The sequence below is a fragment of the Paenibacillus sp. Y568 genome, assembly GCF_059445545.1.
This window is the reverse complement of the sequence record NZ_JCAIUM010000004.1, coordinates 230686-288356: the sequence shown is the minus strand read 5'-3', so window position 1 is coordinate 288356 and position 57671 is coordinate 230686. Positions and strand designations below refer to the sequence as shown.

The window sequence follows — 57671 nt, the reverse complement described above, 5'->3', positions numbered from 1 at the left end:
GCTCTTCCACGAAGATACCCCTCATCATACCCTCCTTTAAACCCAGCTTCCTGTCCTCTGCTTCTTGCCTCATCACTCGAATTTTCCACCATAACCCTCCACTCCTTCTCGTCTCATTACGCGATGTTACCCTGCTCTCATTTGTGTTACACGAACATCAATTCAAGCAACCTTTCTAACCTCTGGTAGAACGTGTGATTTGTCATAGTGGTCATTAAACCTCTCCATGCGATCACTTGCCTTTCCTGTTCATGATCCAGATAATACGAAATCTTCTCCTGAAGCTGAGAGACGGAATCAAACGTCTCAATATCAAATCCAGGTTGATAATACAGTGAAAGGTCCTCTCGAATATCAGTTATTTGCATCGTGCCACATGCACTTATCTCATAGGTACGGGGGTTGATCGACTTGCCCATGAGGTGATGCCCATTACGATTATCTGATCCTGCATCACATGGACGATGCATGTTGATGACCAATTTAGCTCCATTGTAATATGTCACTGTATCTTCAGGTGGAATCCAACCCTCACGAATGATGGAACCAAGCATCTTCCTGTTCGTTAGCCGATCCCAGCTTCCTCCCGCAATGAATACTTTTTTATTTACTAGAAATGGGGCCATATGATCAATTAATGAGACTCTATTCCAAAAACCATTACCGATAAAACAAATATCATACTGATATTCCTGCGGAGTTTGTTTCGGATGAAATAACGCGGAGCTCATTCCCAAAGGTAAATAGTACACATGATCCACCCCCAGTTCCTGATAGAAAGGGACACAACTGGCCTCATGTGTAAAAACATAATCGTAATGTAAGGCTGCAAATGCTGTATCATCAGAAAAATATGGATCATCTACAAACCATACTGCCGTTTGAATACCTATCTCACGTAATTTATCTATATGGGTGAGATGTGCACTCGGAAACACATGTAATCCATTCATTACAAGCACTACATCAGGTTTAATCAGTCTTGCAGTCTCAAGCATAGCGTCAGCTTCAACCACAATACATTCTCTAACCATGGAACGGAGTGCTTCTGTCACACCGGTATCAATCACTTCGAAACCTTGCGGTATATACATAATCCTTAGATCTCTAACAGAAGAGGGCGTCTGAGAAATTTGTGCCATAACGGCTTTGCATCCTCCAAGACGATATCCTTCCTTATATCCCAAGCGATGTGGATCAACCTGAGGTAACTCATGATCTCTACTCATTTTCTTCACCCAATCTGTCTCTAGTTTCCATGGTCTGTATAACTATATGCGAAAGGGTCATATGCATCATGGACGGCTAACCTGCATAAACGAAAATTGGCTTTTGTCCCCTATAATCTTGTCCGTATTAACATGTTAAAAAAGACCGCATAAATGCAGTCTTAAGAGCGTTACTGAAAGATTATTGAGAGTTATATCCTAACTTGTTTCCGTCTTCAAATCCCTGGGCAAATCCTGAATTAAATCCTTCATTATATGCTTCATCATAACCTTGACTATAGGCAGCGTTAACATCAATTACTGGTGTTATCATTTCAACCTGTGGCTCTTCCACCACATTAGGTGTAACTGCTATAGCGGTCCGTGTCTCGTCATGATGTTTATGTCTCCTCTTATCCCTTCTCTTACTGTGCTTGCTATGCTTGCTATGTGATGAATGTCTTTTTCTTCTCTTTGTTGATTTCGTTAGATGGTGGTGGTGTCTATGCTTTGATTTTTTATGTTTTGATTTTTTACGTTTTGATGACTTATGTTTCGATGATTTACCTATCCGTTCTCGCAATTGCTTAAGACTTACTTTACGTAAGATAAGTGGTCTTCTTGATCCAGATCTTGAGCTTCTGCTCATGCTAGTGTACCTCCTGTACTCCTCGGGCTGCGTCGTAAGTAGACAAATAATCTTCATTTAACCAGGGCGATGAAGGAGCTCCATATTTTATTCGATGTAATGAGATGCCAAGTAGCATCTCACACATAGCACTCTGATACTGTGTTAACAAGCGTATATTCTCAGACAATTGTTTAGCAGCAGACTGTGAATGTGCTGAAACATCAGCTACACTATCCAGGATTCGGGCAAGAGCCTCTTGACTATGTGCAATTGACGTAATCATTTCCAGCTTGGCAGCCTGTTCTGCTCTTAGCCCATTCATTTCTCGTAATCCCCCATATCTCCACCGCCGATCATGTCGCCGAACCCCCCTCCGGACGAGTCACCTCCACCTTCTTGTGTTAATACAGCTCTAAGATTGCTACAAAGGCTCGTTTCCATCTTGGTTAATGCTTCAATCATTTCTACAAGCTGACTGTGAACGAGTAAAGGCTCCTTCATTTGATCCTCATGACACTCGAAGTCTGCTGCATGCATATGGTTTAATGTCCAGTTACGAACCTTTTCTGATTCAACCGCCTTGGCTTCAAGGATCATCGAAATATTCCACTGCATCTTAACGGTGGCATCTAACATTTGTAAAAAGGCGTCTTCTCTGCTCTTCACGTTTTCTCCGCCTTTCCATTTAGCCTACTCTTCCTCATGACTACTCATTTCCTTTATGACTAGTGATAAACTCTCAGCTATCGCTTCTTCTAGATCAGCTATGCTATGTAAATAAGAGATGATACTCTTATTTACAAGACTTGAATTCTCCATAATACCAGTAAGACCACCCAAATCAGGTTCTCTATCAGGCAAGTCATACACGATTTGCGACATTCTAACCGTTACATGCCGCTGTGATTCCATAACACGGGCCATTTGCTGCTGCGAATGGGACATATGAGTTAACATTTCATCAATTTTATGTTGCATCCCTAAATCTCTCCTTCACTAACCCTTTATGCCCGGACCTATCAGCGTCTGCTTGGTACAGCATATGCTAGGGGTAGAAAGACAGTTCCGGTTTTTTACCAAACTTCATCTTAATTAATCATGTCATACACTATGATGGGAAGATGTCCCTCATATTAACTCCCGCTTCTTTGAGTGAATCAAAGGTACCTGCATCGCTCCACCATTTCTGCAAAACATCAAATTCCAACTTTTTACTTTTTGCATACATATTATTAACATCCGTAATCTCAAGCTCTCCCCTTAATGAGGGAGTAATTTGATCAATTAGAGTAAATACGAAATCATCATACATATAAATTCCAGTCACACAAAACTGGGTTTTAGGATGGGTTGGTTTTTCTTCTATATAAGAAATCAACTTAGAATTATTCTGATCGAACACAGCAACACCGTATCTTTCTGCATCGGTCACCGCTTTAAGTAAAACTCTTGCACTCCCAGACGGCTGCTTCTTAAAATGCTCAACATATGGGGTTAAGTCATCCATGAACAAATTGTCGCCTAACAGAACTACGAACTGGTCACCCTCTTTGATAAAACCTTGAGACAGCTTCAAGGCTTGTGCGATCCCACCCGCATTTTCTTGAATTCGATAGGTTAGAGACACACCGAATCGTTCTCCACTTCCTAAGAAGTCTGTATAAAGTCCTGCGGACTGTTTACCCAATACAATCATAATATCTGTTATTCCTGCCTTGAGAAGACGTTCTATACCATAACAAATCATAGGATGCTTTCCGACAGGAAGTAAGTGTTTGTTAAGTAATTGTGTTAAGGGAAATAGACGGCTTCCCGTTCCACCTGCCAATATGACACCCTTCACGAACCTTCTCCTCCTTTACTAGGAAATATAAATTGATGTGGGTCTACCTGCCATTTATCTATAAAAAGTTGATGATTTCTATCAATCAGCCCTTGCCACCCATCTGGATAGTCTCTCTTAAAGCTGGCACTTCCTTCATGATGGATCAGGACATCACCACAAACTAATAATTTATATCCACGAGATTTCGCACGGAAACAATAATCGTCGTCTTCGTAATGACCTGGAGAGAATCGTTCATCTAACATACCGATCGTGTCCATAAGTTCTCGTCTGAATAAGAAACATAACCCTACAATTCGTTCAGCATACTGCCACTTTGATCGATCCGGAACATTCCATTCTCCAGCGATTTGCTGGAATTGATTCATATCGGAGTAATGGCATTCCACTTGTTGAACGCCGTTCACATTGGCAGCAACCGGGCCAACAATTCCAATCTGTTCTTCACTATATAAGGCACTGAGCATCGTATTAAGCCATCCTTGAGATACAATAACATCATTATTGAGCAAGAGGATCTGATCTCCACTCGCCGCTAACATCCCAAGATTACATGCCGTAGGGTAACCGGTATTAGTAGGAAGGGAGATGAATAAGAGTTTCTCCTTCTGACAATACTCAAGTGTTCCATCGCGTGAGCCATTATCGACTACAATAACTTCGTAAGGTACATCTGTATGTGATCGGATTGATTCTATACAAGAGATTAGTAAGGACAATCCATTAAACGTTGGAATTATAATACTTGTAACACTCATACTAGATTCCTCCGCTTCGCAAGTGAAGATCTTGACTCCGTAGGTAACTGAAGTCTCTTCCCTGTCATTTCCATGACCATATTCAGCGCCTCTAGATGATCTCCTATAATGAGTTGAGTAACATCATTATTAGCTCCTGTATTCTTAGCCCTCACACGATTATGATTCACTACATCTACTTGCTGGACAGCAGCTAGGTGGAGTCCCTTTATAATAGCTAGTGCTTGTGCCTTTGGGGGGACCATTAGGGATTTCACCCCTACCGTTTGAATCGCACGACGAGATAATGCATGAGGAATAGCCGTCAGGGAGTTTGCCTTTAGATCATCTCTAGTTAATACACGATTCAGAAAGCTTTTACATCGCGTGACATGATCTTGTCGATCAAATGAAGGAACCCATTCCGAGATATCGTTCAAGGCAACATCTACGCCATGATCTACTGCTCGCAAGAACGGCATAAGTTCATGTGCACTTATGAGAATATCCCCGTCGATATACAGGACAATATCCGCATTTGTCAATTTCGTACCTGCTGCCCGACCGACATCATGACCTAGTCGATTCGGATAATGAATAATGATTGCCTTAGAGCATTGTCTTGCGATCTGAAAGCTATGGTCTGTGCAGCCATTTAATACAATTACAATTTGAGAGATCGGTAACTTTTCCAACTCTTCTAACACTTTTCCGATCGTTTTTTCTTCGTTACATACGGAGATCACTACGGCAACAGAATGAGTTATTTTTCTTGAATGATCACTTCTCCGAGTTTTCTCTCTCCGCGTCCTTTCTGATGATCGGCGTTTGGAAGTCCGTTCGAGATCTCTCGTTCTTCTACTTAACGAACTATGTGTTCTGGCACTCGTTCTACTCCCTCGCATGTTCTCACCTCACTTTTTCCCGTTTACGATGTAAATCTGAGTAGCCTCCACGAGGCCCCTTTTGAATTAGTAACCAGTTAATAGCTTCAAGGTGATCTCCCGTAATCATTGCCTCCAATGGATCAACTGTGTGTCTTTTTACACGTCGAGGATTTAATTTGCCAACGGGTATAGAGTGAACCGACTTCATCTTCAACCCCTTGGATGCCGCTATGGTCTGAGCAAGTGGGGGGACAGACAAGGATTCTGCTCCTATTTCTTCTAACGCTCTACGACTCATAGCATGCGGCACAGCCGTAAGTGATGCTCCCTTTAAATCTGCACGCCGTAACATGACATTCAGTGCGTGCTTGGACAATATCACACGATGTACCGGGATTCTATGAACGGGTCCATCATAATCGTTTAGTGCGATATCTACCCCAGACAGAACAGCTTTTATAAAAGGAACTAACTTAGACGATGAGATAACCATATCTCCGTCAATAAACAATAGTACTTTGCCCTTTGCTCTCTGCGCTCCAACATAACGACCAACATCATGTCCTAAAGGTTGATCACTATGGATAACGATAGCTCCAAGCTTAGAAGCGATCCGATCTGTACCATCCGTGGAACCATTCGTAACAACAATAATTTCAGTGCGTGGATGAACCCGAGCAGCTTCTCTTATCACTGCGGCTATTGTTCTACGTTCATTCAGAGCGGGTATGATAACAGATACCACAGGTAACTTATCATTTCTAACGACCCCAGGTTTGTCATGTGTACGGGACCGATGCCTTGTATGAGAACGGCGAACGTCCTTCATGGCTGAGCTCCTCCTCAAACACGAAATGAGTAGCGATAACATTGCTAATTCTATTCATATATTATGTTACAATTTCCCCATGGTAACGGCACATGTACAATAGCTTTGCGCTATCATTTTCGTGACAAACGCAAAAAAAGCGCAGAATCAACCTCCCGCGCTCAAGCATCAATATGAACCGACTTTTAAAGAGATGGGCCTACGGCGATCCAGGAAACAAAACCATACCCATGTCGACTCCCACTATTTCGTACAACTTCAATCACTGCAAATTCCTCTTGTTGAGACTTTAATGCCGCATAGAAGCAAGGATGACTACACATCGCTACAATGACATAATGGATACTATCGAATGCATGATCGAATCGCACATTAACCTCTACTGTACTCTCATCACCCATGAATACAAAAGCAGTCATCCCAAATTGTTGGATCGATGGTGCTCCACTACTAATGACTGGCGCAAATGTTAGATGCTCCATGGATACGGAATTTGCTGCTAATTTGGGACCATACACTGCCCCGTCCGCTAATTTCTCATGATCGATACTTGCATCAGCTATAGATTCGGCAGTTATGGCTCCGGGTGCCAGATGACTGCTATCCACCGATTGTAATGCCAAATGCTCTCCTTCGATCCCTTGTGCAGCAATTTTGGGGCCGTGTACTGCTCCGTCCGCTAATTTCACATGATGAATACTTCCTTCAGCAATAGACTTTGCCGTTATTGCTCCAGGAACCAGATGACTGCTATCCACCGATTGTAATGCTAAATGTTCTCCTTCGATCCCTTGTGCGGCAATTTTGGGGCCATGTACTGCTCCGTCCGCTAATTTCTCATGATAGATACTTGCTTCAGCTATAGAATCGGCAGTTATGGCTCCGGGTGCCAAATGACTGCTATCCACCACATTCAAGGCCAGATGTTCACCTAGAATTCCTTGTGCAGCAATTTTTGGACCATATACTGCCCCATCTGCTAATTTATCATCATGAATACTACCATCAGCAATAGCTTCCGAGCCAACAGACTCCGGTCCTAGATGACCCCTTTCAACAGACTTTGCTGCCAAATGCCACCCCGTAATAGATTGACGTCTGAGTTTGTTACCAAATATAGCTGCATCTTGGATATGCGCATGGTTGATCGAATCATCTTGGATATGTCCAGCATTCACAGAACTTGGTTGAAGATGTCGTCCACCAATAAGTTGATCATGAATATGATGGGGGAGAATGACACCCTCTTGAAGATGTTTAGAATGGATTAGTCCCGCTTGCAGATGTGAATCCGATATCGATTCTGGTTGTAGATGGTGAGAGTGAACCACGTGATCCTGAAGATGGTCGGAAGTAATGGACCCATTACTTAGATGCTCACTTTGTACAATCTCCTTCGATAAATGCTCCGTTAGGATAGCTTCTGGTTGTATTTTGTCCGAGCTTACAGCTTGATCTTTCAATACGTCACTGTCTACAACGCCCGCTTTAAAGTGTGAAGTCGAGAGGGAATCCTCTTGCAATTTACGTCCATCAATACTGCCTGTCGGCAGCCACTGTCCCAATTTCAACTCATCACTCAGATGAGTCAACGTAACAATTCCTTTTCTCAAATGATAACTATGGATCGCTTCTTGTTCGAGGTGTTTGCCCGTAATGCTCTCAATCCCAATTTGTCGTCCACCTACAGAACCTGAGGCCATTTTATCACTCGTTACCGCACCATTCTGGATACTATTTGTACCCACCGATGCTGGTCCTATATGTTCGGCAAGGATAGAGGTTGGTTGTATTTGTTCCGATCCAACAGCTTTCGGACTAATATGTCGCGTCGTAACCGCCTGTTCGGCTAAATTATCAGAGCGCACGGCTTCAAGAGTTAGATGTTCATAACTCACAGATTGGTGAGCCAACTTCTCTTGAGTCACACTCCTATCCGTTAACTTGGAAGTTGTTACGGCTAATTCACTAAGTTTCTCTGTGGATACACTTTCTGGGGACAGCTTCAATGAAGTCACAACATGATCCCCTAAATGATGAGAGAGAATAGCGTTAGGTGATATATGCTCATCTATCACAACGTTTGCCGAAAGCTTAGCAGAAGTAATCGAATGATCCTGAAGTAACGTAGAACCGATACTCTTTTCTTGCATATGTCGAGATGAGATAGCCCCGTCTACCAGATGAAAGGCTTGAACAGAATCTTCTTGTAATGCGCGACTACTAACACTATCATCATCTAAGTGTAACGCTTGTATCGCACCCTGAGTAATATTATGAGATTGAATACCTTGGTTTGCTATCTTCTCAGATGTGATCACAGCGTCTGCTAACTTATCGCTTGTCACACTTCCTCGATCTAGCTTCTCAGTCGTAACACTTCTAGGTCCCAATGCTCGTTCTGACACAACTTCATTCCCTAAATGGAACTCTTGAATCGTATCGGATTTAATCTTATCTGTTGTAATAGCAGCAGTCTGAATATGATGCTCTGTGATGACGGATTTTGCTACATGTTCCGATAAAATCACGTCTGAATTGAGATGAATGGGTGTAATCGCATGAGGGGCAATCTGAGTACCTAGAACCGAAGACTTCGCAAGATGGCGTGTATGAATCGCTTCATCAATAATTTTCGTTGAAATAATGCTCTGATCTGCAATTTTAGAGGTAGTCACAGCCTGTTCAATGAGTTGCGTTGTTCCGATGGATTGATCCAATATTTTCTTCGAACCAATACTATGATCCACAATATGATGTGAATCAACAACTCCTTCAGCAATGTGTTTACTTCCAATCGCCTCATGATGAATATGAACACTTTGTACAGAACTAGGAGCTAATTGAAGGGAATCTATGGCACCTTCCGTGATGTGTCCCGATTGAATTGCTCCCTGAGCCAGTTGTTCAGATCCTATACTGTTACGTACAATTTGATCCGTCCCAATAGCTTCTGGTACTATATGATTCGCTGTAATAACGTAATCTTGTAGATGTTTCCCTTCAATGCTGGCATCTGCAATTTTACCTCCTGTGACCGCACCGTCACGAATTTTGGATGCTGTAATGGACAGATCCGCCATTTTTGAGTTATCAATGATATCATTTGCTAAATGTACCGCTTGAATTGCACAATTCTGAAGTTTATTTGCAGTGATTGATTGATCCTGCAATAACTCATTTGAAATAAGCATATTGCTAAGATGTCTGCTTTGAATAGAAGCATCTGCGATTTTATGAGCATCAATAGTACGATCACTTAGCTTATCAGAAGTAATACTTCCATCCTTTAATTTCTGACCGCTAATGGATTTATCGCCGATTTTATCAAATCCAATGGAACCGTCAACCACATGATCTGAATTGATCGACCCCTGAGCAATCTTTGAGGAAGTAATAGCCCCATCTGTAATGTGGATACTCTTGATCACATAGTCTTCCAATAACTCACCATGGATGCTACGGATCTGCATTTTCGAGGCATCAATCGCTCTAGGAGCAATTTTGTCTGAAGTCACCGCACCTTCTGTTAAATCATCCCCATAGATAAAGGCTACTTTCCGATTAGGATGTTGTTTATCCGTAAGTAGCGCTTCCCGCTCTATAAGGATAAGCTCCTCCTCTTCTGCTAGAGATATCGCATTATCCTCTAGTTGATGGTCACTCAGAGATAGAGATAACTCCTCACTTTCAAGCTCAACAACGTCTATTACATCATTTGAAGCTTCCTTAGGACTCTTACTACCGCTATTCTGTGGAACTTCTTTACTCGGTGCCTCCGGGGTAGCCGTTGCAGAATGAATCGTCACTTCCGATTTATGCAGTTGTTGACTCGATTTGGGCTTGTCGAGAAAACTCAGCTCCTGCTTATTCGGGTTATCTACATAATAAAGTGGTTTTTTGGCTTTACTTTGCTTATTCTTCGTGGGTTTGTTCAAAGCAGTTCTCTCCTTCCTGCTGTCTTTCGTCATAGGCATCATATGCAGGAACATGGGCCGTTGTCACAGATGCCTAAACTTTCTCATGAAAAGTAAAATGAAAACGGGCATACCGTTCTTCTACAAAGACGACCCCGTTTCAGCGGAAATATAAATAGGCTCACTCGTCAAGCACATTCGTCCATACCAATTGTCCCAATAAATAGTACACTGATGAGAACACATAATGACCTGAACCGAATATCAAACAAGGAGGAACGGTCATGCAACCATATGTTGGTATACTGCTAAATGCAAGCATGCACCGAGGCATACCTCGCCGTAAAACCGGTCAGGAATCACTATCCAATTATGAGGAAGGAGCCCTGTTAGTTGGATTGATCCCTTGTTTTTTACGGCTAGAAGATATCGATGTAGAGACCGGACGGTGTATTGCCTATATCAAGAATAAGTACGATTATGTACCCGTGAATATCCCCATTCCGAAGGTCATTCATAATCGGGCCATTTATTTCAATGAAAGCTCACATGCAAAGATAAGGAAATTGTTACAAGCTGAAATCATGATCTTTAATGTATGTAATCGTTATGGCAAAGATGATATCCATCGTCGACTAGCATCCGACCCTGCATTAAGTGAACACCTTCCCGTAACAAGAAATGCTACACCCGCTGTCATTCGTCATATGATGAAGCGACACAAAGATCTGATCCTGAAGCCGTGTAGTGGTAGCATTGGTCAAGGAATCATGAGACTACGGCGTTCTCATTCTCAATGGATGCTTACGTACTCACGTTCTATTGGAGGATGGAATACGGTCAAACTCAGCAAAGATCAACTTCCTAACATTGTGCTACGTCGCATAACAAGGCATCCTTTCCTCGTACAAGAGCGTATCCCCCTTGCCGAGTATCAAGGTAGTCCATACGACCTTCGAGTAACGGTTCAACGAGGGTTAAGTGGGCTTTGGGAGATGACAGGTTTATATGCGAAGATCGTACCCTCAAGCACATTTGTTTCCAACATTGCACAGGGTGGAACTGCACTCCCCGTAGAATCAGTCATTGCAGATAGCATCCCATCACAATCCCCCTTATTCGTCATCCAACGTATTGAACAGATCGCTTTGCAAATTGCAACTACATTAAGTGCACAATTACCACGACTTGGAGATTTGGGTATGGATATTGGAATCACCGCTAATGGTATCCCCTATTTCATTGAATGTAATGGTAGAGATCAACGTTATGGGTTCCTTAAAGCAGATATGGAGTCCATATGGAAGAAGACATACTATCAACCAATGGCTTATGCTCGTCACTTGTTAGAAATTGATATCTACAATAAAAGTCTTTCCATGTATCATTTATATTAGAAAAAAGGAGATCGTCCCAAATGTCATTAAATTGACTGGGGCTTCTCCTTTTTTCATGTCATCAAGTCGTTACTTAAATTATGTAAAAAGACAAGAATGAATTGATTTAAAATCTAATCTATGTCAATATATTGCAGAGCGCTTACGTAATGTCTGAAGGGAGAAAAACCATGGCAAAAAGAATACTACGGCTGATGACAGAGCTCTCCTCAAGAAAATCGATATCCCAAATCATGGGCCGCTTTTCTCATAGTAGTGTAAGCCGCTACGTCATCCCAACATTTATTAAAAACTATCAAATTCCCGTGTCTGAAGCGGAGAAAGACATACGTGAATACCGTACACTTAACGCGTTCTTTACACGACGACTAAAACCAGGAATGAGACCTATTGATTCCAATGACCATTCCTTAACGAGTCCAGTAGACGCCTTAATTACAGCAATGGGTAAGATCTCTGCAGGTACAATTCTGAATGTAAAAGGTCAAGATTATTCCATACAGGATATTCTACATCATTCTCCTCATCTAGAGCTCTATAAGAATGGCTATGTATTTGTACTTTACTTAAGTCCTACTGACTATCATCGTATTCACTCGCCGGTGACGGGTGTGCAGACAGAAAGTGAACATATTCGTGGGCGCGTCTATCCCGTAAATGATTTTGGAATGACACATATGCCTTCTGTATTATGCCGTAATGAAAGACTCATCACCTATATATCACATTCATTTGGAGAAGTAGCCGTCGTAAAAGTCGGGGCCATGAACGTGAGTAGCATTCAATATACGGATGTCTCTGTGACGAAATGGAACAAAGGTGATGATCTCGCCTATTTCGAATTTGGATCGACGGTCGTTCTTCTGATGGAGAACGAAACCTTTACACCTCGAGAAGATCTCAAACCCGGAGATGCTGTGCGTATGGGACAACGTTTAGGTGATCTTCATGCTCCAACGCCTCGTGTGAACAACTAAGATTTGCGATGTAATAGATTAAGAATGATGCGGTGAAACCAACGATCGGGTAACCATTGTTTCATTAACATCGTTATGGATGTCCCCCGAGGGAGAGCATAACGAAATGCTGGTGAATGAACAGTGGCTACCTTTGCGATTAATTTCGCTACATCCGAGGGATCCCCGCTCTCAGTCGCACTTCGTTGTGAATATTGCAGAATAGAATCTAGTAAACCTTTATACGGAGAATGGGATGCCATACTCATCTGAGAGAAGCTCTTTCCCCAGATGGGAGTCCCATAAGCTCCAGGTTCTATTAGAACCACATCTATATTGAATGGTTTCACTTCCATAGCGAGGCATTCACTGAATCCTTCTACTGCGAATTTCGAAGATGCATAAGGACCGAACCCTGGAAACCCCACTTGACCACTAATACTACTCATCTGAATAATCCTCCCCCTTTCCCCCTCTCTCATTAAAGGTAGAACCGCTTGAGTCACACAGACCATACCTATGAAATTAATCTCCATCTGTTCCTTCCACTTAGATAATGAAATTTCCTCAATCATGCCACCCATAGCTATTCCCGCATTATTAACTAGAACATCTATACGGCCGTATTGTACTGTCATTTGCTCCACTACATGGTGAACCTGTTCTTCATTCCGAACATCCATCTGTACCACGTGAATCCGTGTTTCCACACCCGCTATCTTGGAAGCGTTCCTTAACGGCGTTTGATCCTCCGGGTTACGCATACCTGACACAACGGTAAACCCGATACGCGCTAATTCAACACTCACAAGTAAACCGAATCCACTAGAACACCCTGTAACAAGAGCTACTTTACCCTCGTTATTCTGTCTCATGCTGATACCCTCTCCTTCCTATATTTAACTTCATCATATGCCAACAAAAGAATTAACAAAAAAACAACTTCAGATCCATTACATGTCCAAAGTTGCCTTTATTCGCGTTCATATACACCATTCCAAACCATTCGCTCTAACGAATCTCGGATGGATTCTGACCGGTATATTGCTTGAATTGCCTACTGAAAAAAAAGATATCCCGATATCCTAAAGTATCTGCCACCTCTGTCACATTCATGCCTGCATATAACAACAAATGTTGTGCACGTTCAATCCGTGTTTTGATAATGTAGGACTGAACCGGCGAACCTATTAAATCTTTAAATTTAATTGAGAAATAGCGTGGTGACAACCCCGCACGCGCTGCCAGATCTTCCACACGATGCGGAATTCCTGGATGTTGGCGTATGTAGTTAGCTATTTCATGTATGGCCTCTGTCAATTGATTACTAATGACTTTTAGAACAGGTTGGTCCCGATCCTCACGTAACAAATGAATCATGAGTTGCTTGAGAATGAGTTGTCCCTCTTCCTTAGCAGCGTAGGTATTTACCAGAAATAGACGTACGTATCTAGCCAGCATATATTCAAAGTCAACGGTTTCTCGTATGATTCGATAGGGAAGTGGAATCTCTGTCACGGGTTCCAACACATCAAAGTGAATATAACTCAGAACCAGTGGTTTCTGTGGATTGTGAACAGCACTTGTATGATCTCCCGGTCGAAAGAGAAAACAGCTTCCTTTACCAATCTCATAAGTCTCATCATTCCTTTTGAGCGTACCCTCACCACTCCAAACATAGAATAGATCATAATTGGGTAATGCTTTCTCTCGTTTCTGCCATTTCCAACTAGGTTCACATACAATTTTGGCTAAAGAAGGTTTGATCTCAAAAGAGGACGGCGAAGCATGTAGCATGTCGTATATCCCCCCTTTGTTAAAGTAATCGACTATCGACTACACGCTTTGTAATTGCTTATATTTGTTCTTATTTTTGTTCAACGATCAACCCCTGTCGGGCTTGAACTTCACAATCTGTCATTGCAAATAATTGTTGCACATCCTGCCATGCTTGTGCAAGTCGATTTACACCCTCTACCATCTGATCTTCATCAAGATGTGCAAATCCAAAACAAGCTGCTAGAGGACCCGGTGAGATTCTATAGGATGTAGCATCCTTAAATTCCACACCTCTTCGTCTTGCTTCTACTTTGAAAACGTCATATTCTTCTGATGATCCCTGCCATAATGCATACACATGCAGTCCTGCATCCCCAGGAATACAGTGGAAAATATCACCAATCCGTTCAGACATCAGTGTACATAATTGATTGTGTCGTGCGCTATATATCCGAGTCATCCTTCTTAAATGTCGCTTATAGTGTCCATGTGCCATGAAATGTGCAAGTGCCCTCTGTTCTAATAACCCCGGTGAGATAGGATCATAGAATGCTTTGGCTCGCACTACAGGCTCCACAAGGGCATTCGGGATTAATGCGTAACCTAACCGTAATCCGGCAAACATCGTCTTTGAGAAAGAACCTAAATATATCACTCTACCATCATGATCTAACGCTTTTAGCGGTTCAATGGGCCTACCCCCGAATCTGAACTCACTATCATAGTCATCTTCTATAATCATGCCCTCTTGTTTCTGTACCCACTCCAACAGTCGCCTACGTCGTTCCAAAGAGAGTACTGCTCCCGTAGGAAAATGACGGCTAGGCGTCACAAAGAGCACTCGAGCATCCCAAGCCTCTGGTATTAACCCTTCCTCATCTACAACGCCTTGTACAATGGTACCACCACAGGCGTGAACTGCTTTGTGAATACCACTGTAACCCGGATCTTCTACCACAACTCGATCACCTTCATTTACTACAAGCTGGGAAAGAATCGCAATTCCCTGCATAGATCCGCTAAATAAAACGATATTTGTAGCATTCACTGTAATTCCACGGGTGGTTCGAAGATAGCCTGCAATCACCTCACGTAATTGAAGATCTCCTTCGGGACGGGCAGGAAGCTCTAAATCTCCTCCCCCTTTTCCACCTGCATAAGCTAGAGCGCTACGCCACTCATCATAAGGAAAAAACGCCATAGGAGGCGATTCAGGAACAAAACTGACCATCCCCTGACGCTTCTGATTATCATAGGAAGTTTGCTGTTGACTCATTAATCGTAATCCCCAAGAAGAAAGAGTGATCTCTGCGCTAGTTGTTTGCTCTTCCGATACAGGAGAGGGACCCGCATGAGTCACAAAAGTCCCCTTACCCACTACCATTTGAACGTACCCTTCTGCAAGTAACATATCGTAGCTTTGGGCGACTGAACCACGCGAGATATCATAAAGATTCGCTAAATATCGAGTAGAAGGAAGCTTGGAACCTGCAGCAAGTCTCCCCGCTAGGATAGCGTCACGTAATGCATAATATATCGCTAAATACTTATACCGATATTCCTCTAAATAAGAGTCCAGTGGCAAAGCCAGTTCCATTCATTCAGCTCCTCTATTGAAAATGTATCAAGTGGACTATAAATTATAATCTAAATTGGATCTTTTTACTTGTCAATCAATATCATACGATGAACCTATGAGGTTGAAGATTAGACCCTACCATTTATAGATTAGGAGACCATTGACTATGAGAAGACAGGAATTTAGTGTACAAGAAGAAGTAGAACTGAACCAATTTTTATCGAAAATGACCTTCGGCTTTCTGGGGACAGTTGATGAGAAGGGTCACCCCCGCGTGACTCCACTTAATTTCGTATATGATCAAGGTTTCTTCTATTTCCATGGAAGTCGTGTTGGAGAAAAAATGAATCATATGCGTTCCAATGATCAGGTTAGTTTTACAGTCGCCGATGAATATGCGCTGATTCCTTCCTACTTCAGCGACCCTGCATTAGCTTGTCCTGCCACCTCTTACTTCAAAAGCGTAACGGTAAGCGGTACCGCTGAAGTCGTTAATGACCTCACGGACAAAGAGAGGATATTTACTTTGTTTATGAAAAAACTACAACCAGAGGGAGGGTATGATCCCATTGATCCTACTGACCCTCGATATACCTCACGGCTACGTGGCGTCGCAGTCATGAGAATACAAACTCAGCATCTATCTGCCAAATTTAAGTTCGGTCAGAATCTATCTAAAGACGCCGCAGATCATGTTATAAGTGGTCTTGAATCCAGAGGTTGTACTCGTGATCAAGAGACCATTGAGCAAATGAAAAAATACTGTCCCCATTTGCAGTAATAAAGTATTTGTCAGTGACTGTTCTCATGCAAAGTGGTATAATATGATCCATTAAAGCTGGAAATTTACAACCATTAAACAGACTTGGAAGGATGGAACGCATGAACCCACTTGCTGGACAATTGAATGAGAGCATGAAAGCTGGAAATTCACACGTATATGACATGTTATCAAATCTTGGAAGAGAGATTTATTTCCCTAAGGAGGGAATTCTTAGTCAATCGGCTGAAGCAGCAGCCCATGCCAAGAAATATAATGCCACGATTGGAATTGCTACCGAGAATGGAGTTCCAATGCATTTAAGCGTGATTCAAGACAAGTTGTCAGCATTCCAACCCAAGGATCTATACAGTTATGCTCCTCCTGCAGGAAAGCCAGAGCTTCGAACGGTATGGCGCAGCAAGATGTTACAAGAGAACCCTTCGTTACAAGAGAAGTCCTTTGGTAACCCCGTTGTAACCAATGCACTAACACATGGCCTCAGTATTGTTGCAGATTTATTCGTCGATGAGGGCGATGCTGTAATATATCCTGATAAGAATTGGGAGAATTACGAGCTTACGTTTGGTATACGTCGCCATGGTGAGTGTATTAACTATCCGCTTTTCACAGAAGAGATGACTTTCAATAGTGCTGGGTTACGGGAAGCATTACTAGCTCAACAAGATAAAGGTAAAGCCATTGTCCTGCTCAACTTCCCTAACAATCCAACAGGATACACACCTGGACTACAGGAAGGCGAAGAGATTGTAGCTGTTATTAAAGAAGCAGCAGAAGCTGGTATTAATGTTGTTGTCGTGACGGATGATGCCTATTTCGCTCTATTCTTCGAAGATTCACTTAAGGAATCCTTATTTGGTAAGCTTGCAGGAATTCACCCACGTGTGCTTGCAGTTAAAGTCGATGGAGCTACCAAAGAGGAATTCGTGTGGGGCTTCCGAGTTGGATTCATTACCTATGCTTCAGAGAATAAGGATGTCCTAGCTGCTTTGGAACAAAAAACACTTGGTATCATTCGTGCGACCATTTCTAGCGGGCCACATCCTTCACAAACATTTATACTTGAAGCACTCAAAGCACCTGAATTCGCCGCGCAAAAAGAAGAGAAATTCCAAATTATGAAGGGCCGTGCGAATCGTGTGAAAGCGTTGTTGAACAACACTAAATACGATGATGTATGGGAATACTACCCTTTTAACTCTGGTTATTTCATGTGTTTGAAATTGAAGACAGTAACGGCTGAAGCGCTACGTAACCACTTGCTTCTTGAATATGGTGTGGGAACCATCGCTTTGGGTGAAACCGACTTAAGAATTGCCTTTTCATGTATTGAAGAGGAACATCTTGAGGATTTATATCATTTGGTTTATCAAGGCATTCAGGATTTACAATCCCTCTCTAACTAATTTCACCTAGGGTATTACCCATTTTTATTGTCATGGTGTAAGGCCCAATCACCCCTTTCTTCTCATTCATAGAATACGGTGTATCACAGATTACATCATGATTTATGAAAGGGGAATAAACATGAGTGGAGTAAATGAAGTTAGAGGCGGTTGTGGTTGCGGCGTCGGTGGTGGAATGTTTACTAACACAGGTGCGATCTTAGTCCTTTTCATCTTGTTGGTTATCATCACACGCGCTTTGTGGGTATAATGATTGATTAAGATTTCCTATATGAATGACAAGAGGTCGAGGGCATTATCCCTCGACCTCTTTTTGAATGATGATCTAGTCATCATCATTGTTTTTATTCGCTTTACGCGAAAGTATCGTTCTAATAATAAATGACATCACAAGTCCTGCTATAAGCGTACTGATCGTTAGACCTATATGTTGCCATCCGTCCCCCCATAATGGTAGCCAGAGAATCACAGCTACTAACATATGTACCTGGAATACAAATGTTGTGACATTATGCTGTCGACTATTTGCAGGAATCGGATAGACGTTCAGCCAGAAGGAATCTCGATGATACCCTTGTAGCGATGATAGTTGCACACCTACTAAGAACAGAAAGAACAAATAAATACCACTTCCAAGTATGCTTCCTCTTGTCCACCACACTAGTAGTATTCCTAATACCCCTGCACGTACCACAATGCCTAATATATCACTGCGTACAAAACTTTTGGTAATAAGATACCGGTAAGCTGCACTTGGTTTCCATAATACCCGGTTACCAGCCTTTGCAAGTAATCTTCTAGGATACACACGTTGTTGATGCTCTGGAACACTAACGAACCAGCCTAATACCAACATTACCCGACCAATCTGCGATTCTTCTTTCGCAATTAATCGCTCCCAAGCAACTAAATGCTTCACAGGATAGGACACTGCAATGACATAAGTTACTACTATAAGTAACACATAAATCAGGCTTTTTCCTATCGGCTCCCATAACCATGCTGCTAATGCTAAAGCCATCACTGCCCATCGGAGCAAGCGAAACCACTTCGAGGCTCGGATTGACACCATCGATTGCTCTTTCCAACCCCCATAACTAGCAACTAGCTTCAATATACAAAGAAAGATGAGAAATATCCAAAATGACTTAGGTGATTCGTCACTGCGCACGTATAACGGCCAAGCGGTCAAGAATACCAAAGCAAGTCCAACTAACTTATACATAACCCCACTAACCCAGCTACCTGATAAATAATTCTTCATCTTAGATTCCTGAGGTATCAAGAATACAATATCGGGTGACTTTAGATACGTTCGAAAACTACTATGTACAGTCAATGGGAGAAGGATAACCAACATAATCCAGCGAATAGGAAGCCCCTCAGGAATGTTCTGTACTAGCGATGTATACCACGCAGAGAAGGCAATAAATGCGAATAGAAATAACACAGCCACGCCACTTTGCATGACATACCCTAAATAAGGAATAATCTCTCCCCAAAATTGACGGCGTCGTTGTATCCGAAGATTCTTCAGATCCATATTCAGACCCTACCCTGTACGAGTGTGTAGAAAAGTTCCTCCAGTGGAGCGCCCGGTTTGCCAGCTTGTTCAGCAATTTGTTCAAGCGTACCATGAGCAATGATACTTCCCTGATGCATCACGATAAAACGATCGCAATAGTTCTCAATCGTTGATAAAATATGAGAACTTAATAGAATAGAGGATCCTCCGGCTTTTAGTTCCATCATGAAATCTAATAGTGAACGAATACCAAGAGGGTCTAAACCTAGAAAGGGTTCATCAATAATATAAAGGGATGGACGAGCTACAAAAGCACACATAATCATAACTTTTTGCTTCATCCCTTTAGATAAGTGTATGGATAGACTATCCATCTTATCTTCCATCCGGAATAATGCAGATAGTTTACCTGAACGTTCCTCAAAGTCCTCTTTGGTTACACCATAGGCTCTTGCCGTAAATTCTAGGTGCTCTCTAACCGTCATCTCCTCATAAAGTAACGGAGATTCCGGTACGAAGGCCAGCGCACTGTGGTACACTTCAGAGTCTTCCTCTCTCTTCTTCCCTTTGACACGAATCTCACCCTTCTGAGGTGTCATTAATCCCAAAATATGCTTCATCGTTGTACTTTTACCCGCACCATTCAGTCCGATTAGACCGACCATTTCCCCAGTACCGACTTGAAAGTTAACATCATGAAGCACTGGACGGTTGAGACTGTAACCTCCAGTAAGTCCTTGAATTTCTAATACAGGTATATCGCTCATTATCCTCACCTCGTTATGATAAATTATCATCATGTAACAAGAAGCTAGAAGCGGTTGTTCTAATATCTGTAGAGAATACGATTCACTATTCTACAGAGAACAACCTAACTTCCAGATGACCCGTTACTTATTTTAAGAGCGTGGTGGCTTATTCTTCAACCACTTCGGTGCACCCTTATTTTTACGAATCCGCTCCCGCTCACTTTTACTAGCCCCAGTATGTTTTGTTGATTTACGAGGAACCTCAGTAGCCGGAATAGGTTGTACTGGAACTTCAAGCTCTACCTTTGGTTGCGATACCTGTGTACGTTCGGTACTAATAGGTCGGTCCAATGGGCGATTCCTTTGCGTTGCAACTTCTTTGTTATGAGTTAGCTTGTCCGGTTCACCACGTTTCGGACGATCGTCACCTTTGCGGTAGGAAGTTGCCTCTTCTCTAGAAGAGATAGATGCTCTTGACATCGGTACCTCTTGCCCAGGTTCAATAACCTTTCCTCCAAACATCGACCGAAGCCCAATAGGAGTCTTCAATTCTTTCGTAAATTTCTTAATAATAAACTCTTGTCGATCTGTAACAATGGACAGTACCATCCCACTACGACCCATTCTTCCCGTCCGTCCAGCACGATGCACATAATGCTCAGAATCGATCGGTGGATCGAAGTTTACGACCATTGTTAAACCTTCAATATCCAGTCCACGTGCAGCTAGATCACTAGCTACTAGAACCTTGAATTTGCCATTACGGAAACGTTCAAGCACCCCACTACGTGCCATCTTGTCTGCATCTCCATAAAGTGCTTGAGTGCTAAGCCCTAAATGATTCATCTTCGCTTCTACTTCTGCAATATCCTTTGTTGCATTCACGAATACAATCACTTTTTGTGGGTTGTAATGACGAATAAGACGACGGAGCGTATCCGGCTTATCTCGTTCTTGTGCAATGAAATAGAGATGTTCTAGTCCTTTTGCCGTCATTTGTTCAGGCTCAATTCCTACCTCTACTGGCTCTTTCATCTCTTTCTTCACAAGTGCTGCTGTCGCTTTGCTAACGGTAGCAGAGAGAAACACCAGTTGGCGATCACGCGCCGCACTTCGAATAATACGTTCTACATCTCCTCCAGAACCAAGGTCGAATACTTGATCAACCTCATCTACAACAATAGTAGTAACGGTATGCATCTTGATCTTACGCATTTCAATTAATTCTTTTATTCTACCGGGAGTACCTACAACTAATTGAGGATGATTTTTTAGTTTCTCAACTTGACGTTTCATAGCTGCTCCACCAATGAGGCCTAACACACGAATTCCTCTATGTTGTCCGTAACGTTCACCTTCACGTACAATTTGCATGGCAAGTTCTTGCGTTGGAGCTAGAATCATCTTTTGTATAGATTTAACATCAGGGTTAATGCCATGCAAGATTGGAAGCAAGAAAGCAAGTGTCTTACCCGTACCGGTCTGTGAATGTGCGAGGACATCCTTACCTTCTATCATTGCTGGAATCACCTCAGACTGAACAGCTGAAGGTTCGTTTATTTCAAACTCAGAAAGCTTATTTACTAAATCCGTTGGAATACCTAGTTGTTCAAAAGAAGTTAAATTCATGTAAGTCCATCCTTTATGTTCAAATCATTCTTATTCATTATATGCTAAAATAGATATCCCACCAAATTCTTATGCAATTTATTATGTAGATTTCTAAATTAACCATGCTTCTCAACAAAAAACCGACTCCCTTGAGCCGGCTCTCTCTTTATTTCTTATTCATCATGCCATACGTTAATTTGTCCGCCAACCGTGGAAACAGTTGGTAGAAACGTATACCGATCGCGGCTAACCGTGGTAAGTTAATCTCTTCTTGCTTACGCTCAATAAGTCTGACCATCTTACGAGCCACGAGTTCTGGTTTCATCATGAACCAATTGACATTGGCGACATATTTCCCTGAGGGATCTGCTAACTCAAAAAAAGGCGTATCGATAGGTCCTGGATTAACCGTCGATACCGTTATTCCTGTTCCACGTAGTTCTTGTCGCAGACTATTACTAAATCCATATACCGCATGTTTAGTTGCTGTGTATGAAGTGGATTGAGCTGTTCCAATCTTCGCTGCCATAGAAGCGACGTTCACGATCTGCCCTTCTCCTTTGGGTAGCATGTAAGATAATGCGGCTTTTGTACATCGAACGGTTCCCATGTAATTGACATCCATCATTTCACTATATTCATCTACAGACATATCAAGGATGGATTCAAATTTACCGTAGCCTGCGTTATTCATAAGCACATCTATTCTACCGTATTGTTCTATGACTTGGCTCATCGCATGTTGTACTTGATCGGTTTGCGTCACATCTACCACCATTAGCTTATGTGGACCTGATAACTTTGCACCGATGGATGCTAAGCGTCCTGAAGAACGTGCCATTAATACGGGGATAGCCCCTTGCTCAGAAATATACCTTGCAACTAACGCACCAATACCACTTGAAGCTCCTGTTATGACAACGACTTTATCTTGAAGCATGATTTCTTAATCCTCCCAACTTCAAACTGCGCAGAACAAGTATTCTTTTCTACGAAATTTGAACTCCTTAGAATGAGTTTGTTATCTCTATTCTAAGAAATCATCACTTGAATATCCAGTTCACCGATTCCATCCATCATTAAGGGGATGCTGAGTGCCTTTTTTGAAAAGAAGAGAGGATTTTCTTGAGGATTTACAATGACAGGAGGTGTAATGTCAACATTAACTCCTTGATTGAAAAGGATGGTACTAGCATTACCACTAATCATATTGCTAAGTTCTGAGATGGCGCTTTTCCCCATTTCATTCATTTTCGTTAGAATGGTCCCGCCCATCATCGCGGATACTATTTTTAATGCAACTGACTCTTTCAGACCGAATACCACATTACCTGATAATTGCCCTGTCATGCCCACTTGAATCCATATATCACCCTTAACGATTTCAATAATTTTAACTGTTAAATTACCCGTTGAAGGTGATACTCGAATGACTTGTTCAATAACGATCCTTGCGGACTCTAGAAAAGGATTAATTATTTCTGTTTTCATTTTGTAACATGCGCCCCTTTAGACTAGGCTGTTGGTCTTAGCACCAAAAGTCCCGTATATCGTTAGAATAATTATACTTTAAACCCAAAAATATGCTAGTGTTTATTGGAGCATAGCTTCATCAATAGCCCTTCAAACCTATGTTAAATATCAAAAGAAGTACTAACCTTTTATATCATTGTCTCGTTTAGGCTTATGTAATCATAAATCCACTTCTTCTTTATCGGTCTTTTACCCTATTTTTTGAATGGCAATGCTACAAAATATTAAGAATAAATGTTGAGTTTCATTGCTCTGGCCTAGTAGATCATCTATAATTTTAAATAATGGACTTATGAACGAATTAATATACAGATATAAGAATAGCTAGAGGAGGGATGACGTGAACATCAGTCAGTTAGAAACACTTGTGACCATTTCTAAGACGATGAGTTTTCGAAAAGCTGGAGAATTACTCAACCTTACTCAACCAGCCGTATCAGCTCAGATTAAAAGCCTAGAGGACGAGTTTAATACTGTGCTTGTGGATCGTAACCAACCTGTGACGTTAACAGACCGCGGTGAGGTATTCCTTGAACATTCCGAACGTATTCTATCTATCGTAGAAGAACTTAAACAACGGCTCTCTGATTTAAGCGAGACTCCTCAAGGACCTATCGTCCTTGGAACAACCACTTCAATAGCGATTCAAATGTTACCACGCGTACTTTTTTATTTTCAGGATCAATTCCCCCTCATCAAAACGACAATCCAGTCTATGTCTTCTGGCCAAGTATATACTAGCGTAGAGAACGGCCAAGTGGATGTCGGGATTGGATACCTCATTGAGCGTAATCCGAACTTAATGACGTCTGTGCTTTACTATGACACTTTTGAATTGGTCATTTCTACTAAACATCCTCTATCCAAAAATTCTGTCGCTACGATTGAAGTATTGCGCGATCTCCCCCTTATTTTGCTCACACATGATACCGTAGGCCGTAAATTCGCGGATGAGATTTTTAAGAAACATAAAATCACCCCAAATGTAGTTATGGAGCTCTCAAGTAGTGAGGAAATAAAACGGATGGTCGAATTAAACTTAGGTGCGGCTATTATCTCCAAACTATCTGTCGCTAGCGAATTACGTTTAGGTACATTGAAGATCGTTCCTCTTTTTGAGCTTGAAGTTACTCACCCCGTGGGTGTAATCTATAAATCAGGAAGATACCTGAATTCCGCAATGCAACAATTTCTGAGCGATCTCAAAGGTATGCCTGAATCGCAATTTATAAGTTCCGAATAATTCAACTTAAGGAGTGTTACATCATGAAATTTGACATTCATACCCACCATTATCGTTGTGGACATGCAGAGGGAAATATCCGAGACTATATTGAATCGGCAATCTCTTCTGGACTACAGGTCATTGGTATCTCAGATCATTCGCCCTACTTTGCTAAAGAAGAAGATATGGGTAATCCAGGCGTAGCAATGGGGAAATCTGAGATGGAAGGTTATGTACAAGAGGTACTTCAACTTAAACAGGAATACGCAGGAACGATTGATGTATTGTTAGGGATGGAATCCGATTATTTTCCAGATCATGTTGAACTTTATCGAAATACTTTTGCTAAATATCCCTTTGACTACATCATTGGATCTGTCCATCATGTGTACGAGGACAGTATTTTCAATAAGGATCAGTGGATCGGTCTAGATTCTGAACAACAGCTTTCCATCAAAAAAGAATATTACCGATTGATTCAAGGATCCGCAAAAAGTGGCCTTTTTCAAGTTCTTGGACACATAGACGCCATGAAGGGAAATTACCCTGGATTCTCCGATATCCCTGCTGCTGAGACCATTGATGAGACATTACAGGTTATAGCTACCTGCGGTGTTGCTATTGAGATTAATACATCCGGCAGAATGAAATTAAGTGGTGGATGGTACCCTTCGGATGACATTCTTGAGAGAGCACTTCATTATGGAGTAGATGTGACTTTTGGATCCGATTCTCACCATCCTAATCGTATAGGAGATGACTTCTCAAAAGTAAGCGCAAAACTCAAAGAAATTGGCTTTAAAGAATGGGTCTATTATAAACAGAAACAAAAACAAATCGTTTCACTTCTGTAATCCTATAAACAGACAAAAAAATGGACCCGTTATCAACGGGTCCTAGTTCATATATATTTTCAAAAGGGGGTTATGTAATCAGTATAACCACTCACTGTTAGAGTTACGTAACGGCTATATTTCATTTGTGTAACAAACACTGACTTAGACTGAACACCTTAACCGCATGAACTGGCATCTGTGTCCCATCTCTTCTTGGAATTGTTCGTACCCAAGTTAAACCGTTATTGATCATCACTTTTTCTGAAGCCATATTATCCTCTTGGCATCTTCCCTCGACTTGATGTAACCCAAGCTCCCGAAATCCGAATTCCAACAGAATTCTTAAAGCCTCCGTCGCGATCCCTTGATTCCAGTAAGTACGATCCAGCATATAGGCTAATGTTGCCTTAAATTGAACTCTACTCCAGTGTTGAAATGACATTAACCCTATAATTCCATCCACATTCTTAATCCTGATTCCAAAATGAATAAAACGCTCTACATCACTGTTTAAGATTTGTTCGAGCATTCTTTTTGAACCAAAATAGGAGGTGTGCTGATTATAGGCAGTGGATTGTTGCTCTCGCAGATCAGAGAGAATGGAGCCTAGTCTTGGACCATCCCTCTTTTCAATGGGTCTTAGAAATACACGTGATCCATCAAATGAAGACATATCAATCATATTTGTACCTCATCACATCACAATCCCGACGTTTTGAACGTAAATACGGTTAATTCTGGACTACACAGGAATCTAATAGGTAATTTAGTAACTCCGAACCCACGATTTACATATAACTTCATATCATTGGATTCCATCGAATAGAGTCCCTGAATATAACGTTTCGAACCTTTAGGTGTCATGACTGCCCCCATGAAGGGTAATCGCACTTGCCCCCCATGGCTATGCCCTGATAATTGGAGATCAAAAGGATACGTTGCCGCAGTGTCTGCATAATCCGGTTCATGCATAAGCAACAGGGAAAATGTCCCTTCTGGAACACCCTTTAATGCTTCTTCTGGGTTAGGTCTTCCAATTAAAAGGTCTTCTAATCCCACGATGGCAATCATACTTCCTTCTTTTTTTACGATAACATGTTTATTCTGAAGTACAATAAATCCTGAAGCCTTCAACATACGAATGACTTCACCTGGCTGTCCCCAATGATCATGGTTTCCTAGAATGGCATACTTACCTAATGGCGCATGAAGTGAAGATAAATACGGTACAGCTTGAGCTAGAGGTTCCGCACTATTGTCTACAATATCCCCTGTGAAACAAATGATATCCGGCGATTGACTTGTTATGGTTGCCATTAAACTCTTAATATCCTTCTCGTGAGTATGAAACCCTAGATGCAGATCGCTAAATTGAACCACTTTTAACCCATCAAAGGCAGCGGGTAATCTTGCAAATTCAAGTTCCAGTGACTCAATCGATAGATGTCGAGGTTCCCATAAACTTGCATATCCACCTGTAATTAAACTAGCACCTATCACTGTTGTTGCACTATAACGAAGAAATTGCCTTCTCGTCATCTTCATTTCGCTCCAGTTCTTAGTTGAACGAATTCCAGAGGGTATTGAAGACGAAGATGAAGATGAGTCCAGAGGCTTCTCTTGTTTCGTCATGATGTCACAGCCCCCAATACATAAATTAAATTAACTACCCTGAATTTGAAAAGTATACTGAATCACATCACCATTAGAATAAGCTTCTGAGATACCCATTTGTTGAATAGCTAGCTTGGATACAATGATACATGTCAGTTCAACAGTGAACTTTCTATCAAAGGGAAACGGCGATAGTTCCACTGTATTCACATTCTTCCAGTGTGCTTGAATGATGTTGCCACCCGTACAGTCGAATTCATCAGACATGGGAAAGCCTTCACGCCACCAAGGAAATTCGTGTTCTTTGTCTGCTCCAGGTTCATTTAAACATAAATAGAGCGATAAATCATCACAGAACCTCAATACGTTTAGATCATAGACAAGATCACTATCGGTTTCTAAATCTGTTATTCCTAGCTCTAATTGAATATATTTTCTACGATTCTGTTCTTGCTGCATATACTTTCTGAGAGCAGGATGCTCGATATTAGCTTGGTTCAAAAGTCTGTCGTAATGCATACTGCATAGAAGTGCTGCATATGGACTTTTTAACTGGATTTCGTCCAGTCCTTTACTATAAAAGGTTAATTTCGTAGCAATCGGGAAATCTAAAAATGTATAAGGTGCATGCAAAGCATCATTTAAAAAGGGGTCATCATCTAGATCAATCCAACCTCGGTCATGATCTTTCACGGCATAGACAGCTTCATTCCATCGTTTATTACTTCGAAATATAGTCGAATTCATTGCTGCAGCAAACTCTCCCGCAAGTAATCCATGTTGGTGCTGGTCAACCATAACCCAGTCTTCTTTACGTTCTCTGCATATCATATGAATTCCTCCTAGCAGATTTAGTTTACCGGTGATGTTCAAACCATGATATCGCATAATTCACTAGATCGTTTTGTCTGGATAGCAGGCAGGAAGCCATACCTACGTTCCCACGTGTGTACAGTTCGGAGCAATTCCGCTCGAAATCTGCACCCACTATATGAAAATCATCCGATGTAAAGTTGATATCTTGAAAGGATACCCACTCTGTATTGTGTTTACCCTGGATTGGCGCTTTGGACTCAATCTCCTTCTTACCTCGATATGCGCAACGATATTCCGCTAGATGAAATGATGTATTGTTGCTATGATCCGTACCTAATAAGAGCACATATGTATCCACCTCTGCCATTCTAGCAAGTGGTGAGCTCTCACCTAGACTGTAATCTAACGGATGAGACTCCGTAATATATGTAGCAAGTCTACCCCTAGCTGCGAAAGATACATGGGGATGAGCACTACGATAAACACCCGACTGTTTACGAAAAATTTCAGGAATAATACCCATGCCTCTAGTAACTGTGAAATCAGGATCATATGGAGGCATGCTCTCACGTATAAGACCCCACCATCGAGGATCTGCAGGAGGATTCATCCACGTCTCTGGATCTGTCAGGTTCCCTGATTGAGTGGGCATTATAAGTGTTCCTTCTTTACCCAATAGATTCTCTAAAGCTAGAATAACAGCTTCCGCACCTCCAACGATCCATCCACCAATACTTTTCATAGAAGAATGAACGAGTAAGTTCATCCCACGACGTACTCCGAGTTTATCACAATCTATCATGATATCGGTACTCGTTACCGGTCGATCAATAATCAATACGATCCCCTCCAGATCACTCTTATTATTTACAAATAACACCTCCACGAGTATCGCAGGGATGCGATTCGTGGAGGTGTCGTATTAGCGTAGCTACAATATGCTATTTATTATACTCCTAACCAACGCTTAAACATATGCTTGGTTGTGTCTTTATTCATCTCTGCTATAGAGGTTGTTAGAGGAATCCCTTTGGGACATGAACGGACACAGTTCTGTGAATTCCCACACCCATCAATACCGCCGTCCTCCATTAACATGTCTAAACGTTCCTCTTTATTCATTTCCCCAGTAGGATGGGCATTAAAGAGCCTTACTTGTGAAATAGCTGCAGGACCGATGAAATCCGTCTTCTCATTCACGTTAGGACAAGCTTCAAGGCATACTCCGCAAGTCATACACTTTGATAATTCATATGCCCATTGCCGCTTCTTCTCAGCCATACGAGGTCCGGGGCCTAAATCATACGTACCATCAATCGGGATCCAAGCCTTCACTCGCTTGAGTGCCTTAAACATACGATTGCGGTCAATCACAAGGTCACGCACAACCGGGAATGTACTCATCGGTTGTAACCGTACTGGTTGCTCAAGATTATCAATAAGTGCTGCACACGCTTGACGTGGTTTACCGTTAATAACCATCGAGCAGGCACCACATACTTCTTCTAAGCAATTGGATTCCCAACATACAGGAGCAATATCTTTCCCTTCACTAGTTACCGGATTACGTTGAATCTCCATCAATGAGCTTATAACGTTCATACCAGGACGATACGGAATCTCAAACTCCTCTGTATAAGGCTTAGAATCCGGCGCATCCTGACGAGTAATAATAAACTTAACATTTTTTTGTGATACAGATGTTTCCGCCATATTAGTTCCTCCCATATGTTTTTAAGCGCCACTACCGATACTTAATTCATCGATAATATTAACGTTACTTTTCCTTCGAATAGTCACGAATCCGTGGTGGAATCAAAGATACATCAATCTCTTCATACGAGATTTGTGGTCCTTCAGGTGTCCACTTCGCTTTCGTAGTCTTCAGGAACTGCTCGTCATTACGCTCAGGATAATCTGGCTTATAGTGAGCACCACGACTCTCATTTCGCATCAAGGCACCCAACGTCATCGCGTGTGCAAGCTCTATCATATTCCATAGTTGACGAGTAAACGCTACACTTGGATTATTAAATCGGGATTTATCGTTCATGTTAATATTCTTGTAGCGTTTCTTTAATTCTTTAATCTTCTCAATCGTAGCTTCGAGCTTGTCATTATAACGTACAACCGTCATGTTATTCGTCATCCACTCACCTAGTTCTCTGTGCAGAACATAGGCATTCTCCGTTCCATTCATAGCAAGGAGATTCTCATACTTGTCTGTCTGTTCTTTCTTATAACGATCATATACCGCAGTAGGTATATCTTCCGCTCTCTTCTTAAGGCCTTTGATATATTCAACTGCTTTAGGTCCAGAAACCATACCTCCGTATATAGCGGATACAAGTGAGTTAGCTCCAAGACGATTCGCACCATGATATTGATATTCACACTCCCCGGCTGCAAATAGCCCTGGAATGTTCGTCATCTGATTGTAATCCACCCACATGCCACCCATTGAATAATGGACTGCCGGGAATATTTTCATAGGAATCTTTCGAGGATCATCACCCATGAACTTCTCGTAAATTTCAATAATACCACCTAATTTAACATCCAGTTCTTTCGGATCTTTGTGGGAGAGATCAAGATAGACCATGTTCTCACCATTGACTCCAAGACCCATATCTACACACACATGGAATATTTCGCGAGTTGCGATATCACGTGGTACTAAATTTCCGTAAGCAGGATACTTCTCTTCAAGGAAATACCATGGCTTCCCATCTTTATACGTCCAGATGCGCCCACCTTCACCACGTGCAGATTCCGACATCAAGCGAAGCTTATCGTCTCCAGGGATCGCCGTTGGATGAATCTGAATAAACTCACCATTCGCATAATATACCCCTTGCTGATACACTGCACTTGCTGCAGTACCTGTATTAATAACCGAATTCGTAGTCTTACCGAAAATAATACCAGGTCCCCCACTTGCTAAAATAACAGCATCCGCAGCAAACGTATGAATCTCCATGCTCTTCAGATCTTGTGCACAAATGCCACGACATACTCCATCATCATCAATAACAGCGGATAAGAACTCCCAATTTTCATGTTTGGTTACTAAGCCTTCAGCCTCATAGCGACGAACTTGCTCATCAAGTGCATACAATAACTGTTGCCCTGTCGTAGCACCCGCAAAGGCTGTCCTATGATATTGCGTTCCACCGAAGCGCCGGAAGTCCAGAAGTCCCTCAGGCGTACGATTAAACATAACCCCCATCCGATCCATCAAGTGAATAATTCCAGGTGCTGCATCGCACATCGCTTTAACTGGAGGCTGATTGGCTAAGAAATCTCCACCATAGACGGTATCATCGAAATGCTCCCATGGTGAGTCTCCTTCCCCTTTGGTGTTAACAGCCCCGTTGATTCCGCCCTGAGCACATACGGAGTGAGATCTCTTTACGGGAACTAGTGAGAATAAGTGAACATGTGTACCTGATTCTGCTGCTTTTATGGTTGCCATCAATCCAGCTAACCCGCCGCCCACAATAATAATATTTGCTGTTGCCATGTAGGTCACCCCTTAACTTAAGACTGTCTTCCATGATTCTATAAAGTTCAAAGCGGTCTGGAACTCAACATTTCGGAAAGCAATTAGTGACAAGATGAATAATACCGATACGATAGCGAATAATCCCATACACATCATTGATGATACGCGTTGTGCACGTGGTCCTACAGTAATTCCCCAGCTGACTAAGAAAGACCAGATCCCATTAGAGAAATGGAACGCCGTGGAAATAACACCGATTAAATATAGAATAAACGTAACAGGATTCATAACTACTGCATGTATAATACCACCCAATTCTTCATGTGTAACATTTCCTAAGGCTACTTGAACTCGTGTCTCATACACATGCCAAATGACAAACATAAAGGTTAGGACACCTGTAACACGTTGAAACAAGAACCGCCAGTTGCGTCCATAGTTATATGATCCATTATTCGGTTGTGATTGATAGGCGAGATATAAACCAAATACACCATGATAGAGCAAGGGTAGCCAAATTAGAAACAGCTCCATGAACAATACGAGTGGTAGACCATTAAGAAATGCTACCCCCTCATTAAACTTCTCAAGTCCCCCTTCAAATGCACCGAAATTCGTCACAAGATGCTCTAAAATAAAGAAACTCAGTGGGATCACTCCGAGAAGCGAGTGAATCTTTCTAGCATAGTAACCCTTCATAAATGACTAATCCCCTTTCCAATAACAGCGTTTTCAAATATCTTTGTTAATAAAACATATACGGACGTGATAAAAGCCGCAGAAAGCGACTAAAACAGCCACATTTCTTAATAATCTGTGAACAACTTGTGGCACTTTTCATGTTACTCCTTTTTAGCTTATAATGGAATTGCAATATAATTATTATTAGTTATAACATAAGCGCATAAGCGAATGAATTGATGTTCCGGTAAAAATGAGATGAGTGAGGTGTACTATGTTTGAAGCGTTAGATGTGTTTGCAATCGTTGTGGAGCAGTCCAGTCTCAATAAGGCTTCTAAGTTACTGAACCTTTCTCAACCCGCTCTATCACGTAAAATTTCCAAGTTAGAGAACGATCTTGGGGTAAATCTATTTCACCGTCGTGGTAAGCGATTAGAATTGACCTCGATCGGACATTTAACTTATACCTTTGCTCTTGAGCAAAGAAAGCTTCAACAACAATTCTTGCGAACATTATCTCAGCATAAAGATGGAAGTCAGATCTCTGTCACTCTTGGGGCAAGCCTAACTACAATTCAAACAACGCTTCCACCACTGATCAATACTTTTATGGAGAAGCATCCCACTGCAGAAATCAAACTTGTTACAGGTAGAACGCATGAAATTGTTTCAGCACTCCGTGAGAAGAAGATCGACGTTGGAATTGTTGCTTCATCCATCCACGAAAGAGGCTTAAACTGTATCCCTTTATTTGAAGATCACTTGGAATTAGTTCTACCAAGACAACACCCCCTTGCCGAATCACCAGCCATTCATATGAACGATTTACATGAGACACCCATGATTATTTTCTCAAGTGGGACATGGTATCGTAAATTAATGGACGACTTATTTGAGAATACGGGTATTATGCCTGATATTCGAATGGAGATCGACTCGTTTGAAGCGATTGTCCGCTTATTACCTACTTGTAAAGCTGTAACATTATTACCCAAATCTTATCTACATCAACAACTTATTGACGATAATGATCTCAAAGTTATTCATATCCCTGATCTCAAAGAAACACGACGAACGACATCCTTAATCTATGGTGAATATACCGAGTTAAGTAAGGCTGCACGGCAATGGATCGAAGAAACAGAATCCTTATTTAATCGCCTAGATTTATGATTTTTATGATTTCACCAAAAAAAGAAACACAGAGAAGGTCAAGGATAATCTCCTTGACCTTCTCTGTGTTTTACGTTCGCATTTTTTTGAGAAATTAGCTACCTCTACCGAAAGTGGTTCTATTCCTATTTAATTGTCATCCATGAGTTCATTCTCAAAATTTTCAATATTCTCGTTAGACCCGATAATGACCATAATATCGCCTGCTCGAACCTGATCCATTGCTGTAGGCGCCACAATAATGCCAGTTGATCTATGCAAAGCCACGATGCTACAGCCAAATCTAGTACGAATATTTATCTCTGTGAGTGTCTTACCATCAAGACATAACGGAGCGTTCATCTCTACAATGCTGTAATCTTTCGAAAGTTCAATATAATCCAGTAAGTTCGGAGTTACCAGTTGATGTGCAACCCGAATGCCCATATCTCGCTCAGGGTACACTACTCGATCTACTCCTAGTTTCTCCAATGCTCTTCCGTGAAGAACAGAGATCGCTTTAGCAACGACTGTCGTTACTCCTAAATCTTTGAGCAGTATGGTTGCAAGAATACTCGTCTGGATGTCTTCTCCGATAGCCACAATACCACAATCGAAATTACGAACACCTAACGATTTCAGCACTTCTTCATCTGAGGCATCTGCCACAACAGCATACGTCAGTAACTCACTCATATCACTTACAATCTCTTCATTTCGATCGATCCCTAGCACTTCATAATTCAGTGCCATAAGTTCTTGAGCAATAGAAGACCCGAACCGCCCCAATCCAATAACGACAAACTGCTGTTTCTTCATCTCTCTTTCAATACTCCTTTAATCATCTCAATTTCTCTTCTACCCTATAATAATTTTACCCTCTGGATGACGATATAACTCTTTGCCTTTCTTCGGACCCAGTGCATATGCCAGTGTAAGTGGTCCAAGGCGACCTGCAAACATCGTTAGACTTATCAGAATTTTACCCGCTAAGGTCAGATGTGTTGTTAATCCCATCGTTAACCCTACTGTACCAAATGCAGAAGTTGTCTCATACAATATCATTAGAAAACTACTGTCTTCTGTCGTAGAAAGTATCATCGCTACACTCATTACAAGCAAAAGTGCAACTAGTGTAATCGTGAGCGCTTTAAATATACGTTCTTGCGCAAACCGGTAGCGAAACAATACGATGTCATCTCGTCCACGTAACATGGAGATCACAGCACCAATAATAAGCGTAAACGTTGTTGTCTTGATCCCACCTCCAGTAGATCCTGGAGAAGCCCCAATGAACATAAGTATAATCATAAAGAATTGAGATGCCTGTCTCATATTACCCAGATCAAGCGTATTCGCACCTGCAGTTCTTGGTGTAACCGATTGGAAGAGGGAGCCAAGGATTTTGCCACCCCAATTTAACGACCCTAATGTTCTTGGATTAGAATACTCGAATACAAATATAACAATGGCTCCGAACACGATTAGAAAGGCTGTCATGGATAGTACTACTTTTGAATGTAAAGATATCCTACGCGTCTTTCGGAAATCGACCATGTCAGATAGAACAATGAATCCAATTCCTCCAGATACAATAAGGAACATCACCACAAAGTTGACGATTGGATCATATACATAACCTGTAAGGCTACGGAAGTCACCGAATAGATCAAATCCAGCATTGTTAAACATTGAAATGGCATGAAAAATACCAAAATATAAAGCTTTTCCAAAGGGCATATCTACTGCCCATCTTACAGTTAACAGAACAGCAGCTGATCCTTCGATAATAAGAGAAAAGAGTAATACTTTTCGAATCAGTCGTACTATTCCTTCCATTGAGCCCTGATTCATCGCTTCTTGAAGGAGCAAACGGTCACGTAGGGATATCTTCCGTTTCAACACAAAGGCGAATAACGTAGCCATCGTCATAAATCCAAGTCCGCCCACCTGAATGAGCATAATAATGACCACTTGCCCAAATGTGCTGAAGAACGTCCCCGTGTCCTGCACGACTAAGCCCGTAACGCAAGTCGCTGATGTTGCTGTAAACAATGCATCAATGAAGGCGAGGGGTTTACCCGTCGTATTCGATATGGGTAAGGTTAACAATACCGTTCCCAGTAGTATAATGGTAGCGAAACCAATAACTAGAATTTGTGGAGGGGATAATCTGAACCAACTATACTTCCATTTCACACGCTTCACCCCTTTTTAAATCAACAAAAAAAGACACTGGAAATCCAATGCCTCTCGGTTGGTTCCTGCTTGCATATCGCCTACGAGGTTAGCTGACGGATTCGGGTATGCACAGCTTACCCTATTCGTTCATTCAACAACGAAATTCACCCCACAAGTAGATAGACTAAATCGTCTCTACAAGAAATGGTTCCCCCGTATTTCATATGAAAATTTGGCGCATTATTAAATTGCATTCCGATTATAATCTTTATCCAGTAACTGTACAAATTGATTTTCTGGACAAATGACTGGATATGGGTTAAATATAAGCGAAAGAACGTATCAGAACAGTGGTTCTCTCTCCATAAGTATGATTACCTTCTTATTCATCTGCTTTGCACCATTTCGAGTTACATTTGCTGGATTTACCGCTAGAAGCTATGCTATGTTATCGTTACTTATAAGAGCATCTAACGAAGTTTATGTTTTCGATGTAAGTTTTTACGAAGTATTACCAAGGAGTAGCGCTCAAAAACTTTAAGTTTATGCTTTCGATGTAAGTTTTTACGAAGTATTACCAAGGAGTAACGCTCAAAAACTTTAAGTTTATGCTTTCGATGTAAGTTTTTACGAAGTAATTCTAAGAAGTAGCGCTCAAAAACTTTTAGGAGGAAATTAAATGAATTCTACGGGACAACCTTTGAAACTTAATATCAACTATAAGGTTCTCGGTCTATGTGGGGTTATCGGTCTGATTCTGTTTATGATATTGCAAGTATTCCCCAGCACCGCATCCGATACACTGGAGCAACCAAGCAAAGAATTAATCACTAAGGATCAAGCAAGAATCGCGGCCACACAATATGCTGAGTCACAACTTCACATTCATGTATTGAGTCAACCCGATGATACTTTGGTCACCTATCAATCTGACTCAGATTTATATGGTTATTTATCTAAAGAGAAGTTAATGGAGAAATACAATACTACTTTCGATCATAAATATCCAACCGAAGTTTACCGCGTCCGTCTGAAAGAAGGTAATACCAATAACTACCTTAATATAGATGTACATATGAATACAGGAGATATCGTATCCTTTTCTCAGAAGAAGAACTCGCCCCTTATTGAACCTACAGAGGAATCGATCAGTACAACAAATAATGTAAGACTTGCAGAACAATGGCTAACCCAATTAGGATATGATTCAAAGACTCTCCAGATCACAGAAAATAAAAAATCGACCCTTACCTATTCGGACTTAAATACTACGATTGGCGAGGCCGTATTACAATTGAAGTTCACTTTCGGATCAGACAGGATCGTCTCCTTTGAACCTTCCTTTTCGATTCCGTCAGAACATACATCTTATGTAGAAAAAGAACACACCAAAGCCGTTTGGATGACCATGCTCGGATATGGACTCCTCACTTTAGCGCTTGGCATACTTGCTATTGTATATAGCGCAATAACGAGAAAGCATACCTCTTTTGTTCGAGGAATATTCCTGAGTTCATTCTATTTCATTGTCTCCATGCTAAGCACATTAAATATGTTGCCCGCCTTGGAAGCCGAGGGACTGACGGGATTAAGTCTAACGTTCGGGTTAATATTCCAGGGTCTCCTTACCTTAGTTATGGCTGCGTTATTGTACTTCTCACTTGTTGGTGGAGATGGCTTATGGCGGAAGGAAACAGGACTTAATCCTTGGCCACGTGCAAAAGAAGCCGGGTATGGTAAATTTGTTCTTCATAGTATGTATGTCGGATATTTATGGGCCCTCATCTTGTTAGGAGTTCAATCCGTCATCTTTTTAATACTCGGTCTGACGCTTCATAGCTGGTCTACGACGGATGCTAGTCAATCCCCGATTAATATGGTATACCCTTGGATTCTACCGCTCATGGCATGGGTAGCTGGAATTTCAGAAGAAGCTGTTTATCGTTTATTTGGGATTAGGATGATGCAAAAGATCGTTAAGAATACCTTCCTAGCGTGTCTCATTCCATCCCTCATCTGGGCGTTCGGCCATACGCTTTATCCTATCTATCCCGTTATTTCAAGACCTATAGAACTAGTCGTTATCGGCTTACTCTTCAGCTTTATATTTCTACGCTATGGCTTTATTGCAGCGATGTTCAGCCATGTTGTGTTCGATAGCATCTTGATGGGTTTCAGCTTACTCACCCTGGAGGACTCCACTAGTATTACAGCAGGTGTGGTGTCTATGGTCATGCCCTTCATCGTTGCGTACGTAATTTATCTTGTCTACTCCAGAAGAAAGAGACTCACCACTGATTAAGACGGTGTCCTATCTCGGACGGAATTATAAGATATAGCGTATCAAGCGATACGTATCCTGCTTATTTTCAAGAAAAAAAAGAGAAGCCGTATGTTACGACTCCTCCTGAAGTGCTGCAATAATCTGAGAGGCGAGTTTCTCGCCAATAGAGAGAGGCCGGAAGTCTTCGACACTGGCCTCTCTTATTTTTTTGAGAGATCCGAAATGCTTCAACATCAGCTTACGCCGCTTTTCTCCTACCCCCGGTATAGCATCGAGCTGTGAGGTAACCATAGATTTACCCCGTTGTTCACGATGGAACGTAATCGCAAAGCGATGTACCTCTTCCTGAATGCGTTGTAATAGATAGAATTCTTGACTATCACGTGGCAGTGTAATCACCTCTGCAGGTTCACCAATCATCAACTGTGAGGTTCTATGCTTCACATCCTTAACGAGTCCGCATACAGGAATAAATAAACCTAATTCATTCTCAAGTACGTCCATCGCCGCAGATATTTGACCCTTCCCACCATCCACAACGATCAAATCTGGCATTTCTAGGTTTTCCTTCAATACTCGTTCATATCGTCTTCGAATCACTTCTCGCATCGTATTATAATCATCGGGTCCATCGACGGTACGAATTTTGTATTTCCGATATTCTTTCTTATCAGGTTTACCATCTATAAATACAATCATAGCTGAAACAGGATTCGTTCCCTGAATATTGGAATTATCAAAAGCTTCAATGCGATGTAATGAATCAATACCAATCGCTTCACCTAAATTGGCTGCGGCAATGGAAGTCCGCTCTTCATCACGCTCGATAAGTCGAAACTTCTCATTCAGAGATACTCTAGCATTCTCAGCTGCCATCCCTACCATCTGTTTCTTCAACCCTCGTTGGGGTACATATACTTTAATACCCAACCATTCTTGAAGTGCAGCCACAACGTTAGCCGCCTCGACGCTACCTGATAGTAGAGAAGCACGTGGATCATTCTCAGTTGAAGTAGCTTCAACATCGGATATCTCACTACCAGAACCTTCGATTACATTCCCCTCTTCGATATTAGACTGAACATCACCCTCATCTTCGGCAACATTTCCATCCGCGTCTATTATCTCTTCCTTAACTTCTGCTGTGTTCAGCTCTGGTAATAGGATTTCTTGAGGTAATGCCGGGTTATCACTGTAATACTGAGTAACGAAAGTCATGAAGTCGCTATACGCTTCCCCATAGAACGGGAACACCGAGGCGTGACGCTGAATCATTTTACCTTTACGCATATACAGAATTTGAACACACATCCAACCTTTATCTACTGCAAATCCAAGTACATCACGATCTCGCGTATCTGAAGTCGTAATTTTCTGCTTCTCCATAATGGCATCGATGTTCATAATCTGATCTCGAAGTTCTTTCGCTCGCTCGAAATAAAGTTCCTCTGAAGCTTCCAACATCTTGCGTTGTAGTTCCTTCTTAATAATTTCATGCCCTCCACTAAGAAAAGAGCTAATCTCTTGTGTAATCTGATCATACGATTGTTGGGTTACTTCTTTCTCACAGGGTGCTAAACATTGTCCCATATGATAATAAAGGCATACTTCCTTCGGCATAGCTCCACATTTACGTAATGGATACATACGATCCAACAATTTCTTAGTCTGCTGGGCAGCATAAGCATTCGGATAGGGGCCGAAATACTTCGCCTTATCCTTCAACACACGTCGCGTCACTTCTAATCGAGGATGAAGTTCGTTCGTAATTTTAATATATGGAAATGTCTTATCATCCTTTAATAGGACATTATATCTCGGTTGATGGCCTTTAATTAGATTACATTCAAGAATCAGTGCCTCCATATTACTTCCTGTTACGATATATTCGAAGTCTCGAATTTCGGAGACAAGCATCTGAGTTTTACCATTGTGACTTCCTGTAAAATAAGACCGAACCCGATTCTTAAGAATCTTGGCCTTTCCTACGTAAATAATGGTACCATCCCTATTCTTCATCAAATAGCACCCCGGGAGATCCGGCAACAAGGCTAGTTTATTGCGGATATGATCCTGTGCCTTCTCTATCTCTTTCGTAGAATTAATCAGGTCATCCATTTGATGTCATAACCTCCCCCAGTAAATACTATATATATATAATGAATGATCAAGCTTATAACACGTAGCTTGATCATTTTCAGTTTAATAAAGCGCCCCCGGCTAACCGGAGGCGCTAACGTGTAGCTCACATCTTATTGATGCTTGGAAATCATGTTCTTCAGTGAATCTTTCGAATTCAATCCAACCACTTTATCTACCGGTTGACCATCTTTAAAAACAATCAACGTTGGAATACTCATTACACCAAAGCGAGATGCTGTTTCAGGATTCTCATCCACATTTACTTTAGCGATCTTCACACTATCACCTAGTTCAGAAGAGAGCTCATCCAAGATAGGAGCAATCATCTTACAAGGACCACACCAAGGAGCCCAAAAATCAACCACAACAGTTCCTTGACCTTCCACTTCCGTGTTAAAGGACTGATCAGATACATTAACAATAGCCATTATATTTCTCCTCCTTATTAGGAAAGTTCCATGAATTTAAACTGATACGTCTTTGTGGACAGTTATAAGTATAACACATTCTAACATGTAATGGAAAACATCAAAACCATTAATATACGGAAAATCTTTACAAGTTCTTTTAGAATTGAGTATACTTGGGATAACTCAGATCTAATTGTCTATGATGTTTATCATGCACAAAACTAAGATCTTTATGAGGAGGATTCAATCATGGATACAAATGTACATTTCAACGATCCAAGAGAACATGTAAATGAAGAACCCCGCGATGACTTCAAAGATTTAATGGTTGGATTTGGCGGAATGTTCGTCTTCATGGCCATTCTATTCTTCGCAATGGTAATTATCAAGTTCATCATCTCTGGCTAACCATCAATTCTTGATAAAAACCAGAAAGTGAGATCCCCTTCGAAGGGGATCTCACTTTTTTATAACAATCATTCGATTGGATTAATGTTTGCCACGTTGGTTCTCTCCGTGCAAGTTCACCACATCCACAAATGGAGAGATCCGGTCCATTAATCGTTGACCTTTGTAACCCTCTTCTCCATCCTTATTCGTGAAGCTGAGATGCTTCTCTAGCCCCTCAAGTGTGTAATTCGATGTATAAAATGTAGGTTTGCGATTCATGCGATAATTTAGGATTGACCCCATAATATGATCACGAGCCCATGGATTCAAATTCTCCGCACCAATATCATCAAAAATCAATAAATCACAATTCTTCATCATTTCTGTACTTTCCTTAAGCTTTACACTGTCCATCATTAATGATTTCAAATCCTCAACGAAATCTGGCATATAGACGATGACGCCCGTATGACCTGCAATCGCTAACTCATGTAACATGTAACTCATAAGAAATGTCTTACCCGTTCCAAAAGAACCATACAGATACAGTCCACGTGTGGACAATCCATTGTCCTTCGTCTCTTGGATATATTTAAATACTTGCTGTACAGCAGGTGCACGAAGGCGATCTTTACCCATAATTTCCACTTCTTTATAGCCTTCATTTAGCGCACGCTCGTCTACATAAAAACTACGAATACGCTTTTTCACCTGATCATCATGTTGTTTCGTTATATGAAGGGAGCAAGGAGCCTTTCGTTCGTACAGCTCAGCAGAACCATTTACGGTCTGAACTCCAAGCTTACTATAATGACCTTGAAAGTCATTTGGACAATTCGCTAGACCTGGACAGTTATCACAATTCCGTTTGTCTCCAACATACTGGTACAACCGGCTTAAGTTAAGACGTAACTTAGAATCATCCAATTCAGGATGAAGCGCTCGTAGCTCCTTAATCAACGGATTGTTGAATAGTTCGTCTTCTATGGCCTGCGACTGTCGTCGGAAAGACGGATTCTTCATCTGCTGAAGTAGTTCTCCTAAAGATTCCACGCCTCATCCCCCTTTAAATGATTGATATCATGCATTTCTCAAAATCAGCCTTGTTTCTTACTCGCTTGGATCTCAGCAGCCATTCTCATCATCTCTTCGAATTCTGCTTCAGATACCTGACCGCCTTGACTATTATCTTGAGCGACCGGAATGGCTGGCTTCATCTTGGCTTGCTTACCGTAGGTATTACGGCCACGTGCTCCACCAGATGCGGCTGCAGCTTGTTTACCTTTCACTTTAGACTGATCTTTGATATATTGTACTGCTTTCTCATACGTATTCACTTGCTTCAACAACATATTAGATGCAATAGCCTCTATGAAATTGCGATTAATTCGTTGATCCCCACCTGAAGCCAAGAGAGACATTAAATAATGTATAAGGACATTAATGACTTCACCAGGTAATTTATAACTAAGGTCAATCTTTTCAAATATATCAATTAGATTATCTGGAACTGAACCTGGAAAGAACGTTTTAAGCAATTTGGTATAAGGTTCATTCCGAAGCATCATATTATATTGATGAATATCACACTTGGATTTAAACTGCATTGGTACTTCAACATAAAACTCCATTTGCACCGCATGTTCCAATTGAAGGGACCCCTCTGGCTTCTCTTCCCCTTGTCGAATGGATACGATCTTACCAGCTAACACCTCACGCTGTTCTTTTCTTTTCTTGCCTTGACGGAAGTGTAGATTGGCCTGATGTTGCAATTCATCTAAGATGATATCACCCTGCGGTGTAAATATACCATCCTCATCTAAAAGACGACATATATCTTGAATATTCAACTCATATTTATTAACAACATAATTTACAATGCCCATTTGTTCAAAATTGAACCTAAGCTTCTCGACATGCTCTCGATTGACAGACTCTCTTGGGAATCGAAGGATAATATCAGCATAATTCAGACTGTTACTTTCTTCACCCTTTTGTAGACCCGATTGTCTTGCCGTAGAAACTTCGGATAGAGCCTGCTCTAATTCATAATCTATCACATGAGTGTTAAGTTCAAAAATCTCATAAAAAGGTACTGAAATATTTTCTTTATTCTGTGTAGCGAAAGACCACTCTTCCGGTTCTTTAGCCCACAGCTCTTCTCGTAACGAAAGCACAGCAAATTTGCCGATCTTGTCACGTAATAAAAGTGTTAAGTGTTGTGTATTAAAGAATTCTGTTGGTGATAGGGGTGCCGTTAATTCATACTCATACATATAATCATCATTCTCTGGTACATAAATCCGACTTGTTTGTAATAAACCTACCGCTTCAAGCTTCGACGCTTGCTCAATCAGAAATTTCCGACCCTTCTCACTAGGTTCCATACCTAATGTTAAGAAAAGACGGCGTTGTTGCTCTATTCTAGAATAACCGATCTTCTCTATAGGGAGCTGTTGAAACAACAGATGATAGAAACTTAGAGCGAATGCACCGACCATGGGTTGGTAGATACACTGGAGCATTCTATTGTCCAGACTGCTCAAGCAGAAATCGCGATAAACGCAGTATTGGTGGTTCTCTGAATAATGTAGAAGACTCTTTATGCGCATCTTTTACCTCCCATCTGTTTACATAGACTGCTTCTATTCTAACATAATTCTTATAGCTCGTTCGACGTATTTCGCGTATATTTTGTGATTGGACATACTTACCTGTGAATCTTTTTTCAATTCTTTGTTATATGATCTCACAACTTATTATAGCAACAGAACAGCTCTCCCTAGTGGAAGAGCTGTTCGCAATATGTATCTAATTAAAACATAGTATATCCGCCTTGACGTAACTTCTTAATTGCCCAACCACTAATATAAGCTCCAACTAACCCTGCTATTCCTGTAAGATAATCAACAATATGAAATGAACCCAGATGTGTCATAAGTGGCATACTATGATCCCACAAGGAATATATGACCACAGGCAATATGATAATAACAAACAAATAACATGGAAACCACGTTGTCTTCATTAACATATTCAGAATAAAACCAATGCCGAACATCATTACAAAAAATAATACCATTAATACGAGCACAGGGATAAATTGCATATGGGCCATTTCACCTCTTCTTTATATTGCCTTTTCTATAAAAAAACGCACAATAGTATACTCTAGTTGATAGTTTACTAGAAAAATTGTCACGAAGCAACGAACATTACGTGAATAGATTGTGTCATCGTTTGCTCTAACGCTTTTTCTTGAGTACAATGTTACCATAGCTACATGCAAGTTACCTATATTAGGAGTGATTAATGACATGAGTGAAGTCGCAACAACACTTGAAGGATGGTATTCTCTTCATGATTTCCGTTCTATTGATTGGGCTGCTTGGAAATCTGCTGATGATGAAGACCGTGCTATGGCACTGGATGAGCTTCAAGCGTTCATACAAGAATGGTCTGCTGTGGAGACTTCTCAAAAGGGAAGTAGCATTGCCTATACGATTGTCGGACAGAAGGCTGACTTTGTATTTATGCACTTGCGGGAAACGTTAGAAGAATTAAATGCAGTTGAGACTGCTTTTAACAAAACTATCTTTGCACAGTACACAACCAAAGCTTATTCCTATGTCAGCATTGTTGAGCTTAGTAATTACATGGGTAGTAATGGCGGAGATCCGATGGAGAACCCCGAGATTGTGAAACGTCTTAAACCGATTCTTCCACAGAATAAATATATCTGCTTCTATCCGATGAATAAGAAACGTGACCTTGCAGATAATTGGTACATGCTTAGCATGGAAGAACGTCGTGCTCTCATGCGTAGCCACGGATTAATTGGTCGTAGTTATGCTGGTAAAGTGAAACAGATTATTACCGGTTCTGTAGGGCTAGATGATTGGGAATGGGGAGTAACACTATTCTCAGACGATGCATTACAATTCAAAAAACTTGTATATGAAATGCGTTTTGATGAGGTTAGTGCCCGTTATGGTGAATTCGGTACGTTCTATGTAGGCAGTCTGCTTAGCGAACAATCCTTCGAAGATATGCTTAAATTATAAACTACACATCTCAATATATATAACTAGCATCATGGCCTTCTCCTATTCATCATATGGAGAGGGCTTTATTTCTATGCAAACATTAACCTGATCCTAAAAAGGATTTGTCGCTCACTATGTAGCGACAAATCCACAATAATACCTATTATTCTTGTTCCGTTTCCGTTTGTTTCCTAGAATCAAGATACTCCGCTGTTGCTACATCCCGCGCACGGCCTTTTTCCTTCAAACGCTCAATAGCTGGGAGAATCAGAATATCGACTTCTTTCTGAATCGTATAAGCCATATCGTAAGCATCCTGAGATTCCAAGTGAGAACCAACTTCCATTAATGCATTATAACGATCCAATTCATCCCTCGTAAGTAACCCACGCACTTGTACACTACAATGTCTCATATTATAGGAATCTTCCTTTTTTTATCACAAGTGTAATGCCGCCAATCGTAAACAAATATCTCATATCTACAACCTTCTTCAATTGCGCTGCATTCCAACCCTTCACTAATTTCTTACCTATAACTGCTACACCTTCACCTCTACCTAATGAGGCAACCGTACCTTTATTACTGAATTCGAATTTCTTAAGATGCTGGTTACGTATACAAGCAACCACGTTCTGCGCACAACATACCCCCTGTTGCATAGCAATCTGTGCAGTTGGTGGGTATGGCCGACCTTCAGGATTAAACATAAGTGCATTATCACCTATAATGAATACATTATCTTGACCTGGTACGCGTAAATGTTCGTCAACTTTAACTCGGCCTCTCATCGTTTCGAAGCCAGCAGCCTCAATCATACGATTTCCACGAATACCACCTGTCCAAACGACAGTAGCCGATTTGATCTCTTCACCTGTTGCTAGAAGAACACCATCCGCTGTACACTCTTTGATGGCAACTCCCATTTTGAAAGTCACACCTTTTTTGACAAGGACCTCCATGGCATAATCAACTAATTCAGGAGCAAATCCTGGTAATGCCGTTGGAGCTGCTTCAACATTATAGATATTTACTAAATTAGGATCGACATCGTATTCTTTACACAGTTTAGGAATTCGATCGGCTAGTTCAGCTACAAATTCTATACCACTGAATCCTGCGCCCCCGACTACGAAATTAATGCGTTCTTGAGCATTCTTCTCATTCTTATATTGGGCGAATTGATACTCGATATGTTTGCGAATTAGACGTACCGAGTTAATGCTACGAATGGACATGGCATGTTCAGCAAGTCCAGGAATACCAAAGCTCTCAGGCTCTCCTCCTAAGGCAATGATAAGGTAGTCATAAGAAAGTGTACCGTCTTCTAGAATAATTTTTTTCTCTTGAGGGCGAATCTCCTGAACTGCGGATTTCACCAGATCAATCTTGAATTCATCGATTAGATTCGAGATAGGAACACGTGTATTCTCTATGCTATCTGTACCTGCAGCAGGCATGTGCAAATGAGTTGTAATATAATGATAGTCATGGCGGTTAACCAATGTAACATCTGCCTCATTATATTTTAATTCTTTTTGAAGACGTTGGGCTGTTAGGATCCCTCCATATCCAGCACCCAGTATTACTATTTTCGGAATATTACTCATACTCATTCCTACTCCTTCCAAATCTCTCTTTATATAGTTATACTCATTTAACCCTAGTCAGAATGTGAAAATAAACACATTAATAGAAGGGATTTATTATATCCCTATTTTAAGATATATATCTTATCTATTTTAAACCTTTTAATTATTTTAATCAAAATGAGATTCATTCACTTTCCCCGCAATTACTACTGTTTGAGTATACACACAACTGAATTACTAGCTATTTCAAAGTGTCTTGACCAAGGTTTATATAAAAAGCCACATGAACAGTTCATAATTTATATCTTGGACGTCACATCTTTGCATTTTATAATAGAAATACTCTCTTTCAAACTTTTAATATGATATCGATCCGACTATAATGATTAAGATGAACTAAAACAAATTCACTTTTTATATGGAGGTGCTTTACCTGATGACATCCCAACCACTTGGTGATGAATTAACGGATCTAATTATAATCGGGGGCGGCCCCGCGGGTATGTTTGCTGCATTTTATTGTGGAATGCGTCAAGCATCCGTAACTCTAATCGAGAGTATGCCGCAACTCGGTGGGCAACTTGCTGCTCTTTACCCTGAGAAGTACATCTATGATGTTGCCGGCTTCCCTAAGGTAACAGCACAAGAACTTGTAGAAAATTTACAGGAACAATTGAAGTTATTCGAACCGAATGTACGTCTTGAAGAAAAAGTGGTTTCTGTCGTAAAAGAAGCAGAACGTCATTTCATCGTTAAGACAGATCAAGCAGAATATCATTCCAAAGCCGTTATTGTCACTGCTGGTGTAGGTGCATTCGAACCACGTAGACTTGAGATTGATGGCGCGGAACGTTTCGAAAAAACAAACCTACATTATTTCGTCAATGATCTAAATGCTTTTAAAGGAAAGAAAGTGTTGATTAATGGAGGAGGAGATTCCGCAGTAGACTGGGCACTTATGCTAGAACCTATTGCTGAACAAGTTACGTTAATCCACCGTCGTGATAAATTCCGTGCACATGAACATAGTGTGGAGAACTTGATGAATTCCAAAGTCAATGTTATTACTCCTACAGAAATCACGGAACTTCATGGAGATAACTACATCACTAAAGTGACTCTTTCCGATGTTAAGACAAAAGAGATACAAGAGATTGAAGTAGACGATGTTATCATTAACTTCGGCTTCATTTCTTCACTAGGTCCTATTGAGGAATGGGGAATTGCCATCGACGGAAATTCTATCATCGTAGATTCCCGTATGGAAACGAATATTCCAGGTATTTTTGCTGCAGGAGACATTACGACCTACCCAGGCAAGTTAAAACTTATTGCCGTTGGATTTGGTGAAGCTCCAACCGCTGTAAATAATGCAAAAGTATATCTCGATCCAGAAGCTCGTCTATCTCCAGGGCACAGCAGTAATATGAAACTTTAATATATCTCGAAAAAAAATGAAAAAGGTATCCATATTGACGAATCATGTTCTGACGTCAATTGGATACCCTTTTTTTTCTGTTATTCTCATGTATGTAAATGATGTACTCACACCTCCGGTTGCTTGAGATGGATCACTATTCAACGTCCAAGATCGGCATCATGATAGCATTCCAACTTAATATGCGATGTTCATTTGCTGGATCAATTTGCGCTTGTGTATTTCGGCTAATAGTAGCTTGATGAATTCACGCTCTAGTTTTAATTCTACCGCAAGATGATAGGAATCTAGCAACATCTCATCTGATAATATAGCCATCCTCCGCACGCCCTTTCCTCTTTTTTCCTAAAATCATCATATCAAACTATCAATAACAGAACAAGCGTTCTGATTATCCACAGGCAACTGTGGAAAACCTGTGCATATTTTGTGAGTAAGTGTCGTGAGGCTTATGAAACTACAGTGGGTAATGTGGATAAATGTTATACACAGGGTCAAAGTCTTTCATTTTAGAAAAAAATATTTTTGCTAGAATCCTATTCATTTAGTTAATTTATGGAAATCTATAAATAATACCCGCTCAATTGATAGATTCAACGGTAAAATTACATCCTACCTCCCATCATCATTATGAGCACTGTCTAATCCGATCTTTAATCTAGTTAAAATGTTCTTGTTTTGGAATAGATTATTGGCTTCCTCCGTAATATCAGATATACTCTAAGCAATATATGGATTTGTGATAAAGGAGGTACACGCGACTGTGGCACAGTTATTTGAAATATTATATTGGATTGCAATGGTTGGCATGTCAGCCATTCTTGCACTAACAACGGTCTTAATCTTCGCGATTGGATTTAAGTTCATCAAGAGTAAACGAAGTGTTCTAGGAGCCAGTTGTATTGCCTTCTCCATTCTTACTGCTTCCATGATTGTACTGATGGTGAATCATACATTTCTTGTACCCGCTTCGTAACATTAAAAGCCACTTCATATAAGGAAGGTTACTTCCTAATCATGAAGTGGCTTTTATTTGTGGATGGTCGTCTGCCAAACTTGATGTACAGCTTCCATAATCCAATGACATTAAACCAGAGATTTAAGTGTAACTCTTGCCCTTTAACATTTTTAACAGAAATGCGTTTAATACACGAACGACCAAATACAGTGGAATGAAGGATTAGATTAGGAAGGTCTTTGCTAAATCAAGCCAAATTCTGAAACGATCATTTAACGTTCACATGCGATTAAGTCTTTATCACGATCACTTTTCTTATTCGCGTCATAGAGAGCCTGAGAAACAAAAGGCTTGTATTTCGTTTTCCCACCTTTATTTTTGACTGAGGAAGAACGAGCTACACCACCTTTATAAACCTTATTCAACTCCGTACAATTTTTATATGTAACAATCTCTCCCTTAGCTTCTGCTATATCAGTTAAACTTAAAGTTAAAATAAGAATTAGTCCTGCAGCAAGAGAACTTACGAGTACTTTATTAATACCAACACCTCCTTTACCTTAAGTTAGGCAATTGATAGTTACTTAAGCTCTATGATAAAATCACGTATTATTATCCGCACTATACCATACGCTGGAATATTGGTGTGATCTTTAACTTATGCTACTCCACCCATAAAAATACCTCCTAAATATGTGTTATAGCTATCAACACAAGTTTGGAGGTACGTTATCCGCAATCATAAACAGTAATTGTTATGATTGCGGATTGTAATTAATCCCTACAATCCTTAATCCACAGTTATAAGTGAAAGAGCTTCATCTCTTCTCACTTTATATCGCTCTAAACCTTTCTTAACACTCGCCCTCAGGCGCTGGTTTACCTGCATCACTAGCTGTACGGAAGCTAGATCCACACCCACATGTAGCGGATGCATTCGGGTTGTTGATGGTGAAGCCACCATCCATACCAGATTCTTCGAAGTCAATTTCTAACCCATCCAGGTATTTCAAGCTTTCTTTATCAACCACAATTTTCATATCATTTACGTTCATATATATATCATTCTCTGTTTCGTCATCATCAAAACCCATGGCATAGGAGAAGCCGCTACAGCCGCCAGGTTGCACACCAAGTCGAAGGAACATATTGGGTATCTCTTGTTCCGAGAGCATCTCTTTTAGCTTATCTGAAGCACTATCGCTAATATTTATCATCGTTCAACCTCCATATTGTGTCGTAGGTCAATTATACTCCAGAACCCCCATACCCTCAAGTCAACTAACCCACAACATAATATCCGTCTCACCTACATTTCCTCTCATCCTTATTGCGACCCATTAAATGGAGGTCTATAATAGGAAAAGAGTGATCCATAGGCAAATGCCTAAAAATATTCATAAGTATGGCGAGTTTTCAGCTCGAAATGCCTACTTTTGCTATGGACAGATGGAATACAATGTCGCACAAATACTTAAGTCTATGCTTCCGATGTAAGTTTTTTCGATGATTAAACTGGAAGATATGCTACAAAAAACTAAGTCTATGCTTCCGATGTAAGTTTTTTCGATGATTAAACTGGAAGATATGCTACAAAAAACTTTAGGAGGAACTATATGTCTACAATCACTACCACAAATATAGACAACCAAATGGCTGCTATTATAGAAAAAGTACAACAAGGAGAACGTCTAACCGTTGAAGATGGTGTCTATCTCTATGAGAGTGATGATATATTGACTCTAGGACAACTAGCTAATCAGGTCAACTTACGCAAGAACGGAAAAAAAGTGTATTTCATTGAAAATATGAGTCTTTATTTTACGAATGTATGTGAATCTTATTGTGCTTTCTGTAACTTCCGTAAAGATCAGGGAGAAGAAGGTTCTTATACGCTTTCTGGTGAAGAAATGGTCGAATATGTTAATCAACATATCCATCCAGGCGTAAGAGAATTCCACATCGTTGGAGGTCACAACGCTAACGTACCTTTTCAATATTATGTAGACTCTCTACAAACATTGACAGATCATTTCCCAAATGTAACATTGAAGGCATATACTGCTGCTGAGATTGATTTCTTCACACGCATAAGTGGCCTTAGTATTACTGAAGTCCTTCAACAATTACAACAAGCAGGGTTGAAAACTCTAACGGGTGGTGGTGCAGAAATACTTTCTGATCATTATCGCGAAAAAATGAAGGTTGATAAAGCCAATGTGGAGCAATATTTAGAAGTACATCGTTCTGCACATAAGTTAGGCATGAAGACGCATACTACAATGCTATACGGATCCATTGAAAGTCATGAAGATCGTATACGCCATATGGTTCAGATTCGAGAACTTCAAGATGAAACACAAGGATTCATGGTATTCATTCCATTATCTATGCAACCTAAGAATAAGAACGCTGGTATCATGCGTCGTAATTCTGCCTACGAGGATCTCAAGACAATTGCGATCAGCCGTTTAATGTTGGATAACATCGATCACATAAAAGCCTATTTCATCAATATCGGTCCTCAGTTAACGCAAATGGCGCTAAGCTTCGGTGCTTCTGACGCTCATGGTACGATTATTAAAGAACGCATTAGTCACGCTGCAGGCGCCCTTACTCCAGAAGGTTTAACTCGTAAAGAATTAATATGGCTAATCAAAGGCGCTGGACGTATTCCGGTTGAACGCGATACATTCTATAACGAGATTGAAGTGTTCGAGTAGCAGACAAATAATTGATGTGAAACAACGAAAGGAAAACTCATTCATGAGAAAATTAGTTATTCTCGGAGGTGGTTATGGAGGGCTTGCTATTATTCAGGGCCTTCTAGACGATCACCTACCAGAAGATATTGAAATGGTATTAGTGGATCGTATGCCCTTTAAAGGTCTTAAAACAGAGTATTATGCTTTAGCTGCAGGTACTGCAACAGACTTAGAACTTCGCGTCCCTTTTCCTAAACATCCTCAACTGATGATCACATATGGTGAAGTTTCCTCCATCGATTTAGAAGGTAAAAAAGTAATTATGGAACAATCTGATGACATCATCTACGATGATCTTGTCATTGCTCTAGGGTGCACAGACCGTTATCATGGGATCGAAGGTGCCGAACAATTCACATGTAGTATTCAATCCTTTTCTAATACGCGTAAGACCTATCAACAACTGAATGATGTGAAACCTTACGGTAAGGTCAACATTATAGGAGGAGGGCTCAGTGGTGTGGAACTAGCCGCAGAATTGAGAGAAAGCAGATCTGATCTGAACATCTCGATTCTCGATCGGCATGACCATGTGCTCTCGGCCTTCCCTTCTAAATTGTCTATTTATGTAGAGGATTGGTTCCAATCCCATAGCGTAAATACTCATCATCATGTGTCGGTTGATCGTATAGAAAATGGGGCAATCTATAATGGTACAGAAATCATCACTAGTGATGCAACCGTATGGACAGCCGGAATTCAACCTGTCCGCATCGTGCAGGATCTTCAAGTTCCGAAGGACTCTGGGGGACGAATTATTCTGAATTCATATTCACAGATCGCTGAACATCCAGAAGTTTACGTCATTGGTGACTGTGCAAGCCTACCGCTCGCGCCAAGTGCCCAAGCTGCTGGTGCTCAGGCTGAGCAAGTTGCGAAAGTAATGCATGCATTATGGCGGGGAGAAACTCCAAAGTTGCAGCCTTTCCATTTAAAAGGAACCCTTGGGGCTCTAGGAAAGAAAGCAGGCTTCGGACTAATGGGCAAAACATCCGTTATGGGTCGCGTTCCTCGCTTACTGAAAAGTGGCGTTCTTTGGAAGTCGAAACGACACTCTGGTTAATCTAAATCTAGGTCATCCCAAGCTTCTGCTTCCTTGATCTTAGCGATGATGGCATCATATAATTCATCTGCGCTATCTGCTGTGATAATTTCTCCATCTACCATAGCGTAGGGCATCATGTAACATTGGCCACAATTACTCAAACATCCATATTCAACAACGTCATAATCTGGATTGGATTCTAACTTTTCCATAACTATATCTGTATCAAAATGCATATTGTTTGTACAAAATTCAATAATGGGTCTCAATTCTAATGCACCTCTTTACTTATCTATTTTATTTTTGTGTTCATTTGTAATATAATGATGTGAGGAAGGAGTTGAACACTATGAGTGAAAACGCACAAGGCACCATGTACGATGAGGTATTAGACGTATTAGATAAGCTTCGTCCATTCCTTCAACGCGATGGCGGTGACGTAGAATTGGTCGATGTCGAAGACGGTATCATAAAGCTAAGATTAATGGGTGCATGCGGCAGTTGCCCAAGCTCCACCATTACTTTGAAAGCCGGTATTGAACGTGCTCTCCTAGAAGAAGTTGAGGGCGTAGTAGAGGTTGTTCAAGTATTTTAATCTAAATTCTTAGAGAAATCTTCTTTATATTTTGAGAAAGTCTTGGCCTTCGTGATAAGCGAGGCCAAGACTTTTTTTTATTATAAGAAAGTTTAAGTTTCACCTGAATCCAGTTCATAATTGCCGCTACATCTAAATCATCATTATATCCAGGGACGAATGGGATCTAATCCTCCCGTAATATCCATAATATTACCTGTAATGAAGTCGGAGTCATCCTGACACAAGTACTGTATGACACGCGCAATGTCTTCTCCACTACCCGGTCTTCCATTTGGCGTCTCAAGGTCTTCTATCCCTTCAACTTCCGCAATAGACTTCTCCTTGTTCATCCCTCTAATATCTCCGGGACACACCATATTAACGGTTATCCCATAGGGTGCTTCTTCCACAGCTAAAGTTTTGGTAAAAGAGACCAGCCCTGTCTTCGCCGCTGCATACACTGCACGATGTGGCCAAGCTCTTGCTTCCCCTGCATGTCCAAATCCAAAGTGAATAATTCTTCCCCACTTCTTCTTTCTCATCGAGGGAATCACCATATGATCCAGGAGCATTGCACCGATCAAATTACCTTGCATCAGAGAAATGATCTCAGCATGCGTATATTCTGCAAACAATCGTCGTTCCCGAACAAAAGGACCCGCATTATTTACAATGATATCTGTACCTCCAAAATGATCATCTACTTGATGAATTAACCCTTCAAGTTGTTGTGGATCGGAAATATCGGCTTGTACAGCAATACATTGAACACCTTTTAGTTCAATCTTGGCTCGTAACTCCTCTGCCTCAATAGCACTATGGACATAATTCAGAACAATATTACATCCTTGATCTGCCAATGTGAGTGCTGTTCTTTTGCCCAACCCCTTCGCACTTCCCGTAATCAGGGCTACTCTCCCATTCAAATCCTTTTCCTCCTCAATGAGTGGTCATACCTTAATTATAGAAGATTTAACAGTCCTCTACAAATATAATCCCGTTGAACCAATATGGCTCCTCGGGATTATATTTAAAAACATGATGAATATACTCATTGAAGTGCAAGGATAAGCTTCTTAGAATGCTGGAACTACAGCGCCTTTGTATTCATCCTCAATAAATTTCTTAACATCATCGGAAGTGAGTACTTTCGCTAACTTCTGAATCGCTTCAGAATCTTTATTATCTGGACGAGCTACTAGAATATTAGCATATGGATTATCTTTTCCTTCAATTAACAACGCATCCTTAACGGGATCCAAGCCCGAATCAAGAACAAAGTTGGTATTAATTATAGCCAAATCTACCTCATCCAATTGACGTGGGAGAATCGCTGCATCATGTTCCGTTATTTCAAAATTTCTTGGATTCTCTGTAATATCACTTATTTTAGATTCCACTGCTTTTGGATCTTTCAGTTTAATCAGACCATTTGCAGCAAGGAGACTGAGTGCACGTCCGCCATTGGTTGCATCATTTGGAATCGCAATATGAGCACCATCTTGAAGCTCATCTATCGACTTAAGCTTAGTGGAATAAGCGCCAAGGGGTTCAATATGAACCGCTACGACGGATACAAGATCCATCTTACGTTTGCCATTTTCGCTATCCAAGTATGGCTGATGTTGGAAAAAGTTAGCATCCAATTGCTTCTCAAATAATTGTGTGTTCGGTTGAACGTAATCATTAAATTCAGTGATTTCAATTTTGACTCCTTCTTTTTCTAAAGCGGGTTGAATATGTTTCAGAATCTCAGCATGTGGTACAGATGTTGCCCCAATTTTTAACGTATCTGATGATGAAGATGATGAATTACCACAAGCAGAGAGAACCGCAACTAGTGAAAGACTTAGAAAACCAAGTGCCCATTTTTTCATTTTTCATTCCCCTTTTCTTCAATATGAATAATGTGGTATATATGCGACCGAATATGATATTCGGTTATTACCTTAATCCAAACATCTTTTATTTTCTTGTAAAATGACGAACCAGTCGATCTCCTGCCATTTGTAGTAACTGTACTAATATGACCATTAAGAACACAGAGATCAGCATGACTTCCGTTTCATATCTGTAGTAACCATATCGAATGGCTAAGTCTCCTAGACCTCCACCACCAACCTGACCCGACATAGCAGTGTAAGATACGAGAGTAACGATAGTAATCGTCATCGCTGCAAGTAGACCTGGTCTTGCTTCCGGAAGTAGCACACGAAGGATGACTTGCCGTGTAGATGCTCCCATTCCTTCCGCTGCTTCAATTACTCCTCGATCCACTTCCCCAAGCGCTGTCTCCACAAGTCTTGCGAAGAAAGGTGCCGCTCCTACAACAAGTGGAGGAATCGTACCTAGAACACCCATTGATACCCCAACAATTTCTCTAGTCACAGGGATCATCGCTACAATTAGAATAATGAAAGGTACTGATCTTAATATGTTAACTACGAAAGAAAGTATCGAATACAAAAAGTGTACTTTTCGTGAAGGGGATCGAGCCGCTAGATAAAGAATGACACCCAATGGAAGACCCAGTATAAAAGTGAATACGGCTGATGCTCCCAACATTTTTAGTGTATCCAGTATAGCCGTTGCTATCTCTTTCCAATCAATTATAGAGAAATCTAACCCACCCATTATTGCATCACCTCCACTTCAAGCCCTTGTTGTAACAGCCTATCTATTGTACTTACAATATCCTCTGGATTTCCCTCAAAGCGTACAACCAGTTGTCCATACGGTGTATCTTTTATCGTAGAGATCGTCCCTTGTAAGATTGCAAAATCAACGCCCGTCTCCCGTACAGTCTTCGAAAGAGTTGATTCGTAGGTTTTCTCTCCCAAATATGTTACCTTGAACACTTGTGAAGATGACAGGTTAGGTCCTTTCATGGCTTGCTTAAATAACTCACTATTATCCAATTCTCCACGAATGAAGTCACGCGTCACAGGATGCTTAGGTTTAAGAAATACGTCTGTTACTGCTCCCTGTTCTACAATGCCACCTTGGTGAATAACAGCAACGCGATCGCAGATACTCTGAATAACATGCATTTCGTGTGTAATGAGTACTATGGTTAGATTAAATCGTTTATTAATATCTAATAACAAATTTAAGATAGAGTCCGTTGTCTGTGGATCAAGAGCAGAAGTAGCTTCATCGCATAATAACACTTCGGGTTCACTTGCTAAAGCTCTGGCAATACCTACGCGCTGCTTTTGTCCACCTGATAGTTGTGCTGGATACTTGTTACTATGTTCTTGTAGTCCAACTAACGCTAGTAACTCGTTCACCTTTTGATCAATAACATCCTTTGATGTACGAATAAGACGTAATGGGAAAGCAATATTATCATAGACCGTCGCAGAGGACAGAAGGTTAAAATGTTGAAAAATCATGCCGATTTTACGTCTTTCCTCTTGCAATAACTTCGTATTCAGTGAAGTTAGATTAACACCGTCCACCCATACTTCACCTGATGTCGGCCGTTCTAATAAGTTAATGCATCGGATGAGGGTACTCTTCCCTGCACCAGAATGACCAATAACTCCAAATATATGACCCTTCTCAACTGATAGATTCAGTCCGCTCAATGCGGTTGTCATACGTGCACCTTTGCCGTAGTTCTTCGTCAATTGCTTCAGTTCAATCAATCTCAAGAACCTCCTCTATTAAAAAATACCCAAACAATATAAAAAGCCCATTTTTCAGAATGAAAAAGGGCTCTCTTTGTGTAAAGACAATGCCTTCTTCTCATCTGCCAGAGTCGCGTTATACGCTTCTGAAGGAATTAGCACCTAACATTTTCAGATACGAGACCTACTGCCTCGCTCTTCAAATCGGTTGCTGGGCTTCATCGGGCCTATCCCTCCGCCTCTCTTGATAAGAAAATAACTTTTATGAAATTAAGTATTGTAAGTATAAATTTATTTATTACCTTTGTCAAAAGAAATTATGTCCAGGCAATGATTCAGCTATTATGTTTGGATCACTTTGCGTATCCATTGTTCACTCGTATAATGATATACTGTCGAAATCGTTCTACTCACCATATCTAACCCAAGCTTCAGATCCAACAAATGTGTATCAACATCTTCTAGAATAATTTTGTCATGTAACCCTTGATGTCGTTGCCAAAGATCGTCTTCCATTTCCACGTTCATATAGTGAATTTCTGCATTTCTGCGCTTCCTAAGATCATGAATCGGCTCTCGATATTCCTCCCTAATCGATACCAGTAACTGTCCAAGTGGTTCATGGGTATGTTTAAATGAAAATTGGCGTAATACCGTAAAGTAGGAATATTGAGATTTAACCTTCGTTGTTTGCAAGTCATACACTTCATTTAGAAAAGTACCCACTTTGTCCAGGATTGCAAACACTCGGATAAATCCATTTTTATAAAAATAAACATATCGCGCGTAATCCACCTGTTCTGTAGGAGACATATCATCCATGAACCCAGCAATACTAATGGACTTCCTAAAAAATTCAGCCGCCGCATAGCTTTCGTCTAACTCCATTAGAGAGGTTACCAATCCACGCGTCCAGATCTCTAACTTACGTAAGTCATGAGTTGGATCCTCATATCGATTCATTTCCTTTTGCAGTAATTGTATCGCGTGCTCCATTTCTTTAAAAGCGT

Annotated in this window: 60 protein-coding genes and 2 riboswitches (2 of these 62 only partly in view); of the genes, 16 read left to right on the top strand and 44 right to left on the bottom strand. The window is 40.9% G+C overall.

Features of this window, described 5'->3' with window-relative positions:
* The 11 genes from AC1D7X_RS08235 to AC1D7X_RS08185 form a co-directional block, all read right to left on the bottom strand.
* A protein-coding gene (locus AC1D7X_RS08235; RefSeq protein ID WP_495455210.1) for a CgeB family protein crosses the window boundary here: on the bottom strand, positions 1-92 show its beginning. Its footprint begins 1009 nt before the window's first position; only the first 92 of its 1101 coding nucleotides appear in the window; the start codon lies at positions 90-92; its stop codon lies off the left edge, out of view.
* Between the two features lie 54 nt (positions 93-146).
* Positions 147-1229, bottom strand: coding sequence for a CgeB family protein (locus AC1D7X_RS08230; protein ID WP_495455209.1), 1083 nt, complete (start codon positions 1227-1229; stop codon positions 147-149).
* Between the two features lie 181 nt (positions 1230-1410).
* Positions 1411-1857, bottom strand: coding sequence for a hypothetical protein (locus tag AC1D7X_RS08225; RefSeq protein ID WP_495455208.1), 447 nt, complete (start codon positions 1855-1857; stop codon positions 1411-1413).
* 1 nt (position 1858) lies between these two features.
* The gene (locus AC1D7X_RS08220; RefSeq protein WP_495455207.1) at positions 1859-2161 is read right to left on the bottom strand and encodes a hypothetical protein; all 303 of its coding nucleotides are present in this window, start codon (positions 2159-2161) and stop codon (positions 1859-1861) included.
* Positions 2158-2505, bottom strand: coding sequence for an alpha-helical endospore appendage domain-containing protein (locus AC1D7X_RS08215; RefSeq protein WP_495455206.1), 348 nt, complete (start codon positions 2503-2505; stop codon positions 2158-2160). Before AC1D7X_RS08215 ends, AC1D7X_RS08220 begins: the two co-directional genes overlap by 4 nt.
* Positions 2506-2529: 24 nt before the next feature.
* Complete coding sequence (locus AC1D7X_RS08210) at positions 2530-2817, bottom strand: nucleoside-diphosphate sugar epimerase (RefSeq protein WP_495455205.1); 288 nt, start codon at positions 2815-2817, stop codon at positions 2530-2532.
* 130 nt (positions 2818-2947) lie between these two features.
* A complete protein-coding gene (locus AC1D7X_RS08205; RefSeq protein ID WP_495455204.1) occupies positions 2948-3682 on the bottom strand; it encodes a sugar phosphate nucleotidyltransferase in 735 nt (244 codons plus the stop codon).
* Positions 3679-4443 carry a glycosyltransferase family 2 protein gene (locus tag AC1D7X_RS08200; protein ID WP_495455203.1) on the bottom strand — a complete coding sequence of 255 codons (765 nt, stop codon included), beginning with the start codon at positions 4441-4443 and terminating at the stop codon, positions 3679-3681. Before AC1D7X_RS08200 ends, AC1D7X_RS08205 begins: the two co-directional genes overlap by 4 nt.
* The gene (locus AC1D7X_RS08195) at positions 4440-5327 is read right to left on the bottom strand and encodes a glycosyltransferase family 2 protein (protein WP_495455202.1); all 888 of its coding nucleotides are present in this window, start codon (positions 5325-5327) and stop codon (positions 4440-4442) included. The genes AC1D7X_RS08200 and AC1D7X_RS08195 overlap by 4 nt, the downstream gene beginning before the upstream one ends.
* 4 nt (positions 5328-5331) lie before the next feature.
* Entirely contained in the window at positions 5332-6138 is an 807-nt protein-coding gene (locus AC1D7X_RS08190) for a glycosyltransferase family 2 protein (RefSeq protein ID WP_495455201.1), read from the bottom strand.
* A 185-nt stretch (positions 6139-6323) separates the two neighbouring features.
* A complete protein-coding gene (locus AC1D7X_RS08185; RefSeq protein WP_495474985.1) occupies positions 6324-10076 on the bottom strand; it encodes a WIAG-tail domain in 3753 nt (1250 codons plus the stop codon).
* A gap of 263 nt (positions 10077-10339) precedes the next feature.
* Between AC1D7X_RS08185 and AC1D7X_RS08180 the strand changes: the two genes are divergently transcribed.
* Together AC1D7X_RS08180 and asd are read left to right on the top strand one after the other, a co-directional pair.
* The gene (locus AC1D7X_RS08180) at positions 10340-11452 is read left to right on the top strand and encodes a YheC/YheD family endospore coat-associated protein (protein ID WP_495455199.1); all 1113 of its coding nucleotides are present in this window, start codon (positions 10340-10342) and stop codon (positions 11450-11452) included.
* Between the two features lie 170 nt (positions 11453-11622).
* Positions 11623-12429, top strand: a complete 807-nt coding sequence (gene asd, locus AC1D7X_RS08175; RefSeq protein ID WP_495455198.1) for an archaetidylserine decarboxylase — start codon at positions 11623-11625, stop codon at positions 12427-12429.
* On the opposite strand, the gene AC1D7X_RS08170 is transcribed toward asd, so the two are convergent.
* From AC1D7X_RS08170 to pdxR, 3 genes are all read right to left on the bottom strand, one after another.
* Complete coding sequence (locus tag AC1D7X_RS08170) at positions 12426-13283, bottom strand: SDR family oxidoreductase (protein WP_495455197.1); 858 nt, start codon at positions 13281-13283, stop codon at positions 12426-12428. The genes asd and AC1D7X_RS08170 overlap by 4 nt on opposite strands.
* Positions 13284-13419: 136 nt before the next feature.
* Positions 13420-14205, bottom strand: a complete 786-nt coding sequence (locus tag AC1D7X_RS08165) for a helix-turn-helix domain-containing protein (protein WP_495455196.1) — start codon at positions 14203-14205, stop codon at positions 13420-13422.
* A gap of 70 nt (positions 14206-14275) precedes the next feature.
* Positions 14276-15784: a MocR-like pyridoxine biosynthesis transcription factor PdxR gene (pdxR, locus tag AC1D7X_RS08160; RefSeq protein ID WP_495455195.1), complete on the bottom strand. Its 1509-nt coding sequence runs from the start codon at positions 15782-15784 to the stop codon at positions 14276-14278.
* Between the two features lie 148 nt (positions 15785-15932).
* Between pdxR and AC1D7X_RS08155 the strand changes: the two genes are divergently transcribed.
* The 3 genes from AC1D7X_RS08155 to AC1D7X_RS08145 all read left to right on the top strand — a co-directional run bounded on the left by AC1D7X_RS08155 (position 15933) and on the right by AC1D7X_RS08145 (position 18203).
* Positions 15933-16547, top strand: coding sequence for a pyridoxamine 5'-phosphate oxidase family protein (locus AC1D7X_RS08155; RefSeq protein WP_495455194.1), 615 nt, complete (start codon positions 15933-15935; stop codon positions 16545-16547).
* Positions 16548-16648: 101 nt separating this feature from the next.
* The gene (locus tag AC1D7X_RS08150; protein WP_495455306.1) at positions 16649-17953 is read left to right on the top strand and encodes an aminotransferase class I/II-fold pyridoxal phosphate-dependent enzyme; all 1305 of its coding nucleotides are present in this window, start codon (positions 16649-16651) and stop codon (positions 17951-17953) included.
* Between the two features lie 121 nt (positions 17954-18074).
* Positions 18075-18203 carry a hypothetical protein gene (locus AC1D7X_RS08145; RefSeq protein ID WP_495455193.1) on the top strand — a complete coding sequence of 43 codons (129 nt, stop codon included), beginning with the start codon at positions 18075-18077 and terminating at the stop codon, positions 18201-18203.
* A 75-nt stretch (positions 18204-18278) separates the two neighbouring features.
* On the opposite strand, the gene AC1D7X_RS08140 is transcribed toward AC1D7X_RS08145, so the two are convergent.
* From AC1D7X_RS08140 to AC1D7X_RS08120, 5 genes are all read right to left on the bottom strand, one after another.
* Positions 18279-19496 (bottom strand): ABC transporter permease, encoded by a 1218-nt coding sequence (locus AC1D7X_RS08140; protein ID WP_495455192.1) that lies wholly within the window; start codon positions 19494-19496, stop codon positions 18279-18281.
* Between the two features lie 2 nt (positions 19497-19498).
* Positions 19499-20245: an ABC transporter ATP-binding protein gene (locus AC1D7X_RS08135; protein WP_495455191.1), complete on the bottom strand. Its 747-nt coding sequence runs from the start codon at positions 20243-20245 to the stop codon at positions 19499-19501.
* A gap of 132 nt (positions 20246-20377) precedes the next feature.
* A complete protein-coding gene (locus AC1D7X_RS08130) occupies positions 20378-21856 on the bottom strand; it encodes a DEAD/DEAH box helicase (RefSeq protein WP_495455190.1) in 1479 nt (492 codons plus the stop codon).
* Positions 21857-22004: 148 nt separating this feature from the next.
* Positions 22005-22778 (bottom strand): SDR family NAD(P)-dependent oxidoreductase, encoded by a 774-nt coding sequence (locus AC1D7X_RS08125; RefSeq protein ID WP_495455189.1) that lies wholly within the window; start codon positions 22776-22778, stop codon positions 22005-22007.
* 92 nt (positions 22779-22870) lie between these two features.
* Entirely contained in the window at positions 22871-23329 is a 459-nt protein-coding gene (locus AC1D7X_RS08120) for a chemotaxis protein CheX (protein WP_495455188.1), read from the bottom strand.
* 382 nt (positions 23330-23711) lie between these two features.
* Between AC1D7X_RS08120 and AC1D7X_RS08115 the strand changes: the two genes are divergently transcribed.
* On the top strand, positions 23712-24614 hold the full coding sequence (locus AC1D7X_RS08115) for a LysR family transcriptional regulator (protein ID WP_495455187.1): 903 nt from the start codon (positions 23712-23714) through the stop codon (positions 24612-24614).
* 23 nt (positions 24615-24637) lie between these two features.
* Positions 24638-25450 (top strand): histidinol-phosphatase, encoded by an 813-nt coding sequence (locus AC1D7X_RS08110; protein WP_495474984.1) that lies wholly within the window; start codon positions 24638-24640, stop codon positions 25448-25450.
* Positions 25451-25571: 121 nt separating this feature from the next.
* Here AC1D7X_RS08110 and AC1D7X_RS08105 read toward each other — a convergent pair whose 3' ends face one another.
* The 7 genes from AC1D7X_RS08105 to AC1D7X_RS08075 all read right to left on the bottom strand — a co-directional run bounded on the left by AC1D7X_RS08105 (position 25572) and on the right by AC1D7X_RS08075 (position 32066).
* Positions 25572-26114 carry a GNAT family N-acetyltransferase gene (locus AC1D7X_RS08105; protein ID WP_495455185.1) on the bottom strand — a complete coding sequence of 181 codons (543 nt, stop codon included), beginning with the start codon at positions 26112-26114 and terminating at the stop codon, positions 25572-25574.
* 17 nt (positions 26115-26131) lie between these two features.
* Complete coding sequence (locus AC1D7X_RS08100) at positions 26132-27064, bottom strand: metallophosphoesterase (RefSeq protein ID WP_495474983.1); 933 nt, start codon at positions 27062-27064, stop codon at positions 26132-26134.
* Positions 27065-27094: 30 nt separating this feature from the next.
* Entirely contained in the window at positions 27095-27877 is a 783-nt protein-coding gene (locus AC1D7X_RS08095) for a DUF3891 family protein (protein WP_495455183.1), read from the bottom strand.
* Between the two features lie 25 nt (positions 27878-27902).
* Positions 27903-28700: an AAC(3) family N-acetyltransferase gene (locus AC1D7X_RS08090; RefSeq protein ID WP_495455305.1), complete on the bottom strand. Its 798-nt coding sequence runs from the start codon at positions 28698-28700 to the stop codon at positions 27903-27905.
* A gap of 110 nt (positions 28701-28810) precedes the next feature.
* Positions 28811-29575, bottom strand: a complete 765-nt coding sequence (gene sdhB / locus AC1D7X_RS08085) for a succinate dehydrogenase iron-sulfur subunit (protein WP_495455182.1) — start codon at positions 29573-29575, stop codon at positions 28811-28813.
* Positions 29576-29639: 64 nt separating this feature from the next.
* A complete protein-coding gene (gene sdhA / locus AC1D7X_RS08080; protein ID WP_495455181.1) occupies positions 29640-31385 on the bottom strand; it encodes a succinate dehydrogenase flavoprotein subunit in 1746 nt (581 codons plus the stop codon).
* A gap of 12 nt (positions 31386-31397) precedes the next feature.
* Entirely contained in the window at positions 31398-32066 is a 669-nt protein-coding gene (locus AC1D7X_RS08075) for a succinate dehydrogenase cytochrome b558 subunit (RefSeq protein ID WP_495455180.1), read from the bottom strand.
* 256 nt (positions 32067-32322) lie between these two features.
* On the opposite strand from AC1D7X_RS08075, the gene AC1D7X_RS08070 reads away from it, so the two are divergent.
* Positions 32323-33222: a LysR family transcriptional regulator gene (locus AC1D7X_RS08070; protein WP_495455179.1), complete on the top strand. Its 900-nt coding sequence runs from the start codon at positions 32323-32325 to the stop codon at positions 33220-33222.
* Between the two features lie 129 nt (positions 33223-33351).
* Here AC1D7X_RS08070 and AC1D7X_RS08065 read toward each other — a convergent pair whose 3' ends face one another.
* Both AC1D7X_RS08065 and AC1D7X_RS08060 read right to left on the bottom strand, forming a co-directional pair.
* Positions 33352-34020 carry a potassium channel family protein gene (locus AC1D7X_RS08065; protein WP_495455178.1) on the bottom strand — a complete coding sequence of 223 codons (669 nt, stop codon included), beginning with the start codon at positions 34018-34020 and terminating at the stop codon, positions 33352-33354.
* Between the two features lie 39 nt (positions 34021-34059).
* Positions 34060-35400, bottom strand: a complete 1341-nt coding sequence (locus AC1D7X_RS08060; protein ID WP_495474982.1) for a TrkH family potassium uptake protein — start codon at positions 35398-35400, stop codon at positions 34060-34062.
* 63 nt (positions 35401-35463) lie between these two features.
* Positions 35464-35630: riboswitch (cyclic di-AMP (ydaO/yuaA leader) on the bottom strand.
* 431 nt (positions 35631-36061) lie between these two features.
* Between AC1D7X_RS08060 and AC1D7X_RS08055 the strand changes: the two genes are divergently transcribed.
* A complete protein-coding gene (locus AC1D7X_RS08055) occupies positions 36062-37684 on the top strand; it encodes a CPBP family intramembrane glutamic endopeptidase (protein ID WP_495455176.1) in 1623 nt (540 codons plus the stop codon).
* Between the two features lie 93 nt (positions 37685-37777).
* Here AC1D7X_RS08055 and uvrC read toward each other — a convergent pair whose 3' ends face one another.
* On the bottom strand, positions 37778-39784 hold the full coding sequence (gene uvrC / locus AC1D7X_RS08050) for an excinuclease ABC subunit UvrC (protein ID WP_495474981.1): 2007 nt from the start codon (positions 39782-39784) through the stop codon (positions 37778-37780).
* A gap of 134 nt (positions 39785-39918) precedes the next feature.
* Positions 39919-40236 (bottom strand): thioredoxin, encoded by a 318-nt coding sequence (gene trxA / locus AC1D7X_RS08045; RefSeq protein ID WP_495455174.1) that lies wholly within the window; start codon positions 40234-40236, stop codon positions 39919-39921.
* 231 nt (positions 40237-40467) lie between these two features.
* On the opposite strand from trxA, the gene AC1D7X_RS08040 reads away from it, so the two are divergent.
* Complete coding sequence (locus AC1D7X_RS08040; protein ID WP_495455173.1) at positions 40468-40626, top strand: YqzM family protein; 159 nt, start codon at positions 40468-40470, stop codon at positions 40624-40626.
* Positions 40627-40707: 81 nt separating this feature from the next.
* Here AC1D7X_RS08040 and dnaI read toward each other — a convergent pair whose 3' ends face one another.
* The 3 genes from dnaI to AC1D7X_RS08025 form a co-directional block, all read right to left on the bottom strand.
* Positions 40708-41661, bottom strand: coding sequence for a primosomal protein DnaI (gene dnaI, locus AC1D7X_RS08035; RefSeq protein ID WP_495455172.1), 954 nt, complete (start codon positions 41659-41661; stop codon positions 40708-40710).
* Between the two features lie 44 nt (positions 41662-41705).
* Positions 41706-43220: a DnaD domain protein gene (locus AC1D7X_RS08030; RefSeq protein ID WP_495474980.1), complete on the bottom strand. Its 1515-nt coding sequence runs from the start codon at positions 43218-43220 to the stop codon at positions 41706-41708.
* A 203-nt stretch (positions 43221-43423) separates the two neighbouring features.
* The gene (locus AC1D7X_RS08025; RefSeq protein ID WP_495455170.1) at positions 43424-43717 is read right to left on the bottom strand and encodes a YuiB family protein; all 294 of its coding nucleotides are present in this window, start codon (positions 43715-43717) and stop codon (positions 43424-43426) included.
* A 208-nt stretch (positions 43718-43925) separates the two neighbouring features.
* Between AC1D7X_RS08025 and hemQ the strand changes: the two genes are divergently transcribed.
* Positions 43926-44672, top strand: a complete 747-nt coding sequence (hemQ, locus tag AC1D7X_RS08020; RefSeq protein ID WP_495455169.1) for a hydrogen peroxide-dependent heme synthase — start codon at positions 43926-43928, stop codon at positions 44670-44672.
* 145 nt (positions 44673-44817) lie between these two features.
* Here the strand turns inward: hemQ and AC1D7X_RS08015 are convergent, their stop codons facing one another.
* The gene (locus AC1D7X_RS08015) at positions 44818-45069 is read right to left on the bottom strand and encodes a hypothetical protein (protein ID WP_495455168.1); all 252 of its coding nucleotides are present in this window, start codon (positions 45067-45069) and stop codon (positions 44818-44820) included.
* A 1-nt stretch (position 45070) separates the two neighbouring features.
* The gene (locus tag AC1D7X_RS08010; protein ID WP_495455167.1) at positions 45071-46264 is read right to left on the bottom strand and encodes an NAD(P)/FAD-dependent oxidoreductase; all 1194 of its coding nucleotides are present in this window, start codon (positions 46262-46264) and stop codon (positions 45071-45073) included.
* Positions 46265-46682: 418 nt separating this feature from the next.
* On the opposite strand from AC1D7X_RS08010, the gene AC1D7X_RS08005 reads away from it, so the two are divergent.
* Positions 46683-47684, top strand: coding sequence for an NAD(P)/FAD-dependent oxidoreductase (locus AC1D7X_RS08005; protein ID WP_495474979.1), 1002 nt, complete (start codon positions 46683-46685; stop codon positions 47682-47684).
* A gap of 177 nt (positions 47685-47861) precedes the next feature.
* On the opposite strand, the gene sda is transcribed toward AC1D7X_RS08005, so the two are convergent.
* Positions 47862-48002: a sporulation histidine kinase inhibitor Sda gene (gene sda / locus AC1D7X_RS08000; protein WP_495455165.1), complete on the bottom strand. Its 141-nt coding sequence runs from the start codon at positions 48000-48002 to the stop codon at positions 47862-47864.
* Positions 48003-48447: 445 nt separating this feature from the next.
* Here sda and AC1D7X_RS07995 point away from each other — a divergent pair, with 445 nt between their 5' ends.
* On the top strand, positions 48448-48660 hold the full coding sequence (locus AC1D7X_RS07995) for a hypothetical protein (RefSeq protein WP_495455164.1): 213 nt from the start codon (positions 48448-48450) through the stop codon (positions 48658-48660).
* A gap of 254 nt (positions 48661-48914) precedes the next feature.
* On the opposite strand, the gene AC1D7X_RS07990 is transcribed toward AC1D7X_RS07995, so the two are convergent.
* Together AC1D7X_RS07990 and AC1D7X_RS07985 are read right to left on the bottom strand one after the other, a co-directional pair.
* Complete coding sequence (locus AC1D7X_RS07990; protein ID WP_495455304.1) at positions 48915-49145, bottom strand: excalibur calcium-binding domain-containing protein; 231 nt, start codon at positions 49143-49145, stop codon at positions 48915-48917.
* A 351-nt stretch (positions 49146-49496) separates the two neighbouring features.
* A complete protein-coding gene (locus AC1D7X_RS07985; RefSeq protein ID WP_495455163.1) occupies positions 49497-49859 on the bottom strand; it encodes a HesB/IscA family protein in 363 nt (120 codons plus the stop codon).
* A gap of 399 nt (positions 49860-50258) precedes the next feature.
* Here AC1D7X_RS07985 and mqnE point away from each other — a divergent pair, with 399 nt between their 5' ends.
* Positions 50259-51365 (top strand): aminofutalosine synthase MqnE, encoded by a 1107-nt coding sequence (gene mqnE / locus AC1D7X_RS07980; RefSeq protein WP_495455162.1) that lies wholly within the window; start codon positions 50259-50261, stop codon positions 51363-51365.
* A gap of 43 nt (positions 51366-51408) precedes the next feature.
* Complete coding sequence (locus AC1D7X_RS07975) at positions 51409-52470, top strand: NAD(P)/FAD-dependent oxidoreductase (RefSeq protein ID WP_495474978.1); 1062 nt, start codon at positions 51409-51411, stop codon at positions 52468-52470.
* On the opposite strand, the gene AC1D7X_RS07970 is transcribed toward AC1D7X_RS07975, so the two are convergent.
* On the bottom strand, positions 52467-52721 hold the full coding sequence (locus tag AC1D7X_RS07970; RefSeq protein ID WP_495474977.1) for a YuzB family protein: 255 nt from the start codon (positions 52719-52721) through the stop codon (positions 52467-52469). The two genes, AC1D7X_RS07975 and AC1D7X_RS07970, sit on opposite strands and share 4 nt — an antisense overlap.
* An 80-nt stretch (positions 52722-52801) precedes the next feature.
* On the opposite strand from AC1D7X_RS07970, the gene AC1D7X_RS07965 reads away from it, so the two are divergent.
* On the top strand, positions 52802-53047 hold the full coding sequence (locus AC1D7X_RS07965; RefSeq protein ID WP_495474976.1) for a NifU family protein: 246 nt from the start codon (positions 52802-52804) through the stop codon (positions 53045-53047).
* A 143-nt stretch (positions 53048-53190) separates the two neighbouring features.
* Here AC1D7X_RS07965 and AC1D7X_RS07960 read toward each other — a convergent pair whose 3' ends face one another.
* The 5 genes from AC1D7X_RS07960 to AC1D7X_RS07940 form a co-directional block, all read right to left on the bottom strand.
* Positions 53191-53955 (bottom strand): SDR family oxidoreductase, encoded by a 765-nt coding sequence (locus AC1D7X_RS07960; protein ID WP_495474975.1) that lies wholly within the window; start codon positions 53953-53955, stop codon positions 53191-53193.
* 150 nt (positions 53956-54105) lie between these two features.
* Positions 54106-54906: a MetQ/NlpA family ABC transporter substrate-binding protein gene (locus AC1D7X_RS07955; protein ID WP_495455157.1), complete on the bottom strand. Its 801-nt coding sequence runs from the start codon at positions 54904-54906 to the stop codon at positions 54106-54108.
* An 88-nt stretch (positions 54907-54994) separates the two neighbouring features.
* Entirely contained in the window at positions 54995-55663 is a 669-nt protein-coding gene (locus AC1D7X_RS07950) for a methionine ABC transporter permease (protein WP_495455156.1), read from the bottom strand.
* Positions 55663-56679, bottom strand: a complete 1017-nt coding sequence (locus AC1D7X_RS07945) for a methionine ABC transporter ATP-binding protein (protein WP_495455155.1) — start codon at positions 56677-56679, stop codon at positions 55663-55665. Before AC1D7X_RS07945 ends, AC1D7X_RS07950 begins: the two co-directional genes overlap by 1 nt.
* A gap of 97 nt (positions 56680-56776) precedes the next feature.
* A riboswitch (SAM riboswitch) is annotated at positions 56777-56915 on the bottom strand.
* Positions 56916-57003: 88 nt separating this feature from the next.
* Positions 57004-57671, bottom strand: the 3' portion of a protein-coding gene (locus AC1D7X_RS07940; protein ID WP_495455154.1) for a Cthe_2314 family HEPN domain-containing protein. It continues 58 nt past the right edge of the window; the window shows 668 of its 726 coding nt (coding positions 59-726); its start codon lies beyond the right edge, outside the window — the gene reads right to left on this strand; it ends in the stop codon at positions 57004-57006.

What these genes read in the sequence shown, in the direction of transcription:
- AC1D7X_RS08230 (WP_495455209.1), bottom strand. Translation starts at nt 1,229, where the DNA reads ATGAGTAGAGATCATGAGTTACCTCAGGTTGATCCACATCGCTTGGGA.
- AC1D7X_RS08225 (WP_495455208.1), bottom strand. Translation starts at nt 1,857, where the DNA reads ATGAGCAGAAGCTCAAGATCTGGATCAAGAAGACCACTTATCTTACGT.
- AC1D7X_RS08220 (WP_495455207.1), bottom strand. Translation starts at nt 2,161, where the DNA reads ATGAATGGGCTAAGAGCAGAACAGGCTGCCAAGCTGGAAATGATTACG.
- AC1D7X_RS08210 (WP_495455205.1), bottom strand. Translation starts at nt 2,817, where the DNA reads ATGCAACATAAAATTGATGAAATGTTAACTCATATGTCCCATTCGCAG.
- AC1D7X_RS08200 (WP_495455203.1), bottom strand. Translation starts at nt 4,443, where the DNA reads ATGAGTGTTACAAGTATTATAATTCCAACGTTTAATGGATTGTCCTTA.
- AC1D7X_RS08195 (WP_495455202.1), bottom strand. Translation starts at nt 5,327, where the DNA reads ATGCGAGGGAGTAGAACGAGTGCCAGAACACATAGTTCGTTAAGTAGA.
- AC1D7X_RS08190 (WP_495455201.1), bottom strand. Translation starts at nt 6,138, where the DNA reads ATGAAGGACGTTCGCCGTTCTCATACAAGGCATCGGTCCCGTACACAT.
- AC1D7X_RS08180 (WP_495455199.1), top strand. Translation starts at nt 10,340, where the DNA reads ATGCAACCATATGTTGGTATACTGCTAAATGCAAGCATGCACCGAGGC.
- asd (WP_495455198.1), top strand. Translation starts at nt 11,623, where the DNA reads ATGGCAAAAAGAATACTACGGCTGATGACAGAGCTCTCCTCAAGAAAA.
- AC1D7X_RS08170 (WP_495455197.1), bottom strand. Translation starts at nt 13,283, where the DNA reads ATGAGACAGAATAACGAGGGTAAAGTAGCTCTTGTTACAGGGTGTTCT.
- AC1D7X_RS08165 (WP_495455196.1), bottom strand. Translation starts at nt 14,205, where the DNA reads ATGCTACATGCTTCGCCGTCCTCTTTTGAGATCAAACCTTCTTTAGCC.
- pdxR (WP_495455195.1), bottom strand. Translation starts at nt 15,784, where the DNA reads ATGGAACTGGCTTTGCCACTGGACTCTTATTTAGAGGAATATCGGTAT.
- AC1D7X_RS08155 (WP_495455194.1), top strand. Translation starts at nt 15,933, where the DNA reads ATGAGAAGACAGGAATTTAGTGTACAAGAAGAAGTAGAACTGAACCAA.
- AC1D7X_RS08150 (WP_495455306.1), top strand. Translation starts at nt 16,649, where the DNA reads ATGAACCCACTTGCTGGACAATTGAATGAGAGCATGAAAGCTGGAAAT.
- AC1D7X_RS08145 (WP_495455193.1), top strand. Translation starts at nt 18,075, where the DNA reads ATGAGTGGAGTAAATGAAGTTAGAGGCGGTTGTGGTTGCGGCGTCGGT.
- AC1D7X_RS08140 (WP_495455192.1), bottom strand. Translation starts at nt 19,496, where the DNA reads ATGGATCTGAAGAATCTTCGGATACAACGACGCCGTCAATTTTGGGGA.
- AC1D7X_RS08135 (WP_495455191.1), bottom strand. Translation starts at nt 20,245, where the DNA reads ATGAGCGATATACCTGTATTAGAAATTCAAGGACTTACTGGAGGTTAC.
- AC1D7X_RS08130 (WP_495455190.1), bottom strand. Translation starts at nt 21,856, where the DNA reads ATGAATTTAACTTCTTTTGAACAACTAGGTATTCCAACGGATTTAGTA.
- AC1D7X_RS08125 (WP_495455189.1), bottom strand. Translation starts at nt 22,778, where the DNA reads ATGCTTCAAGATAAAGTCGTTGTCATAACAGGAGCTTCAAGTGGTATT.
- AC1D7X_RS08120 (WP_495455188.1), bottom strand. Translation starts at nt 23,329, where the DNA reads ATGAAAACAGAAATAATTAATCCTTTTCTAGAGTCCGCAAGGATCGTT.
- AC1D7X_RS08110 (WP_495474984.1), top strand. Translation starts at nt 24,638, where the DNA reads ATGAAATTTGACATTCATACCCACCATTATCGTTGTGGACATGCAGAG.
- AC1D7X_RS08105 (WP_495455185.1), bottom strand. Translation starts at nt 26,114, where the DNA reads ATGATTGATATGTCTTCATTTGATGGATCACGTGTATTTCTAAGACCC.
- AC1D7X_RS08100 (WP_495474983.1), bottom strand. Translation starts at nt 27,064, where the DNA reads ATGACGAAACAAGAGAAGCCTCTGGACTCATCTTCATCTTCGTCTTCA.
- AC1D7X_RS08095 (WP_495455183.1), bottom strand. Translation starts at nt 27,877, where the DNA reads ATGATATGCAGAGAACGTAAAGAAGACTGGGTTATGGTTGACCAGCAC.
- sdhB (WP_495455182.1), bottom strand. Translation starts at nt 29,575, where the DNA reads ATGGCGGAAACATCTGTATCACAAAAAAATGTTAAGTTTATTATTACT.
- sdhA (WP_495455181.1), bottom strand. Translation starts at nt 31,385, where the DNA reads ATGGCAACAGCAAATATTATTATTGTGGGCGGCGGGTTAGCTGGATTG.
- AC1D7X_RS08075 (WP_495455180.1), bottom strand. Translation starts at nt 32,066, where the DNA reads ATGAAGGGTTACTATGCTAGAAAGATTCACTCGCTTCTCGGAGTGATC.
- AC1D7X_RS08070 (WP_495455179.1), top strand. Translation starts at nt 32,323, where the DNA reads ATGTTTGAAGCGTTAGATGTGTTTGCAATCGTTGTGGAGCAGTCCAGT.
- AC1D7X_RS08065 (WP_495455178.1), bottom strand. Translation starts at nt 34,020, where the DNA reads ATGAAGAAACAGCAGTTTGTCGTTATTGGATTGGGGCGGTTCGGGTCT.
- AC1D7X_RS08055 (WP_495455176.1), top strand. Translation starts at nt 36,062, where the DNA reads ATGAATTCTACGGGACAACCTTTGAAACTTAATATCAACTATAAGGTT.
- uvrC (WP_495474981.1), bottom strand. Translation starts at nt 39,784, where the DNA reads ATGGATGACCTGATTAATTCTACGAAAGAGATAGAGAAGGCACAGGAT.
- trxA (WP_495455174.1), bottom strand. Translation starts at nt 40,236, where the DNA reads ATGGCTATTGTTAATGTATCTGATCAGTCCTTTAACACGGAAGTGGAA.
- AC1D7X_RS08040 (WP_495455173.1), top strand. Translation starts at nt 40,468, where the DNA reads ATGGATACAAATGTACATTTCAACGATCCAAGAGAACATGTAAATGAA.
- AC1D7X_RS08030 (WP_495474980.1), bottom strand. Translation starts at nt 43,220, where the DNA reads ATGCGCATAAAGAGTCTTCTACATTATTCAGAGAACCACCAATACTGC.
- AC1D7X_RS08025 (WP_495455170.1), bottom strand. Translation starts at nt 43,717, where the DNA reads ATGCAATTTATCCCTGTGCTCGTATTAATGGTATTATTTTTTGTAATG.
- hemQ (WP_495455169.1), top strand. Translation starts at nt 43,926, where the DNA reads ATGAGTGAAGTCGCAACAACACTTGAAGGATGGTATTCTCTTCATGAT.
- AC1D7X_RS08015 (WP_495455168.1), bottom strand. Translation starts at nt 45,069, where the DNA reads ATGAGACATTGTAGTGTACAAGTGCGTGGGTTACTTACGAGGGATGAA.
- AC1D7X_RS08010 (WP_495455167.1), bottom strand. Translation starts at nt 46,264, where the DNA reads ATGAGTAATATTCCGAAAATAGTAATACTGGGTGCTGGATATGGAGGG.
- AC1D7X_RS08005 (WP_495474979.1), top strand. Translation starts at nt 46,683, where the DNA reads ATGACATCCCAACCACTTGGTGATGAATTAACGGATCTAATTATAATC.
- sda (WP_495455165.1), bottom strand. Translation starts at nt 48,002, where the DNA reads ATGGCTATATTATCAGATGAGATGTTGCTAGATTCCTATCATCTTGCG.
- AC1D7X_RS07985 (WP_495455163.1), bottom strand. Translation starts at nt 49,859, where the DNA reads ATGATAAATATTAGCGATAGTGCTTCAGATAAGCTAAAAGAGATGCTC.
- mqnE (WP_495455162.1), top strand. Translation starts at nt 50,259, where the DNA reads ATGTCTACAATCACTACCACAAATATAGACAACCAAATGGCTGCTATT.
- AC1D7X_RS07975 (WP_495474978.1), top strand. Translation starts at nt 51,409, where the DNA reads ATGAGAAAATTAGTTATTCTCGGAGGTGGTTATGGAGGGCTTGCTATT.
- AC1D7X_RS07965 (WP_495474976.1), top strand. Translation starts at nt 52,802, where the DNA reads ATGAGTGAAAACGCACAAGGCACCATGTACGATGAGGTATTAGACGTA.
- AC1D7X_RS07955 (WP_495455157.1), bottom strand. Translation starts at nt 54,906, where the DNA reads ATGAAAAAATGGGCACTTGGTTTTCTAAGTCTTTCACTAGTTGCGGTT.
- AC1D7X_RS07950 (WP_495455156.1), bottom strand. Translation starts at nt 55,663, where the DNA reads ATGGGTGGGTTAGATTTCTCTATAATTGATTGGAAAGAGATAGCAACG.